The 57,444-nt window shown below is 63.8% G+C and carries 49 protein-coding genes (2 of these 49 running past the window's edge); 14 read left to right on the forward strand and 35 right to left on the reverse strand.

Annotated elements, in window-relative coordinates; all coding sequences use genetic code 11:
• From ACVOLZ_RS04800 to ACVOLZ_RS04845, 10 genes are all read right to left on the reverse strand, one after another.
• A protein-coding gene (locus tag ACVOLZ_RS04800; protein WP_024161579.1) for an acetate/propionate family kinase crosses the window boundary here: on the reverse strand, window positions 1-190 show its start. Its footprint begins 1,049 nt before the window's first position; only the first 190 of its 1,239 coding nucleotides appear in the window; its start codon is at window positions 188-190; its stop codon lies beyond the left edge, outside the window.
• Window positions 191-269: 79 nt separating this feature from the next.
• A complete protein-coding gene (locus tag ACVOLZ_RS04805; RefSeq protein ID WP_481515269.1) occupies window positions 270-1,022 on the reverse strand; it encodes an SDR family NAD(P)-dependent oxidoreductase in 753 nt (250 codons plus the stop codon).
• A gap of 61 nt (window positions 1,023-1,083) precedes the next feature.
• A complete protein-coding gene (locus ACVOLZ_RS04810; RefSeq protein WP_481515270.1) occupies window positions 1,084-2,505 on the reverse strand; it encodes a bifunctional enoyl-CoA hydratase/phosphate acetyltransferase in 1,422 nt (473 codons plus the stop codon).
• The gene (locus ACVOLZ_RS04815) at window positions 2,502-4,868 is read right to left on the reverse strand and encodes a DUF3141 domain-containing protein (RefSeq protein WP_481515271.1); all 2,367 of its coding nucleotides are present in this window, start codon (window positions 4,866-4,868) and stop codon (window positions 2,502-2,504) included. Before ACVOLZ_RS04815 ends, ACVOLZ_RS04810 begins: the two co-directional genes overlap by 4 nt.
• 85 nt (window positions 4,869-4,953) lie before the next feature.
• Complete coding sequence (gene phbB, locus ACVOLZ_RS04820; RefSeq protein WP_068679679.1) at window positions 4,954-5,700, reverse strand: acetoacetyl-CoA reductase; 747 nt, start codon at window positions 5,698-5,700, stop codon at window positions 4,954-4,956.
• Window positions 5,690-6,151, reverse strand: a complete 462-nt coding sequence (locus ACVOLZ_RS04825; protein WP_044396478.1) for a phasin family protein — start codon at window positions 6,149-6,151, stop codon at window positions 5,690-5,692. The genes phbB and ACVOLZ_RS04825 overlap by 11 nt, the downstream gene beginning before the upstream one ends.
• Window positions 6,152-6,200: 49 nt before the next feature.
• On the reverse strand, window positions 6,201-7,331 hold the full coding sequence (locus tag ACVOLZ_RS04830) for an ABC transporter permease (RefSeq protein WP_481515272.1): 1,131 nt from the start codon (window positions 7,329-7,331) through the stop codon (window positions 6,201-6,203).
• 1 nt (window position 7,332) lies between these two features.
• Window positions 7,333-10,095, reverse strand: a complete 2,763-nt coding sequence (gene rbbA / locus ACVOLZ_RS04835) for a ribosome-associated ATPase/putative transporter RbbA (RefSeq protein ID WP_481515273.1) — start codon at window positions 10,093-10,095, stop codon at window positions 7,333-7,335.
• A gap of 3 nt (window positions 10,096-10,098) precedes the next feature.
• Window positions 10,099-11,178, reverse strand: a complete 1,080-nt coding sequence (locus ACVOLZ_RS04840; RefSeq protein WP_054667827.1) for an HlyD family secretion protein — start codon at window positions 11,176-11,178, stop codon at window positions 10,099-10,101.
• Window positions 11,179-11,192: 14 nt separating this feature from the next.
• Window positions 11,193-12,686, reverse strand: coding sequence for an efflux transporter outer membrane subunit (locus ACVOLZ_RS04845; protein ID WP_481515274.1), 1,494 nt, complete (start codon window positions 12,684-12,686; stop codon window positions 11,193-11,195).
• Here ACVOLZ_RS04845 and ACVOLZ_RS04850 point away from each other — a divergent pair.
• The 4 genes from ACVOLZ_RS04850 to ACVOLZ_RS04865 all read left to right on the forward strand — a co-directional run bounded on the left by ACVOLZ_RS04850 (window position 12,595) and on the right by ACVOLZ_RS04865 (window position 16,573).
• The gene (locus ACVOLZ_RS04850; protein WP_481515279.1) at window positions 12,595-12,891 is read left to right on the forward strand and encodes a hypothetical protein; all 297 of its coding nucleotides are present in this window, start codon (window positions 12,595-12,597) and stop codon (window positions 12,889-12,891) included. The two genes, ACVOLZ_RS04845 and ACVOLZ_RS04850, sit on opposite strands and share 92 nt — an antisense overlap.
• Before the next feature lie 63 nt (window positions 12,892-12,954).
• A complete protein-coding gene (locus ACVOLZ_RS04855) occupies window positions 12,955-13,590 on the forward strand; it encodes a TetR/AcrR family transcriptional regulator (RefSeq protein WP_481515275.1) in 636 nt (211 codons plus the stop codon).
• Window positions 13,587-14,633, forward strand: coding sequence for an Lnb N-terminal periplasmic domain-containing protein (locus ACVOLZ_RS04860; RefSeq protein ID WP_324594487.1), 1,047 nt, complete (start codon window positions 13,587-13,589; stop codon window positions 14,631-14,633). The genes ACVOLZ_RS04855 and ACVOLZ_RS04860 overlap by 4 nt, the downstream gene beginning before the upstream one ends.
• Window positions 14,630-16,573, forward strand: coding sequence for a lipase family alpha/beta hydrolase (locus ACVOLZ_RS04865; RefSeq protein WP_324594488.1), 1,944 nt, complete (start codon window positions 14,630-14,632; stop codon window positions 16,571-16,573). The genes ACVOLZ_RS04860 and ACVOLZ_RS04865 overlap by 4 nt, the downstream gene beginning before the upstream one ends.
• 63 nt (window positions 16,574-16,636) lie before the next feature.
• Here the strand turns inward: ACVOLZ_RS04865 and mobH are convergent, their stop codons facing one another.
• Window positions 16,637-18,460 carry a MobH family relaxase gene (mobH, locus tag ACVOLZ_RS04870; RefSeq protein ID WP_324594489.1) on the reverse strand — a complete coding sequence of 608 codons (1,824 nt, stop codon included), beginning with the start codon at window positions 18,458-18,460 and terminating at the stop codon, window positions 16,637-16,639.
• A gap of 315 nt (window positions 18,461-18,775) precedes the next feature.
• Here mobH and ACVOLZ_RS04875 point away from each other — a divergent pair, with 315 nt between their 5' ends.
• The 3 genes from ACVOLZ_RS04875 to ACVOLZ_RS04885 all read left to right on the forward strand — a co-directional run bounded on the left by ACVOLZ_RS04875 (window position 18,776) and on the right by ACVOLZ_RS04885 (window position 20,491).
• Window positions 18,776-19,402, forward strand: a complete 627-nt coding sequence (locus ACVOLZ_RS04875) for an integrase (RefSeq protein ID WP_128653418.1) — start codon at window positions 18,776-18,778, stop codon at window positions 19,400-19,402.
• 12 nt (window positions 19,403-19,414) lie between these two features.
• Entirely contained in the window at window positions 19,415-20,047 is a 633-nt protein-coding gene (locus ACVOLZ_RS04880) for an RES family NAD+ phosphorylase (RefSeq protein ID WP_128653419.1), read from the forward strand.
• An 84-nt stretch (window positions 20,048-20,131) separates the two neighbouring features.
• Window positions 20,132-20,491, forward strand: coding sequence for a DUF3742 family protein (locus ACVOLZ_RS04885; RefSeq protein ID WP_128653420.1), 360 nt, complete (start codon window positions 20,132-20,134; stop codon window positions 20,489-20,491).
• Between the two features lie 6 nt (window positions 20,492-20,497).
• Here the strand turns inward: ACVOLZ_RS04885 and ACVOLZ_RS04890 are convergent, their stop codons facing one another.
• From ACVOLZ_RS04890 to ACVOLZ_RS04965, 16 genes are all read right to left on the reverse strand, one after another.
• Window positions 20,498-22,021 (reverse strand): conjugal transfer protein TraG N-terminal domain-containing protein, encoded by a 1,524-nt coding sequence (locus ACVOLZ_RS04890; protein WP_223120966.1) that lies wholly within the window; start codon window positions 22,019-22,021, stop codon window positions 20,498-20,500.
• Window positions 22,022-22,036: 15 nt separating this feature from the next.
• Window positions 22,037-22,396 (reverse strand): hypothetical protein, encoded by a 360-nt coding sequence (locus ACVOLZ_RS04895; RefSeq protein WP_056930811.1) that lies wholly within the window; start codon window positions 22,394-22,396, stop codon window positions 22,037-22,039.
• Entirely contained in the window at window positions 22,393-23,787 is a 1,395-nt protein-coding gene (locus ACVOLZ_RS04900) for an integrating conjugative element protein (protein WP_056930810.1), read from the reverse strand. The genes ACVOLZ_RS04895 and ACVOLZ_RS04900 overlap by 4 nt, the downstream gene beginning before the upstream one ends.
• A 10-nt stretch (window positions 23,788-23,797) precedes the next feature.
• Window positions 23,798-24,745: a TIGR03756 family integrating conjugative element protein gene (locus ACVOLZ_RS04905; protein ID WP_056930809.1), complete on the reverse strand. Its 948-nt coding sequence runs from the start codon at window positions 24,743-24,745 to the stop codon at window positions 23,798-23,800.
• On the reverse strand, window positions 24,742-25,188 hold the full coding sequence (locus tag ACVOLZ_RS04910) for a TIGR03757 family integrating conjugative element protein (RefSeq protein WP_056930808.1): 447 nt from the start codon (window positions 25,186-25,188) through the stop codon (window positions 24,742-24,744). The genes ACVOLZ_RS04905 and ACVOLZ_RS04910 overlap by 4 nt, the downstream gene beginning before the upstream one ends.
• A 162-nt stretch (window positions 25,189-25,350) precedes the next feature.
• Window positions 25,351-25,845, reverse strand: coding sequence for a JAB domain-containing protein (locus ACVOLZ_RS04915; RefSeq protein ID WP_056930807.1), 495 nt, complete (start codon window positions 25,843-25,845; stop codon window positions 25,351-25,353).
• Between the two features lie 183 nt (window positions 25,846-26,028).
• Window positions 26,029-26,814: a DsbA family protein gene (locus ACVOLZ_RS04920; RefSeq protein ID WP_056930806.1), complete on the reverse strand. Its 786-nt coding sequence runs from the start codon at window positions 26,812-26,814 to the stop codon at window positions 26,029-26,031.
• Between the two features lie 13 nt (window positions 26,815-26,827).
• On the reverse strand, window positions 26,828-29,695 hold the full coding sequence (locus tag ACVOLZ_RS04925; RefSeq protein WP_056930805.1) for a conjugative transfer ATPase: 2,868 nt from the start codon (window positions 29,693-29,695) through the stop codon (window positions 26,828-26,830).
• Entirely contained in the window at window positions 29,695-30,135 is a 441-nt protein-coding gene (locus ACVOLZ_RS04930; protein WP_033999104.1) for a TIGR03751 family conjugal transfer lipoprotein, read from the reverse strand. The genes ACVOLZ_RS04925 and ACVOLZ_RS04930 overlap by 1 nt, the downstream gene beginning before the upstream one ends.
• Window positions 30,116-31,534: a TIGR03752 family integrating conjugative element protein gene (locus ACVOLZ_RS04935; RefSeq protein WP_033999105.1), complete on the reverse strand. Its 1,419-nt coding sequence runs from the start codon at window positions 31,532-31,534 to the stop codon at window positions 30,116-30,118. The genes ACVOLZ_RS04930 and ACVOLZ_RS04935 overlap by 20 nt, the downstream gene beginning before the upstream one ends.
• A complete protein-coding gene (locus tag ACVOLZ_RS04940; protein ID WP_033999106.1) occupies window positions 31,524-32,441 on the reverse strand; it encodes a TIGR03749 family integrating conjugative element protein in 918 nt (305 codons plus the stop codon). Before ACVOLZ_RS04940 ends, ACVOLZ_RS04935 begins: the two co-directional genes overlap by 11 nt.
• Window positions 32,438-33,130 (reverse strand): PFL_4703 family integrating conjugative element protein, encoded by a 693-nt coding sequence (locus tag ACVOLZ_RS04945; protein ID WP_003821110.1) that lies wholly within the window; start codon window positions 33,128-33,130, stop codon window positions 32,438-32,440. Before ACVOLZ_RS04945 ends, ACVOLZ_RS04940 begins: the two co-directional genes overlap by 4 nt.
• Window positions 33,127-33,537, reverse strand: coding sequence for a TIGR03750 family conjugal transfer protein (locus tag ACVOLZ_RS04950; protein WP_023095488.1), 411 nt, complete (start codon window positions 33,535-33,537; stop codon window positions 33,127-33,129). The genes ACVOLZ_RS04945 and ACVOLZ_RS04950 overlap by 4 nt, the downstream gene beginning before the upstream one ends.
• 12 nt (window positions 33,538-33,549) lie before the next feature.
• A complete protein-coding gene (locus tag ACVOLZ_RS04955) occupies window positions 33,550-33,909 on the reverse strand; it encodes a TIGR03745 family integrating conjugative element membrane protein (protein WP_023095489.1) in 360 nt (119 codons plus the stop codon).
• Between the two features lie 16 nt (window positions 33,910-33,925).
• Entirely contained in the window at window positions 33,926-34,159 is a 234-nt protein-coding gene (locus tag ACVOLZ_RS04960; RefSeq protein WP_003050225.1) for a TIGR03758 family integrating conjugative element protein, read from the reverse strand.
• The gene (locus ACVOLZ_RS04965) at window positions 34,156-34,497 is read right to left on the reverse strand and encodes an integrative conjugative element protein, RAQPRD family (RefSeq protein ID WP_481515276.1); all 342 of its coding nucleotides are present in this window, start codon (window positions 34,495-34,497) and stop codon (window positions 34,156-34,158) included. Before ACVOLZ_RS04965 ends, ACVOLZ_RS04960 begins: the two co-directional genes overlap by 4 nt.
• Window positions 34,498-34,743: 246 nt before the next feature.
• Here ACVOLZ_RS04965 and ACVOLZ_RS04970 point away from each other — a divergent pair, with 246 nt between their 5' ends.
• From ACVOLZ_RS04970 to ACVOLZ_RS05000, 7 genes are all read left to right on the forward strand, one after another.
• Window positions 34,744-34,941, forward strand: a complete 198-nt coding sequence (locus tag ACVOLZ_RS04970; protein ID WP_023095491.1) for a helix-turn-helix domain-containing protein — start codon at window positions 34,744-34,746, stop codon at window positions 34,939-34,941.
• A gap of 62 nt (window positions 34,942-35,003) precedes the next feature.
• A complete protein-coding gene (locus tag ACVOLZ_RS04975) occupies window positions 35,004-37,916 on the forward strand; it encodes an SNF2-related protein (RefSeq protein WP_033999112.1) in 2,913 nt (970 codons plus the stop codon).
• Window positions 37,913-40,999 carry a TrlF family AAA-like ATPase gene (locus ACVOLZ_RS04980; protein WP_033999115.1) on the forward strand — a complete coding sequence of 1,029 codons (3,087 nt, stop codon included), beginning with the start codon at window positions 37,913-37,915 and terminating at the stop codon, window positions 40,997-40,999. The genes ACVOLZ_RS04975 and ACVOLZ_RS04980 overlap by 4 nt, the downstream gene beginning before the upstream one ends.
• A 25-nt stretch (window positions 41,000-41,024) precedes the next feature.
• Complete coding sequence (locus tag ACVOLZ_RS04985; RefSeq protein WP_228383604.1) at window positions 41,025-42,797, forward strand: AIPR family protein; 1,773 nt, start codon at window positions 41,025-41,027, stop codon at window positions 42,795-42,797.
• A 10-nt stretch (window positions 42,798-42,807) separates the two neighbouring features.
• The gene (locus ACVOLZ_RS04990; RefSeq protein WP_023095495.1) at window positions 42,808-44,526 is read left to right on the forward strand and encodes a site-specific DNA-methyltransferase; all 1,719 of its coding nucleotides are present in this window, start codon (window positions 42,808-42,810) and stop codon (window positions 44,524-44,526) included.
• Entirely contained in the window at window positions 44,526-47,276 is a 2,751-nt protein-coding gene (locus ACVOLZ_RS04995; RefSeq protein WP_023095496.1) for a DEAD/DEAH box helicase family protein, read from the forward strand. The genes ACVOLZ_RS04990 and ACVOLZ_RS04995 overlap by 1 nt, the downstream gene beginning before the upstream one ends.
• A gap of 17 nt (window positions 47,277-47,293) precedes the next feature.
• On the forward strand, window positions 47,294-49,048 hold the full coding sequence (locus tag ACVOLZ_RS05000) for an ATP-binding protein (protein WP_023095497.1): 1,755 nt from the start codon (window positions 47,294-47,296) through the stop codon (window positions 49,046-49,048).
• 53 nt (window positions 49,049-49,101) lie between these two features.
• On the opposite strand, the gene ACVOLZ_RS05005 is transcribed toward ACVOLZ_RS05000, so the two are convergent.
• From ACVOLZ_RS05005 to ACVOLZ_RS05040, 8 genes are all read right to left on the reverse strand, one after another.
• Window positions 49,102-49,851, reverse strand: a complete 750-nt coding sequence (locus tag ACVOLZ_RS05005; RefSeq protein ID WP_023095498.1) for a TIGR03747 family integrating conjugative element membrane protein — start codon at window positions 49,849-49,851, stop codon at window positions 49,102-49,104.
• A complete protein-coding gene (gene traD, locus ACVOLZ_RS05010) occupies window positions 49,848-52,034 on the reverse strand; it encodes a type IV conjugative transfer system coupling protein TraD (RefSeq protein ID WP_023095499.1) in 2,187 nt (728 codons plus the stop codon). Before traD ends, ACVOLZ_RS05005 begins: the two co-directional genes overlap by 4 nt.
• A gap of 4 nt (window positions 52,035-52,038) precedes the next feature.
• Window positions 52,039-52,578 (reverse strand): integrating conjugative element protein, encoded by a 540-nt coding sequence (locus ACVOLZ_RS05015; protein ID WP_023095500.1) that lies wholly within the window; start codon window positions 52,576-52,578, stop codon window positions 52,039-52,041.
• Window positions 52,575-53,186, reverse strand: a complete 612-nt coding sequence (locus ACVOLZ_RS05020; RefSeq protein ID WP_023095501.1) for a transglycosylase SLT domain-containing protein — start codon at window positions 53,184-53,186, stop codon at window positions 52,575-52,577. The genes ACVOLZ_RS05015 and ACVOLZ_RS05020 overlap by 4 nt, the downstream gene beginning before the upstream one ends.
• Window positions 53,168-53,893, reverse strand: coding sequence for a TIGR03759 family integrating conjugative element protein (locus ACVOLZ_RS05025; protein ID WP_033999121.1), 726 nt, complete (start codon window positions 53,891-53,893; stop codon window positions 53,168-53,170). Before ACVOLZ_RS05025 ends, ACVOLZ_RS05020 begins: the two co-directional genes overlap by 19 nt.
• Window positions 53,894-53,907: 14 nt before the next feature.
• On the reverse strand, window positions 53,908-54,549 hold the full coding sequence (locus ACVOLZ_RS05030; protein ID WP_023095503.1) for a hypothetical protein: 642 nt from the start codon (window positions 54,547-54,549) through the stop codon (window positions 53,908-53,910).
• Window positions 54,546-55,145, reverse strand: a complete 600-nt coding sequence (pilL2, locus tag ACVOLZ_RS05035; RefSeq protein ID WP_023095504.1) for a PFGI-1 class ICE element type IV pilus protein PilL2 — start codon at window positions 55,143-55,145, stop codon at window positions 54,546-54,548. Before pilL2 ends, ACVOLZ_RS05030 begins: the two co-directional genes overlap by 4 nt.
• A gap of 227 nt (window positions 55,146-55,372) precedes the next feature.
• Window positions 55,373-57,444, reverse strand: partial view of a helicase-related protein gene (locus tag ACVOLZ_RS05040; RefSeq protein WP_023095505.1) — the 3' portion only. The gene runs 208 nt beyond the window's last position; 2,072 of the gene's 2,280 nt are visible here — the last part of the coding sequence; the start codon falls outside the window, past its right edge; it ends in the stop codon at window positions 55,373-55,375.

Genomic DNA, 57,444 nt, shown 5'->3' on the forward strand with positions numbered 1-57,444 from the left:
CAACCCCGGTCTCTCCGAAATCCGGATCGGCACCGCCGATCCCCTGCACCTTGCCATTCCACAATGCCTGGCGAGGCAGTGGCGTGGCCGAGGGATCGAACACCGCAAACTTGATGCTGGATGAACCGCAGTTCAGTACAAGGATCAGTCCGTGCCCGGGGCGTCCGGAGCGGGCCGTGGTCGCATCCATCATGTCGTCCTCTTTTTGCCCGGCCCCGGTGACGTCGCCACGGTGTGCGGGTATGCCTGCACTCTCATCGTCGTCAGATTCAGCGTGCCGTGTAGCCGCCGTCCGCGATGAGCTGGGTGCCCGCAAAGAAGCTGCTTCCTTCCGACAGCAAAAACGTCACGGCATGGGCGATTTCGTCCGATGTACCCAGACGACCGATCGGATGCAGGTCAACGGCCTTCTGGAGGGCCGATTCATCCAAGAAATCCAGGATGGGCGTACGCACGTAACCGGGATGAATCGAATTGATCCGGATTCCCTTGGACGCATAGGCCAGTCCTGCCGAGCGGGTCAGCCCGGTCACGCCATGTTTGGCTGCGACGTACGCAGGGTTCGCTGCGTCGCCCACCACCCCCAGGATGGAGGAGACGTTGACGATGGCACCACCTCCTGAACGAAGGATGGCGGGAATCTGATGGCGCAGGCCATAGAACACGCCGTTCAGGTTGACATCGATCACCCGGCGCCAGGCGGCAGGGTCCAGTTCTCCCGCCGGGCTCTGGTCGCCACCGATACCGGCGTTGTTGACGGCAAAATGAAGGTCGCCGAACGTATCGACCGCGCAGGCCACGGCAGCCTGGACCTCATCGATGCATGCCACGTCGGCCACGTTGGCCACGGCGTGGCCGCCCTCGGCGTTGATGAGGCTGGTGACGCGCTGCGCATTGTCGGCGCTGACATCGGAGACGACGACATTCAGGCCGTTGCTTGCAAGCAGCCGGGCAATGGCCTCGCCAATGCCAGACCCTGCACCGGTGACCAGGGCTACGCGGCCAGAGAATGAGTACTGCATGGTGTTTCCTCCAAAGGGGTGGATTAAAAAGAGGGGGTTAATAAGTTGCCGATAAGTCGGCTCAAGGGGGTGACAGCCGATAGTGGTGGGCCAGCATCAGTGCGATCGCGCATGAGGCGATGCGTGTATCACGCGAGTCGGCGCGGCTGGTCAGAATGACTGGCACCTTGGCTCCAAGAACGATCCCGGCGCTGGCTGCGCCGCCCATGAAGATCAACTGCTTGGCAAGCATGTTGCCGCTCTCCAGGTCAGGCACGACGAGGATGTCAGCTTGCCCGGCGACCTCGGAAACGATCCCCTTGATACGCGCAGCGGCGATGGAGACGGCGTTGTCGAAGGCCAGCGGCCCGTCGAGCAGGCCGCCAGTGATCTGGCCGCGATCGGCCATCTTGCACAGCGCCGCAGCGTCCAGCGTGGCCGCCATCGTCGGGCTCACCGTCTCGACCGCGGCCAGGATCGCGACCTTGGGTTCGCGCACGCCGATCACCTGTGCCAGCTCGATGGCGTTGCGGATGATGTCTGCCTTCTGTTCCAGATTCGGGGCGATATTGATCGCCGCATCGGTGACGATGAACGGGCGCGGATAGGCAGGTGTCTGCAACAAAAAGCAATGGCTGACCCGACGTTTGGTGCGCAACCCCGCCGCAGCCGAAACCAGCGCGGACATCAGCTCGTCGGTGTGCAGGCTCCCTTTCATCAGGGCTTCGACTTCACCTGTGGCCGCCAGGGCGACGGCTTGCTGCGCGGCGGCGTGGCTGTGGGGTGCGTCCACAATGGCGACGTCGGCCAGATCCAGCCCGGCCTCCGCGGCGACTGCTTCCAGCCGTGCGCGTGGCCCGACCAGCACCGGTTCGATCAACCCCGCGTGGCGTGCTTCGAGCGCGGCGGACAGGCTAGGGGCATCGCAGGGGTGGGCGACGGCCACCCGAATCGGCTGCAAGTGCGCGACATGCGCCAGCAGGCTTTGCAGGCCTGTACGGCCCTGCGCATCGGGGTGGATTTCCGGCAACACGGTGCGCGTTCTTTCAATGCGCTCAGTGGGCGCCACGACCTCTACCTGGCCCTGGAAAACCGCCACCCCCTCCTGGTTGGTGCAGGTGCAGGCCAGCGTGACATGGTGGTTGGCCGTGTCCTTGCCGGTCACCTGCATCTGCACGGTCAGCCTGTCGCCGGGCCGAACCGCTCCGAGGAAGCACAGGTTCTGGCTGACATAACGGGTTCCAGGCCCCGGCAGGCGTGTGCTCAGCACAGCCGAGATCAAGACGTTGGCACACGCGGCCTCCGTGGTGTCCCGAACGCTTGAGGACACGGCACGTTCCGGATCCACATCACCCGATTGCAGCGCGAACATGTGGATGTCTTGCGAAGAAAACGTGCGTTCGAGGCTGGCGCTGTCGCCGATGGCGATCTCGTCGAAGGTGCGGTTGCGCAGGACATGCCATGCATCGGCAGTGGCATCGACCGGTTTGGGCGAAGTCGTCATGTGCTTTTTCCTCGCCGTGTTTGTCTTGTCTGCGGCGCGGCGGGTGTCTTGGACGCGGTTGTCTTTTGAGGCGCCTTCGGCTTTGGCGAGGAGGTCTTGGGTTTCGTGTCCGCGACCGCAGAGGGTGCGTCATGGGCAGAGGGCATAGCGGGCGCCGAAGCCGCCTGCGCCCGGCGGATCGCCTGCTCGAACAGGGTAGACACCTGCTTCAACTTGGCTTGCTCTGGTGCGGACAGCGCATCGCCGCTGCCGAGCACCTGCGCGATCATCCCCGCAACCTGTCGGATGTCATCAGGCGCTACGTTGTTCAGCAGCCCGGGGATGGCGGACACCGCGGCGTCCTCGTGGAGCCTCATGAGCAAAGCCTGGCGACGCACGAGGTGGCGGAAGGCCTGCATGTCGAAGTCGTTGCCCAGTTGGGGGCGCACCAGCTCTTCTGCGTGGCGAAAATGCCGTTCATCGGCCTCGCCACGCTCGGCCAGCACGAAGAACAGTGCCCGTATGGCTGCTTCCACCAGCCCACCGCTGTGAACGGCTCCTTCGAGGCGGGTCAATTCTTGCACCAGATACTGGCGGTGCTCGGGCGTCTCGCTGGGATGGGCCCGCGCCGGTGCCTCATCGTGCAGGCTCTGTCCTGCCATGGCCTGCACCAGCGGCAGGCTGTACAGCGTGTCAAAGGTTTGCGCGTAGATCCGGTCGCGGCAATCGCGGAATTGATCCAGCGTCTGTTCGAGAGCGGTGGAAAACTGTGCCTGCAGTTGCAGGAAAGGATTGGCCTCGGCGACGGGCTGGCGGTGCTCGCGCACATGTTGCGCAGCCTCTTGCACAGCGGCTGCCAGCGGCTGGCGGTCGGACCACAGTTCGTAGCCGACGCGCAGGGGATGCAGGGGCTCCAGCGACCGTGCGCCCTCGGTCGTGACGCAGGCACGTACCCACGGTTGCACCAAGCTGCGGTAGCAGGCCAAGTTGATCTCGGAGATCCGCGCAGCGGCGGCAAAACGGCGATCGCTCTCGGGATCGGGGCGAACGATCTCACGGATTTCATCGATGTTGCTGCGGCGAATCCGGGTCAGGTAGGCGTCACTGGCTGGTTCGCCTTCCTGGGCGTCGTCGTGATGCTCGTCGATCTGCATGCGGTGGATACCGGCCGGCAGCACGTCGATGACGTCGATGTTGGCGGCGAACTCTTGGTGCTCTTTACGCCCGACGCTGCCGGAGACGAAGATTCCCAGATGTCCGATGCTGTCATGGGTAGCGTAGACGATGGTCTGGTCATGTCCCAGCACGTCCAGGTCGTTGCGGTACAGGTCGGTGATCCAGCCCAGGGCCTGGGGCGGCGGGGTGATGTTGTCCCCATAGGAGCAGAACACCACGATCGGCGAGCGAATATTGCGCAGGTCGATGCGCACGCCATCGGATGTCATCAGTTGGGCGGTGCTCAGCTTGTTGCCGATGAACAGGTTATCGACGATGTACTGCATCTCCACGTCATTCAGGAAGACGTGGCCGCCCCAGTACTTTTCGAACTGCAAGTAGCGCGGGCCTTCCGTGTCGACATTGGCGTACAGGTTGTACTGTTTGCTCCAAAGCGTATTGGCCGGGTCCAGGTTTTCAAAGTTCTGTACCAGCCAGGCACCGTCGAACCGGCCGGCGCCCAGATCGCTGGTCAATGCCGTCAACCAGCTACCGCCAGTGAGGCCGCCCGCGTAGCGCATCGGGTTATCACCGGCCCAGTAGGACAGCGGCGCGCCGGCTACGATGATCGGCCCGAACAGCTCGGGCCAGACAGCGGCTGCCATCAGAATCTGCCAGCCCGCCTGGCAATTGCCGATGACAGCGGGCTTGCCGCGGCTGCCGGGGTGCAGCTCGCCGACCCTGCGCACGAAGGCCGCTTCGGCGCGCATGACGTCCTCGACGGTCTGGCCGGGAACGGGATCGGGCAGAAAGCCAACGAAGTAGCAGGGATGACCAGCCTTGAGGGCCGCGCCGACCTCACTATCGGGTTTGAAGCCGCCAATGCCTGGGCCGTGGCCCGCGCGGGGATCGACCACCACGAACGGCCGCTTCTTGGGATCGGCCGGCGCGTCGGCTGGCGGCAGGATGCGTACGAGGCCATAGTTGACCGGCTGCGGAAGGTCCAGCCCGGACATGATGACCTCGGAGGCGAAGTCGAGTACGTTCGGCGTCTGCTCCTGCAAATGCTCCAGGTACTGGTTGCCGCGTTGGCGGCGAACGTCGGCATACAGAATGGATCGCTGCCAGGCATCCACTGCATACTCGGTTGCCATCGCCGATAGTCGCAACGGGTCCCACAGCAACTGCCCCCAATCGGCCGCTGGTGATGTCGTGGTGTCTCGATTCATGGCGATGGGCACTCCTTCTGTGATGAAACTGAAAAATTGAATGGCAAGGGGCCGCAGGCACATCGTCTTGCTGGCCCTTCCTCACTCAGTACATATGCTGGCCACCGTTCATCGATACATTGCTGCCGGTCATGAACCCCGCAGACTCACTGGCGATGAATGCAACCAGTGCGGCGATTTCCTCAGGCCGTCCCAGACGACCCACGGGAATACCGGCAGTCACTTGCTTGACCACTTCCTCCGACATGCTCGTCACCATCTTCGTATCCAGATACCCCGGCGAGACGGTGTTGACCGTCACACCCTTGCGCGCCACCTCTTGCGCAAGGGCTTTAGTGAAGCCATGCATGCCGGCTTTTGCGGCGGAGTAGTTGGTCTGGCCGAACTGCCCCTTGGAGCCGTTGATCGAGGAGATGTTGACGATCCTGCCCCAGCCGCGTTCGAGCATGCCGTCGATGAATGGCCGGGTGACGTTGAAAACGGAGTCGAGATTGACCCGCAGGACGGCATCCCAATCGGCGTAGCTCAGCTTGCGGAACGTAGCATCACGCGTGATGCCCGCGTTGTTGACCAGAATGTCGATGTGGTGACCGTCTGCTTGAATGAGGCCGGCCAGCTCCTGGCAGGAGGCATGGTCGGCCACATCCGCGCCGTAGGCGGCGAAGTCGTAACCTTCGCCGGCTTGGGTTTTCAGCCACGCGCCAATGCTGGCATTGCCCGGCGAATGGACGATGAGCACGGTATGGCCCGCATCGTGCAAGGCCCGGGCGATGGCTTCGCCCAGGCCGCCGCTGCCGCCGGTGACCAGTGCAGTGCGTTGCTCAGCCGGCATTGCGACCACCTGTCTTGGCTGGTGCGTCCTTGTCCTGTGCCTTGGCCCACACCGCTCCCCATTGCTTGAAAATATCCTGGAACGGCAATATCGCATCTGCCTGGCCTACGGCCTGCGTGACCGATTTCTGCCAGTCCTGAATGGCTTGCTGCAGGCCTTGGGTGAAGGTGGTCTGATTCTTGATTGCGACTTGCGTTAGTGCCTGCGCGCCACCCATCTGGTGCTGAAACTGACGCCAGAAGGCCTGCGCGGGCAGCGTGGCCAACTCCTGCCAGTTCTGGGCCTTGAGCAGGCTTTCGATCTCAGTGCCGGACTCGGCAATGTTTTCGCTGCCCGCGCGCGTGGCGTTCTCCAGCCATTGCTGGCCGTTTTCCTGCATCAGGCGCTGCAGGCGCAGTTGCAGTTCCAGGTTCGCCTTGAAGAGGTTGAGGGGGATGGTTTCATTGCTCATGGTCAAACTCCTTGCTTGGATTGAAATGCCCAATCGGGCGGTCAAACGATCAGGCCATCTGGCCGATCGTTTTGCGAAAGCGTGCCAGCGACAGGAAAAACAGCACCGCGCCGATCAAGGCCAGCGCCAGGAAGGGCTGCCACACCGTCTCCAGCCCGGCGCCCCGATAAAGGATGGCCTGGCTCAGTTCCACGAAATGGGTGGTGGGTGCGACCAGCATGATGTTCTGCACGATCTCGGGCATGCTTTCGCGTGGCGTAGTGCCACCCGACAGCATCTGCAGCGGCATGATGGTGAGCATCATCAACATGCCAAACTGCGGCATGTTGCGCGCCAGCGTGGCGATGAAGATGCCCATCGACGTAGTGGCGAACAGACTGAGCGCTGCACCGGCGAAGAACAGCGCGATGGAGCCCTCGATGGGCACGCCCAGGACGCCGCGCACCATGAGGGTGAGCGACAGGAAGGAGGCGATCAGCACGACCAGGGCCATCGACCAGACCTTGGAGAGCATGATCTGCGCGGGCGTGACCGGCATCACCAGCAGGTGCTCGATGGTGCCGTGCTCGCGCTCCCGGATCAGCGCCGCGCCGGTCAGGATGATGGACAACAGCGTGATGTGGTTGATGATCTGCACCACCGAGCCGAACCAAGCCTTGTCGAGGGCGGGGTTGAAGCGTGCGCGCAAGGCCAGATCCACAGGTGGCACGGTGGCGCCGCGATAACGTTTGACGAACTCGTTGACTTCACCGGTGAATATCTGCTGGATGTAACCACTGCCGGTGAAGGCCTGGCTCATGCGGGTGGCATCGACATTGAGCTGCGCGGCGGGCGATCGCCCCGCCAGCACGTCACGCTGGAAGTTGGGCGGAATAACCAGGGCGAAGGTGTACAGCCCCGCGTCCATGCCCGGGTCCACGTCTCTATAGTCGATCATGGCCGGCTGGGTGAACTGCGGGGGGTAGAAGGCCGAGGCAACCCGCTGGGACAGCGCCGAATTATCCTCGTCGACGATGGCGATGGGCGCGTTGTGCAGCGTCTCCGGCATGGACGTGGCCGAGGTGTAGACCGACGCGGTGAACACATAGACGATGAGCACGAGCATCATCGGATCACGCCAAAGGCTCCACAGCTCCTTGACACCAAGGTCGTAGATGTTGGCAACGTTTCTTCTGCGCATCTCAGCGCTCCTGCTTCTTGAGTAGCAAAACGGCCGCACCGAGAATCACCGGAACCGACAGCAGCATCGACCACAACGGCCCCGCCAGATCGGCCAGGCCGAGCGCTTTGCTGAACACGCCACGGCTGATGGAGATCATGTGCGTGGCGGGGTAGATCTCGCCGATGAACTTGCTGGAGCCTTCAAGCGAGGACACGGGATCGATCAGGCCGGCGAACTGGGTGGCCGGAATGATGGTGCCGATCATGGCAAAGAACATGGCGGCGATCTGGCTGCGCGTGACGGCCGAGGCCAGCAGCCCCATGCCTGTGGCGGCGAAGGAGAAGATCAGCGCGGCCAGCGACAGGGTCAAGAAGCTGCCCTTGACCGGCACGCCAAAGATGGTGACCGCGAGCAGCGTCATCAGCAGGAAGTTCACCATCGCCAGGCCGACGTAGGGTAGTTGCTTGCCGAGCAGGAACTCGAGGCGCGTGACCGGCGTCACGTACAGATTGGTGATCGACCCGGTTTCTTTCTCGCGCACCACCGCCAGCGCGGTCAGCATCGCCGGCAGCATGAGCAGCAACAGGGGAATCACGGCGGGCACCATCGCCGGCAGGCTCTTGACATCGGGGTTGTAGCGAAAGCGCGTCTCGACGCTCGCATTGCCTGCTGCGCTGGCGCCGCCGCGCTCGCTGGCCTGTACCAGCAGCCAGTGCTGGTGCATGCCCTGAACGTAGCCCTGCACGGTTTCGGCGCGCTGCGGCATGGCGCCGTCGAGCCACGCACCGATCTGCACGTTCTGGCCCCGCAACACATCGCGGGCAAAGCCAGCGGGGATTTCGATGGCCAATGACAGTTCGCCGCTGCGCATGCGCCGGTCGAGATCCTCGTAATCGACGATAGGCGGGTGCTCTGTGAAGTAGCGCGAGCCGGCCAGGTTCAGCGTGTAGCTTTGGCTGAGCGTGGTTTGGTCGCGATCGAGCACCGCATAGCTCAGGTCTTCGACGTCCATGGTGATGCCGAAGCCGATCACGAACATCAGGAGCAGCGAACCGCCCAGCGCCAGGGTGGCGCGCACCGGATCGCGCTGCAGTTCCAGTGCTTCGCGCCACAGATAGCTGAGCATGCGGCGCAGGCTGAAGCCTTCAGCGTTGTGCCCGATGTGCTCAGTGTGTGTCGCTGGCGTCTGAATCGCCGTATTGGCGGCCTCGGTGGGGCCGGCGGGAGCGACCGTGCCGCCCTCCGCCTCGATGAGGTAGCCGATGAAGGCCTCTTCGAGGGTTTTAGCGCCGCGCTTCTCGACCAGCTTGGCGGGCACGTCGCTGTCGAGCACCTTGCCCGCATGCATCATTGACATGCGGTCGCAGCGTTCGGCCTCGTTCATGAAGTGGGTGGAAATGAAGACCGTCACCCGGTCGCGACGTGACAGCTCGATGAGCAGCCGCCAGAATGCATCGCGCGCTACTGGATCGACCCCGGAGGTCGGCTCGTCCAGAATCAACAGTTCGGGCTTGTGCACCATGGCGACTGCCAGCGACAGGCGCTGGCGTATGCCCAGAGGCAGGCTGGCCGGCAAGCTGTCGATGACTTCCACCAGGCCGAAGCGCTCCACCATCTCTTCGACGCGGCCCGGAATGTCCTTCGGGGGCACGCTGAACAGCTTGGCGTGCAACTCCAGGTTCTGGCGTACCGTGATTTCGCTGTAGAGCGAGAATGCCTGCGACATGTAGCCGACGCGGCGGCGGGTGTCCAAGTCATGCGGGTCCACCTCATGACCGAACAGCCAGGCTCGTCCCTCGCTCGCCGGCAGTAGCCCGGTGAGCATCTTCATCGTCGTAGACTTGCCGCAGCCGTTGGAGCCGAGGAAGCCGAAGATTTCACCGCGCCGGATGCGGAAGGACACGCTGTCGACGGCGACGAAGTCGCCAAAGCGCATGGTCAGCCCTTTGGCCTCGATGGCGATGTCGTCGGCGCCGTCTTCCGGCAAGGGAGGAATGACCACCGGTTTGTGCCCGCGCTTTTTCTCTTCTGGGAGCAGGCGGATGAACGCCTCTTCCAGGTTCGGGCTGCCTGTTCTTTCCAGCAATTCCTTCGGTGTGCCGGTGGCGAGAACCTTGCCGTCGTCGATGGCGGCGAGCCAGTCGAAGCGCTGCGCCTCGTCCATGTAGGCGGTGGCCACAATCACGCTCATGCCGGGGCGGTCGGCGCGGATGCGTTCGATCAGATCCCAGAACTGTGCGCGCGCCAGCGGATCCACGCCGGTCGTCGGTTCATCGAGAATCAGAAAATCCGGGTCATGAATCAGCGCGCAGCACAAGCCCAGCTTCTGCTTCATGCCCCCGGAGAGCTTGCCTGCCGGACGTGCTAGGAATTTGAACAGGCCCGTGGCCTGGGTCAGCTCATCGATGCGCTGGCGGCGCTCGGGCGCGTCATGGCCGAACAGCCGCGCGAAGAATTGCAGATTCTCCTCGACCGAGAGCGTCGGATACAGGTTCTTGCCCAACCCCTGCGGCATGTAGGCGATGCGCGGGCACACCAGCTTGCGGTGGGCCTTGCTGGCCATGTCGCCACCGAGCACCTCGACCGTGCCTTCCTGGATGATGCGCACACCGGCCAGCAACGAGAGCAGGCTGGACTTACCCACGCCGTCGGGGCCGATCAGACCGACCATCCGTCCAGCGGGGATGTCCAGGTCAATGCCATCCAAGGCAATGACGTCGCGGTAGCGCAGTCTTACCTGGCGGACACTTGCAACGGTCGCGAGCTGCGCGCTGTGGCTCATACCTTACTCCGGCACACGAACGGAGAGGTTCTGAGGCCACTCGGCCTTGGCGTCGAGCTTGACCCAGGCTACGCCGGGCAGACCGGTCTTGACCTGGTTCAGGTGCTCACGCAGCAGCTCCTGCGAGATCTGTGCGCGCACGCGAAACATCAGTTTCTGCCGCTCGCTGGCGGTTTCCACCGTCTTGGGAGTGAACTGCGCCGCGCTGGCGACGAAGGAAACGGTGGCTGGAATCACATACTCGGGCGCGGCATCCAGAATGATGCGAACCTCCGAGCCCAGCGCAACGCGGCCGGCCACGGTTTCGGGCAGGAAGAAGGTGATGTACACGTCCGACAGATCAAGGAGGTTCAAGACACGTCCGCCCGCTCCAAGCACCTCGCCGGGTTGCGCGACACGCACCTGAACCCGTCCGTCGCGCGGAGACCGCAGTTCGCTGTCGCGGATGTCGGCTTCGATGCGGCTGATACTGGCCGTAGCGGCGGACACACTGGACTGCGCGCCGACAAGCTGCGCCCTGGCGGCTTCGACCGCGGCGCGGGCAGCGGCGGCCTGTGCCTTGCTGGCCGCGAGGGTCGCTTGGGCGCCCCGTACGCGCGCCCGGTCATCGTCCAGTTCCTGGATCGAGGCGGCTCCCTCACTCGACAGCGTGCTGGAGCGTGTCAGGCGCCGTTGCGCGGCGTCCAGTTCCGACTCGCGCTGACCAACCAGAGCCAAGGCGGCAGTCACGTCGGCTTCACGCAGCGCCACCTGTGCCTGCGCCGCGGTCACCGAATGCTCAGCCTGCTGACGCATGGCCAGGGCCTCGTCGCGCTGCGCTTCCAGCGTTTCCAGCCGCATCTTGGCCAGTGGCTGGCCGGCTGTGACGAAATCGCCTTCACGCACCAGGATGTCTTCGATGCGGCCGGGAAGCTTGGTGGCCACGTCGATCTCGGTGGCTTCGATGCGGCCATTGCCGTTGACGAATCCTTCGCCCGGGCCGCTGTCGGTAAACCTCGTCCAGCTCCACCAGGCCAGCGCGGCAACAACCGCTGCAGCGAAAGCGACCAGGAGTTTTTTCTTGAGAGAGGGGGAGACAGTCATGGGTTCGGCGTGCCTTAACGGGTTGATGGGGTGGAAGCGGGAGTCGAGGCCGCACCCTGTGCCTCGCCGGCTGCGGCGAGGGTGCCGCCGCCGAGCGCGGCATACAGCGCCACTTGGCTGGACAGCAGCGCGCGGCGCGCCTGTACCAGTTGTTGCTGGGCTCCCAGCAGATCGCGTTGGGCATCCAGCACTTCCAAGAAGGCGGCCGAGCCGTTGTCGTAGCGCAACTTGGCCAGGCGTGCGCGTTCGCTTTGCGCTTCCAGGTTGGCTCTCTGGATCGTCAACTGCTCAGCCAGCCAGTGCTTTGCGCTCAGCGCATCGGCCACCTCGCGGAAGGCCGATTGAATGGTTTTTTCGTATCCGGCGACGGCGATGTCGCGGCGCACTTCGCTCAGCTCCAGATTGGCGCGGCGGCGCCCGCCATCGAAGATGGGCAGCGACAGGGTGGGCATGAAGGTCCAGGCGCGACTGCCGGAATCGAACAAGCCATTCAAGTCGGAGCTGGCCGTGCCGAAGCTGCCGGTCAGCGCAATGCGCGGCAAGAACGCCGCGCGGGCCGCGCCGATGTGGGCATTGCTGGCACGCAATTGGTGTTCGGCGGAAATGATGTCCGGGCGACTGACCAGCAGCTCCGAAGGCAGACCGGCCCGCAGCTCAGCCAGAACCGTCGTTTCATCGAAGGGTGCCTTGGCGGGCAGCGGGCCGGGATCAGCGCCTACCAGCAGTGCCAGGGCGTGCAGTTGCGTGGTGCGAGCTTGCTCAAGCTGCGTCAGCAGCGCCTGAGCTTGGTTCAGCAGGGTCTGGACCTGTGTGAGATCCAGCTTCGAGGTCGAGCCGACTTCGACGCGGCGCCGGAAAATGCGATAGGACTCCTCGCGGGTGGTCACGGTTTGCCGTGCGATCGCCACGCGTTCGTCGATCTCGCGCAGGCCAAGATAGCCGTCTGCCACCTGGGCGATCAGCGCCAAATGGACGGCCTGGCGAGCCGCGTCGGAAGCCAGCCAAGTTTGCAGGGCGGCGTCTTCCAGGTTGCGGATCCGACCCCACAGATCCAGTTCCCAGGTGGTCAAACCCACCTCGGCCCGGTACTCGCCGCCCACCTGCGATCGGCCCGACATGTTCAGGTCGCCAGGGACGCGCGCGCGTCCACCTTGGGCGCCCACGCCCATGGCAGGAAAACGATCCGAGCGCTGAATGCGGAATGTGGCGCTGGCTTCCTCGACGCGCAGCGCGGCCACGCGCAGGTCGCGGTTGTTTTCCAGCGCGGTCTCGATGAGACGTTGCAGCAAGGGGTCGGTGAAGTACGCCTGCCACGCAAGATCTCGCGGAGTGGCACCGTCTGTGCCTGATCCAAGATGGCCAGGCCAGGTTACGGGCACGGGCAGCGGCGGAGTGTCTGGTGCAGGAGCGAGCGACATGCAGCCGGTCAAGACGACGCCGCTCAGGGCCAGCGAGGCAGTGCGCAGTCTGAACGCAGTAAACAACAGAGAGGCTGGGGGCATGGTCATGTTCCGTACGGGTATCGGGCTGAAAGAGGGTCTGGTTGCAGAGGAGGTAGCAGCCACCCACGCCTTGCATCGTGAATTTTCAAAACAAACGACTGGACGGTTGTTTTTGATTGTACACTACAATTCCGCCACCGCAATCAGTGGCTCGCGGGTCATTGACATAAGTCAAATCGCGTTGCCAGCCAGGGTCCAGGAATGGCCTTGATTTCTGTTAAAGCCGATGACCAGCCATGAGAACATGCCGCTGTTTTTCAAACAGGGTCTTTGAATGCCAAGCAAGAAAGATGACGTACCAAGCAAGCGTCGCTACCTGTCCTCTGCCGCCAGGAAAGAGGGAATACTGGACGCCGCTCTGGTCGAGTTCTCGGATCGGACATACAACGCCGTAACGATGGAGCGCTTGGCCGAATGCGCCGGCTTGTCCAAGGCAGGCATCTACGCCCACTTCAAAAGCAAGGAGGAGATTTTTCATGCCTTGCTCGAACGCCTGACGAAGCAGCTTCGCGATTTCCAGGGCTGGCTCCCGGATGAAGATTTGACGTTGCCAGAGTTGGTAGACGTCTATCTTGATCGCCTGTACGCCACGTTTGGCTCACCCGCCACTGTATCGGTCTATCGTCTACTTCTGGCCGAAAGCGCCAGAGCACCGGAACTCGTGCGGCGTTGGCGTGAGGACGTTGCGCACGGGTTGCGAGAGCGGGCACAGATCATCATCCAGCGCAACATAGAACGGGGCATCATTCGCCCAGGCGTTTTGACTGAGCATTTCTTCCCGCTGGCACTTGCGCCCGCACTGCTGTGGCTGAACTCCTTAATGCTATCCAAGGGTGACCCTTCTATATCGCTTGTACGACTACGCGACGTGCATCGGCAACTACTGCTTGAGCTTTTGGAGCCTCAATGAGCAGGGTGGCACGCAAAACCAGACACATCCCCGCGCACCTACTGAACGGTTTTGCCGTGCTGCTGCTGACTTCGTGGGGCGCACTGGCGCTGTGGTTTCAGTCTTCGCAGCATTCAGTGGTGCGATGGGTCGCCATTCTGGTGTGGTCGGCTTTGGGGGTGTCCGTTGTCTTGTCGCTGTCGGGCTTGTTTGGGCGAAAGCGTCGCAACATCACGGGATTTGTATTTGTGCTCGCAACGGCCTGCCTGCTTCTGTGGTGGGGGACGCTGCGGCCGTCGCACCAACGTGCATGGGCCGACGATGTCGCCCAGTTGCTGGAGGCCAGAGTCGAGGGCAACCATGTCCACCTGAAAAATGTGCGCAACTTCGAGTGGCGCAGCGAGACCGACTACACGCCGCGCTGGGAGAGCCGCACATACGATCTGGACCGCTTGCGCAACGCCGACCTGGTACTGTCCTACTGGATGGGGCCGCACATTGCCCACACGCTGGTGTCGTTCGGCTTCGACGGTAGTGAGCGGGTGGTGTTCTCACTGGAAATACGCAAGGAGCGCTACGAGTCCTTCTCGGCGGTGGGAGGATTCTTCCGCCAGTTCGAGCAGGTCCTGGTGGCCGCCGATGAGCGCGACATCGTTCGCACGCGCAGCAATGTGCGAGGCGAGGACGTTTACCTCTATCGCTTGCAGATGAGTCAGGCGAATGTCCGCGCGTTGTTTCTGGAGTACCTGAGCGTGGCCAATGAATTGCAACGCACGCCGCGCTTCTACAACACGTTGACCAGCAACTGCACGACCATCGTATTCGAACTGGCACGACTCGTTGCGCCCGCGTTGCCGATGGATTATCGCCTGCTGCTGTCCGGCCACTTTGCCGAATACGTTTACGACCTGCACGGTCTGACGCCCGGTCATCGCTACGCGGAACTGCAGGCACGCGGGCATATCAACGAGCGTGCCCTTGGTTCCGACTGGTCATGGGACGACTTCTCGATGTCGATTCGACGAGGTGTGCCAGGCATTCCCATCAACGAGGTCTATCCATGACGTCCTCGCAGCCCTGCCGTTTCATGGCATGGGCCGTCCTTGTCCCGCTTCTTCTGGGGGGCTGCTCGATCCTGCGTGAATTCGGCCCAGCGGTCGAAATTCGTACGCTGACTGCCGGCGACGCCATCGAAGCCAAGCGTGGCGACATCCTGACTCGTGGCAAGCTCAGCGATGCGACCAACCAGACCATCAGGGTGGCGGCATTGGATGCGCAGGCATGCGCAAAGCCGATCTCAACGGATTGTGTTCAAGCCCTGGTCGCCGTGACCGGCGTTGGCACGGATCGGCGCCTGGCGGCGCTGTCCGAACTCTGGCTGGCGCAGGCAGAGGCCATGAAGCCCGGTCCAGAGCAGCAAGCCGCCTGGCTTGAGACCATTCGCTATGCCTATGCCTACCTGTTCTTCGGCGACTATGCCCCGGGAGAGCGAGCCTTCGAAGATCGCCAGACCCAGGTACGGGATTGGTACAACCATGCCGTCGAACGCGCCGCCACGGACATGTTTGAAGTTCGGCAGCAAATGCCTTCGCAGTTGCTGGTGCAGACTGGCTGGAATATTGCCGGATGGGAGCTGAAGCTGGATATGCGCGGCGCGCGCTTGCCGGGCAGTACGGCGGTGCCAGCCGAACTGTTGCCAGCCTCGTCCCTGTCTTTCCGTGGATTGCGCAGCCTCTACCGCCGCGACGGTTTCGGCGCCGAGCTGGTGACGGTCATGCCGGACGACACCCCGACCGTTGCACCCACCCGGGATGGCCGTCCAGCGGCCAGACGCAACCAGCGACCGCCACCTTGGAGCGAGATGCCCGCGCCGTCCATGACGGTTCTGCTGCACCCGGAGGGGGATGACCTGGACAGTGTACTGCACACCCGTACCGTCCGTTTGACGGTGCATGATCCCTATGTGGAGTCGGCCATCATGCTGCGCGGTCAGCGCGTACCCCTGGCGGCCAATTTTACCGCCGGCTACGGCGTATGGTTGGCCCGTGCCAAGTTCAACCGGCAGTCGCTCCGCAGCCTGCTTGGACGCGAAGGTGGCATTGACCGCCCCCACGTCTACCTGATGCAGCCCTACGATCCGAACAGGCGGATCATCGTCATGCTGCACGGATTGGCCAGCAGCCCGGAAGCCTGGGTGGATCTTGCCAACGAAATTCTCGGCGATGAGGCCCTGCGCGAGCATTACCAGATCTGGCAGGTCTACTACCCGACCAACATGCCCATCGCACTGAACCACGCCATGATTCGCAGATCGCTCGGGGATACGCTGGCGCATTTCGATCCGTCCGGCCAGGCGCCGTCGTCGTCTGACCTCGTGCTGGTAGGGCATAGCATGGGTGGCGTCATCGCGCGGTTGATGGTGTCGTCAAGCGATCAGTCGCTGGTGCAGTTGGCTGCGGCTCACAGCCAACTGACCCCGGAGCAGATGAAGCGCATAGATCCGATGTTGCGCTTTGAGCCCTTCCCGCAGGTCAGCAGCGCCATCTTCATCGCGGCACCGCATCGGGGCACTACGTTCGCGGGTGGACGACTGGGCCGCTGGATGGCCGGATTCATTCGCTTCCCGGTTACGGTGCTCGAAGAACTCGCCCACACACTGGCGCCCAATGCGACGGCCAGCAACCATGAAAGCCTGGGGCATATCCCCAATAGCGTTGACAACCTCGACGAGAACGATCCTTTCGTGCGCGCGGTGGCGGGTTTTCCGATTTCTACCCAGGTGCGCTATCACTCGATAGTAGCCCAAGCTGACCCCCTAGTGGCCCTCGTAGATTCCGATGATGGTCTCGTGCCCTACCGCAGCGCTCATCTTCCCGGCGCACAATCCGAAAAAGTCATTATTTCGGGGCATAGTGTGCAGCAGAATGCGGCTGCGATACTGGAAATTCAGCGCATTCTGAGAGAGGACATAGACTTGCGGGAAGCGCGTTCCATGCAGCGTTAGACCTTGGGCAAGCATCATGAGAGTCCGAAGCAGCCAGCCCTCAGTTAGCCTTGCCACCAATGCTTATTCGGGCTTCATTGAGAGATAAGGGTTGTTGGGCGGAATCTCGGCGAGTAGCTGGAAGGCATCTTCCAGTAGATAACCATGCAGTTGGCGAGATTTCCTTGGTCCAGTGACTTCACAGGTCCAGATGTTCAATCCGTTCGATTGTTTGCGATGTAGTTGTAGCCGCTCGAAACGCTTCTGCACCCACTGCCAATCCTGCTGGCTCTCCTGCTTGGCCAACGTCGCTACCTGCAGGTGTTCCTGTGCGTATCGCTGAAACACGCCTGGGCTCACCAGATATGCAGTATCACTCACGGTATGCACGAGTGCCTTCGCGTCGTTGATGATGAGTCGGCGCGAGGCGATTCCCTGTTTCAGCCATGCCATGAAATGCTCTCCGGATGGCTGCGCGGCAGCGGATGGTGGCGCAGCCGGTGGCACAGGCGATGTTAAGTCCGAAGCTGGCATGGAAGTGTCGAATTGCGTGGCGTCTGCATCACGCGAGATGGCCACCGCATTCTGGTGCATGCCAGCCGAATCGCTCTTGCCCACCATCGCCAGCATATCCTCCAGCACGTCGGGCACGGCCTGGGACGCGGATGGCGGGACCAGGGCACTGCCGCTTTCCTCCGGGCGTGTGTCCTGACCTTTCGCGAGCAGCGTCTCAACGACTGCCGGCTGGGCGACCGGTAAGGCGTCGATCTCCACCATTCCAGCGAACAGCGCCGGCCGCTCGCCGGGCTCCCAAATCAGCGCAGGTGCCAGCCGCAACAGGGTGAACGAGTGGGACCAGCCGGTGGAGCTGGTCACGGTCGCGCGCCAGATCGCCTTGCCGTCGGCCGTCGGCTGCAACATGCCGTGGTCCTGAAGCACATTGAACACTGCGGTGTTGTTCGCGGGGATGCCATTGACGCCCTGGGACAGCAGGTGCGCGCGCAGCTTGTCCGAGACCGTCTTGCTCACCAGCCACAGAGCGTCGTCGGTGAGCCAGCCATCGGAGGCTTCGGGCTGGTTCAGTTTCAGCTCTTCCTTGAGCAGGTAGCGCAGCCCGTTGACCAGCTTGCGTTGGAGCGAGTGCTTGGGCGCGGCCATGGCGCGCGCGGGATCGCCGCCCAGTTCCTGGGCGACGGAGGCGCGGTCGGCCTGCACGACCAGTTCGCCCAGCACCCCGGCGTGCTCGTACTGCCCGGCCAGGACGTAGAGCAGCGGCGCCCACAAGGATGGATAGCCACTGAGCCAGTCCAGCAGATCGCGGTCGAGCAGTTGCTGGTAGAGCAAGCCTGTCGCGGCGCTGTGGAGCCGGTACTCGCGATCGTCGCGGTAGCGGAAGCGGTACGGCTGACGCAGCGGGCCGTGCCACGGGTGCCAGGTGCTGCCGTCGGCCAGCTCGACGTGCAGATCGACCGCCACCTTGCCGATGTCATGGAGCAGCGCAGCATAGGCGACGGCCGCAGTCCAGGCTTCGGCCTGCGCCGCCTGGTCTTCGGGGCTGGCGCCGATGGGCAGCAGATGGGACTGCCGCAGCTTCAGGCTGTAGGCGACGATTTCGAGGCCGTGGTCGAGCATGCCGCCGGGGTATGCGTGGTGATGCGCTTCGGAGGCCGGGAAGGCCTGGACCAGCTCGGCGTAGCGCTCTAGGGGCGCGCAGTAGAGGGTGGAGAACTGCCTGCGCGAGAGCGAGGTGCGTTGCCAGATGTGCTCCATCAGCTTCTGCCGGCGCGGCGTGGCCAGCAGCGATGCGGCCGACTCCGGCCGCATCAACCCTTTCGGGGGTTCGACGGCGGGGGCTGGCGACGGCGCGGCAGCGACCGGAGGCCGTTTTCGCTGGAACAGGGAGAGCATGTCGGTGTCCTGATGGCGGGCCGGGCGGGAGGCCTTTTTGCCTTTTCGAGGTAGGGCCTTTCCCCTTGCACCCCATTCCCTTGCCGTTTCGACCCTTTGGCCTTTAACCGTTTCGGTATAGCGGGGCCTGGGTTGCGGCTCCAGCGTCAATGTGGAACCCGCTCGAATGGATTGGCCGGAGACCCGGCGCTGGCCTCGACCTATGCTGCCGGGACGCTACACCCGCCAGGTAGGCCCCACTCAGGCGACTAAGTTGACAAACGCGACAAGAGAGACTAGAGTGAATCCTGTCTCAAACCTACCTGGGAGATGACCATGCCCACTGCTATCGAATTCATTGCCGACCGGCTGCCGCGCGTCACGGTAGAGGATGTGCGCCGCTTCGCGGATACCGTCGAAATCCGGGATGCCCCGGCTTTCGCGGCCGAGTTGCAGGCGTTCATCCACGAGCGCGTGGAGGCGGTGAAGCTGCCTGCCAGCCTGGAAGGCGAAACGGTGGGGCAGGCCTTGGAGCGCAAGGCGGCCGCGCTGCGCGCCGACACGCGCTGGGCGCCGGCCGAAACCGACGTCCAGCGAGGCCGCGCCGTGCTGCTGGAAGCCTTCAACCAGCCGCACAACCTGCCGATTCCCGACTACGCCAAGCTGGCGGACAAGTCGCGCCAGCAGATCTACAAGGACATTCTCGCCCGTCGCTTGCTGGCGCTGAACGTGGGGGCACGCGGTCAGAAGCTGCCCGACTGGCAGCTCGACCCGGTGAAGCAGCAGTTGACCCAAGCCGTGCTTCAGGAGGTCGAGGGCATCGACCCCTGGACGATCTATCGCGCGCTGTCCGAACCGCTCGAAGGCTTGGGCGGTCGCTCGCCGGTGGATGCGGTGACGCATGGCACGATCGACGACGTGGCCGAGGCCGTGTTCAACGTGCTGGGCGTGCAGGTGCATTGAAGCGAGACCGCCATGAGCCGTGAGCTGCCTTCGTTCCTGATCGATGCCGGTGAACTGCTCCAGCATGTGAGCCGCGTCGTCTATCGGGGCAGCCCGCTGTACTATGGCCGCGGCAGCACGAATCGCTACGATGACCCGGCGGAGGCCTACGGCGTGCTCTACCTGGGGCGCGACCTGCCCACGGCGCTGATGGAGTCGGTGTTTCACAAGCACCAGTGGCTTGAAGACACGAAGCGCTCGATCGCGCTGAAGGAAGTCCAGGCCCGGATGGTGCGCGCAGTAGGCGTGCTGAACGACATGCTCCTGGCCGACCTCACGGCGCCGGGCGTCATGGCGGGCTACTTCGGCCTGAATCTGGAGCAGTTGGCCAGCCGCGACTACACGCACACGCAGCAGGTGTCGGCTCAGGTGCATGCGATGCTTGGAAACGACGGCCAGCCGTTGTTCGACGGGGTGCTCTACCCCTCGCGCAACAACTATCCCGCTGCGAGCATCGCCCTGTTCGAGCGGGCGGGAACGAAGATCAGCGTCATCGAGGACATCGACCTGGTTGACCATGTGGACTGGCCGCGTTTCGTTGCCACCTACCGCATCGGCATCGAACCCGATCCCGGCCCGGTGGTGCCGGATGACGAAGCACCCTGAAGCAGCAAGAAAGCACATTGGAGCCTCAAACCGAATGAAGTGGAGCAAACTGGAATAGGCATTCCTCAGCAGCAGGAGACGACCATGAACACAACGACCCGCACCAGCACCGCAGAACGCCTCGGCCGCGCCTTTGGTCGTGGATGGCGCGCCTATGTGCGCGGCGAGCGGCGGGTGTCGAACTTGTTGGTGTCCAAGGGCGTGCCGGTAGCCGGCGCTGTCGTGCTCGTATCGGTGGTCAAGCTCGCCGCGCTCGGGGCATTGCTTTACACCACCTTCTGGCTGGCTCTGCTGCTGGTGTGCGTCATGGTCGTTGCATGGATGGCCCGCAACGCCGACCTGGGCGAGGAGTTGCCCGAGCCAGAATGGCGAAACGGGCCGGCCGGGTTTGGCCTGTACACCTACGACGGTTTTCGCATTGATCCTCATGTCGAGGACGACTAGCAGTAATCACTTCTTCGACACTGCATTGATCGCGATGCTGCCGCCCTTCCCACCGGCAGCCTTGGCATCTCCGGTGGCACCAGCGAGGCCCTGCAGCACGTTACCGGCGCGAACGCCCGCCCAAGCCAAGGCCATGATCCAGAAGGTAGGCAGCACGATGAACATCGTGCCCGTGATGAACATCAGGAGCATGTCACCGAAGGCGTTGTTCAGCCCCACCAGTGGGTCGAAGTTGGTGTGCGGCCGGTTCCAGCCGAAGCCCCAGCCATAAAGCGCGTCCAGAATCGTCGAATCAATCCAGCGTGCGAGCTGGAACCAGAAGTCCGTGAAAAACAGTGCGAACTGCACGACGCTGACGGTGACGACCGTCTTCAGGTCATAGGTGCCCACGACCAGAACGAGCGGGATGCAGATGACCAGCGCCATCTTGAGCAAGGCGAGCACCATGGGCAGGGCCTGCCTCACAACGTCCATGGCAGGAAACGCGGCAATCGCGCCGACTGCCATCCCAACGTCGCCAGTGGCCCGCGTCACGATGTTCGGCAAGGTCTTGTCGATCTGGCCGCCGTAGTCCGTATAGACGCTGCCCTGATTCAACTTCTGCTGCCGCGGCGAGGCAATGGCGCGGATCACCGAGTCGTCCACCTCGGCCCGGCTCAGGAACCCTGCCCAGCCCGCCAGGCGGTTCAACAGACTTGGGTCCACTTGACCCAGCAGGCGTGCGCGCAGGCCGTTGCTGCCATCCGCCCACCACTGCCTGCAGGTCGGATAGCCGCCACCGCTCGCCACCTGCGCAAGCCCGGCATCACGGTTGCCGTCGTAGGGCCAGTCGTCGCGCGGCGTGCTGGAGCGGTATGTGTCGTAATAGCCGTTGGTGTCCGTGAAGAACCTCGATCCGATCCAGGTCACGTCGTGCATCTGCTGCTCATCGAGATCCGGGCGCTGCATGAACAATTTGGCCCGCGCGGGCCCGTAGCAATCCCGTGAGAAATCCGCCACCTCCTGCGCCAGCACAGGGTCGTCAATGCGGGTGGCGTCGATCTCCATGCGCATTTGCCGAAGGTCCGTACCGCAGGGGATCGCCGCCACCGAGGCACTCGTGACAGCGCGCGAGAGCGCATGCATGAAGGCCCACCAGACCGGCACTTTCGCCGACTGGTTGTTGATGGTGCTGAAAGACTGCGACCAGCCGGTATCCGTGGGCTGCGGTACGCTGACCTGGCATTGCGCCGAGCGCGAGCTGTCGTACTGGATGGTGTTGAGGTCCACGTCGATGAACGGGATGCCGGCGAACATTACCACCACGATGGCGACGAACACCCGGTTCTCGATGCGGGCGGCACTCAGCACGCCTTTGTTGCCCTCGTCGGCACCTTCCGCGCGGGCCTTCAGCCACTCCTGCACGATGATGGCGACGAAAGGCAGCGCGAATACCCCGCTGGACACCAGCACCGCCCAGATGCCGTTGTTGACGATCCAGGACACGAGGGTCAGGTAGTACTCCAGGTAGTCGGTCGTAAAAAGCGTCATGGCACCAATCTCCCCTCAGCCCTGCATCAGCAGGCTGATTTCCAGCGCCACGATGGCGACGCCGCCGGCGATCTCGCTGCGCACCAGACGGCGCCGTGCCTGGGCGTCGTCGCCCTCGCGCGCCAGGAGCCGGCGGCGCATCCACATCCATCCGCAGGCCGTCGCGCCGTACAAGCACAGCCGCCATACCAGGAAGTAGCCCGACGCGGCCGCCAGCCACTGCTCCCAGCCGGCCACGCTGCCGACGAGATAGATGCCGACGATGTTGGCGCCCACGGCAGCGGCAACGAGTACCGCCGTCCACAGCAGCGTCTTCGCCGCGCGCCGGCTGAACAGCCAGCGCGGCCGCAGCCAACTGGAACTCACCGGGGTCATGGGTTGCCTCCCGGATTGCCCCTCTGGAGCCGGTCGAGGCGGTCGGGAACCGGATCGCCCTCGTAGATGCCGCGCGAGCCCGCCGCACGCGTGCCGTGGCGCTGGATGATGGCCATCGGCGAGTTGTTCGCCAACTCGCGCCGCAACTCCAGTTCGGTCTTGAGGTTGCGGATCTCCTGGTCGAGCGTGTCGCTCTCGTGGTTCACCGCATCGACCGCCAACTGGTTCGCCGCCACGTTGGGTTCCTTCTTCCCGGTCAACAGGGTCCGCTGGAGCAGCAATGCCTTCTCCAAGACGGACGACAGTGCGACCTCCGACGCCAGGCGGCGTGCCAGCAGGTCCTGATCCGGTTCGTCGCGCAGCGCCTCGATGACGCCGCGCGTGATGGGCAGCGACGCGCTGCCGGCCGCGCGCAGGTTCTCGAACGTGGTGTTGCGCGTCCCCGAGATCAGCTCCTGAAGGGCTTCCAGCTTCGTCTCGTATTCCTCCTGGATCAGCGGCGTCAGCCCGACCCCGGGCACCGTCTCGGTCTTTGTGCAGGAATCGCAGGTGCGCTGCTCCTGTTCCCCGAGCACCCGCGTCGCCCATTCAACCGCTTGCTGGGGCGACGTCCAGGTCTGGCAGGACAGGCTTGCGCAACTGGCTGGCGCGATGGACGACGTGTCCGTCACGCCGCGGCCGTTGACAAGGTTGTAGCCGGCGCGGGTCACGTCACCGACCACCCGGATCGCACGCTGGCCCGCGCCGCCGGCATTGCTGCCGCCCACCCAGGGCACGCCGTCGTTGCCGCGCCGCGTCTCGGCCTGTTCGATCGCCGACACGGCGTCAGTGCTCGACACCGCGTCGCGCAGCGCCATGCCCTCAGCCATCTGGCTCCAGCCCAACTGGCCACCTGCCATGTCGGCCATCTTCTCGGCCATGGCGCGGCACGCCAGCTTGGAGCGGTCGAAGTCCAGCCGTGCCTGCAGCACGCCATTGGTGAGCAGGTTGTAGAGGCCGGGATCGGCCCGCTGGATGATCAGTGCGGGAAGCGACGCCACGGCGCTTGTGGCGCTCTGGATCACGTTGCTCATGATCTGCTGAAAGCCGTTGGTGATGCCGTTGAGCTGGTTGCGCAACGTCGTCTGGATGCTCATGTCGCCGCAGATCAGGTTGCTGTTCCAGCCAACGCCGACACCGATCGAGCGCATGCCGGCCGCACGCCCCATCGACACCGCGCTGCCGCCGCCGATCGAATACATCACCTCGTCGCCGAGGATGGGGCCGCTGGTCTGGAATCCAGCCTGCGCCCATGCGAGGCCGCAGCCCAAGGTGAGCGCCCCGGCCAGCGCTGTCGGACGCAGCAGACGACGAGCTTGGGCGGGGAGGTTCATCAGTTCTGGACGTTTCATTGCCGTACCCTCAATAGAAATCGACGCTGCCGAGGAACACCTGGCCGCGGCGTTCGCAGCACGCATAGGGCCGCCACAACGCCCAGGCGTAGTCGCCTTGTTGGGCCTGTGTCAGGAAGCCGCTGCGTGGGAAGACCGTGCAGGAGGAAGACAGGACGGGCGTGAGTTCCTGCCACTTGCCTGTCGAGGCATCGCCTTCCATCAGCGCGCCGGCCGGCCAGTAGCCGGGCCGCGAGTTGGCGAGCAGCGGCTGATAGACGTGGATCTGCCCGCGGCGCGTGACGACATCACCCGCACGCTGGGCGACGACTGCACCGGCCTTGTGGTCGTCGGTCTGGTGCAGGAAGCCGCCACGCGGATACACATTGCCCCAGAGGTTCATCGTGGTACGTGCGCCGACCTCGCGCAGCCCCGGAATCAGCGCTTCCGGGTAGGCCATCTCGGGCACGTTGTAGCGCCAGGCCAGCGTGTCCAAGGTGCTGAGCAAGTACGGCATGAACGCCGTACCCGCGCCCTCGCAGAAGTAGCCCGACGATGAGACAAACTGGTTGAACACCTCGACACCAGGGTGGCCGATCACGTCGGCGTTCTTGAACTTGGCGAGGTTGTTTTCGTGGTCCTCGTTCGTCGTCCCGTCGCCGCCCGCCTGGGCAGACGGGTTGGGCGTGCTCATCGCCCGGACTTCGACCCAGGGGTTTTCGCCGGTGTTCGAGTACGACGACACCACCGCATCGGGGATGTAGTGGCGCACCTTGATGGATGTGCGCACCGTGCAGCCGGTCCAGGTGCAGTAGAGCCAGTAGCAGATGCCGACGACGCGGTATTCGAGGCAGTCGGGCGACGCCACCGAGCCGACGATGGTGGCGGTGTTGAGGGCGTAGCTGCCGGTGGCACTGAGCAGCAGCACGGACGCCACGCCAGCGCGCAGGCGGCGCATCAGGTCGAATGCTCGGATCATGGCTGAGGCCTCCGGTGCTGTTCGATGCGCGCGACGGCGCGGGCCACGTCCGGCTCGCCATAGACCACGTAGCGCTGGTCCACCACGACGGCCGGGAGGCTGGTGATGCCCAGGCTCCAAGCGTCTGTGACGCCCTGGTACGCGGAAGCGAGGCGGCGCTGGAGGTCGGTGCCGCCGCTGGACAGCCGGCGCTTGACGATGGCCGTCGCCTGCTCGGGGTCGTTGGGCAGCTCCGCTGAAAGCTCCGCTTCAATCCGGTGGGGCTCGTCCAGCTCGATCAGCCGCTCGCCACCCATGGTCTTGAACGGGTGGCGGCTGTCGGTGACGACCACCACGTCTGCGGCGAAGGCGGCCGGGCTGAAAACGGCCAGCGCGGCCGGCAGCGCAACGGCCAGGCCGAGAGTTCGCCAGCCTGACGCGAACCTGGAAAGAGATGCTGGCATGTCGCGCGCCCTTGAAGTTGATCAGAGCAGTAGTCAAACGCGAAGCCGATGCGGCCCCAACAAACAATGCGCATCGCGCACCGCCCGCATACCTGCTTGTCTCGCGCCCATGAAAAAGCGGAGGCCGAAGCCTCCGCGTGGATCAAGGAGCCGATGCCGTTGCTACAGCAGGCCGGATTCCGCGAACGAGTACGGCGTGCCTTGGCCGACGATGAGGTGATCCAGCACCCTCACGTCGATCAGCGACAACGCAGCCCTCAGCGTTTGGGTCAACGCGCGGTCCGCGCTTGACGGCTCCGTGCAGCCCGAAGGGTGTTGGTGCGAAAGAATGACCGCGGCGGCGTTCAGTTCCAAGGCGCGCTGCAGGATCGGGCGCGCATGCACCGTGGTCGAATGGACCGTGCCCTTGAACATCGGTTCGTAGGCCAGCACTTCGTGCATGCTGTTGAGGAACACGATGGCGAAGACTTCGTTGGGCTCGGCTGCCAGCTTCAGGTTCAAGTAGTCCTTGACGGCGGCGGGCCGTTCGAGGGATGGCCCCTTCTTGAAGACACGCTGCTCCAGCAGCGCGATGGCTTGCCGGATGATCCAGTCATCGGATTGGGACGCTGGTGCAAAACGTGGCTCCACGCAGGAGTCATTGGCGACGAGAGACATGGGCAAACCTCCAGAATGTGAACGGAGGGCGCCCCCCCTGGGAGGGCAAGCCCTCCTGGGGATGGAAATAGCGGAACAAGGTGCATCCACCACCGCGCAGCGGTGATTGTCCGCAGCCAGGATGCGAAGCGAACGGGTCGCGGTCAGCGTGGCAAGCCGCGCCGTAGCCTCCAAGACCGAGGGCTACCTGGGCATGTCGCCGACAGCGTCGGCAGGCATTTCGGATGTGGGGGTGGCGGGCGAGGCCGCCACGTCACTGGTCGGGTCCTCGGCTGCCAGCATGTCCATGGCCGAGAGCAAGGCATCGCCCTCGATCGGCCCCTGCAGCAGGATGGCCTGACCCGTCTGGCGATCGAGCAGCCGCAGCGACGGCGTGGCGTTCACGCCGCTCTTGGTGGCTTCCGCGGCCTGGGCGCGGATGAGCGCATCGGCCCGCTCGCTCGCCAGGCACTGCTCGACGGCCGGCGTCGATTCGGGGTAGCGCAGGCCATCGGGCAGGCCCTGGCCATCGCTGCGCGTGTGGGCATAGACCCACTCGACGGCTTGCCAGAACGCGGCATGTCCGCCCGCTTCGGCGGCGCACTCGACCAGGCGCGCCTCGGCCGACGCGGCGGGCTCGTGCGCGGCCAGCGGCTGGTGGTGCCATTGCAGTGCCACGTCGGTGTTGTTGCCGACCCAGCGCTTGAGCTGCGGGAAGTACTCCCGGCAGAACGGACATTCCAGGTCGGCATAAAGCGTCAGCGTGAAGCGGCCTTCGGCGTTGCCCATCTGCCAGGGCGGCCCGGCGACCTGGGCCGTGCTGACCGGCGTGGACGGCTGCGGCGAGGATTCGTCGGGCGACCGGGACACGCCCCAGATCAGCAGCAGCGCGACCAGTGCAGCGGCCAAGGCCCAAGGCCAGCGGGGCCGCACGTGGCGGCGACGGAACGCTTGGACCTGCATCGGGATGGAAGGACGTTTCTGCTCCATGGCACTCTCCGGCTTACGACAGTTCCAAGGCCGGCGACTCGATGCCGCGCGCTTGGTCGATCCTCTCGGCGACCCGGAAGGCGGCTTCGAGTTCGGTGCAGCCGTACTGCTGCATGAGCTGGTATCGCTCGGCCTTCTCTTCGGGTTCGGTCTGCGCGAGCGCGAGGTACAGGCTCGGCGGCACGGCGCGGAACAGCACTTCCATGCTCTTGGAGAGGATGACGCCCTCGGTGAATTTCCCCGCTTCTTTGCGTGCCGACAGCATCAGCGCCTTCTGCGCGGGCGAAAGTTCGCGGAACCGCGCGATCTTCTCGACCTCATCGGGGGGCATGCTGAGACAGATCCACCACTCGATCATGTTGAGCATGGGCTCTGCAGCGCGCGGCAGATCGTCGATATTTTGTGTAGCCAGCCAGTACCAGGCCCCGAGCTTGCGCCACATTTTTGTGATCTTGACCACGTAGGGCGCAAGCAATGGATTTTTGGTGATGATGTGTCCTTCGTCTGTGACGTTGACGATAGGCCGGCCCAGGTACTGGTCTCGTTCGGCGATGTTGTTCACCGTGCTGATCAGGCTGATGTATGCGATGGAGAGCTGCGCGTTGTAGCCCTCCCGCGCGTAGGTCGCCAGATCGACCAGGGTGATGTCTGCCTCGGGCCACGGAGAGCCATCGCGGTCGAACATCTCGCCGTCGGTGCCTTGGCAGAACATGTCCATCGCGTCCGCCATCTCCATCAGCCGCACGCGGCGCATCTCGGGTAGCGTCGGGTCCTGGCCCCGAGCGCGCAGCGCGTTGCGCACGTCGCGCGTGAGCACCGTGCGCTTCTCGGCCACGCAGTGCTCGGCGGCGTCGAGGATGCACTGGCGGATCAGCGAGCGGTCTGCGCGCGTCATCCGGGCTTCTTCCTTGTCCTCGCCTCCGGTGATCATCAGCCGTGCCGTGATCTCCAGTTCGCCGAGCACGTCGCGCTGCTCGTCCGCCTCCATGGCCGAAGCATCCGGCGGCAGGTCCTCGTCCAGCGCATCGGCATCGAGGGTCTGCACGTCGCTCGGCGTTTCGATCAGCCGGCGCGCATCGGCGAATGGCGCGAGGCTGATGCCCGAGCCAGGAGCCAGCTTGACGCGGTTCACGGTCAGGCCCAGGCGCCGGGCGAAGTCTGCGAACAGGCCGAAGGAGTTCCCGGCCTCCACGATGAACAGCCGCGGCCGGTAGATGGCCGTGACCTGGTTCAAGAGGTTGTTGAGGGTCGCTGACTTGCCCGAGCCGGTAGGGCCGAACAGGAACAGATGGGCGTTCATCTGCCGGTCCAGGCGGTTGAGCGGGTCGAAGGTGATCGGCCCGCCACCGCGATTGAACATCGTGATGCCGGGGTGCCCCGTGCCCTGGGCACGGCCCCACACCGGCGCCAGGTTCGCCGCGTGCTGGGCAAACATCAGTTGGGTGTACCACTTGCGCCGGTCCTGGCCGGGGTTGTAGCAGCACGGCAGCCAGCGCAGGTAGCTGTTGAGCGGCGCCACCTCGTCGTCCTCGCGCACCGGCTGCAAGCCGGCGTTGAGCATCACGTTCGCCAGGTCCAGGCCGCGCCGGTCTAGCTCGGCTTCGTCACGCCCCCGCAAGTAGAACGCCAGCGTCCCGCGGTAGAGCTTGTGCGCGCTGCCGATCAGCGAGCGAGCTTCCTGCACGTCCTTGAGCGTCTGTTCCGACGCCAGCGTCTCGCCCACGGCCTTCTTCGCCAGGTGGTTGAGATCCGCTTCCAGCACATCCTGCGGCGTGGCGACCATGGTAAGACACATCAAGGTGTCTTCTGGCATCTGGTCGAACAGCGTGTTGATGGCATCGCCTTTGCGGGTCTCACCGGTCAGGTGTCCGGTGCCAGGCGGCATGCGCAAACGGTCGGTGATCAGAACCCGGTGCGGCATGCCGTCGAAGTACCAGGTGCCGTGCGCCACGTCGGAGCGCGGCTGGCCGAAGAACAGGCGTTGGCTGAAATCCCGCCCGCTCGCCAGCTCGATTTCGCCGTCCTCGGCCTCGTCGGGGTAGCGCGCCAGCGCGTAGAAGCGCTCCCGGTCCTCTGCACTCGGCCCGAGCATCGCGGGGCGCGGATTGAACCAGCGCAGCAGCCAGTCGTGGACGTCGGCTGCGACCATGCGCCGTGCCTGGATGCCGGCGTTCGCCAGGCCGCCGCACAGGCGGTCGCAAACGATGTTCAGCATCTGCTCGGGCGTCTGGCCGCGGCGGCTTGCCTGCCCGGTGGCACGGCGATAGATCACCATGCGCACCCGCCGCGTCTGGCCGCGCCAGCGCAGCCGCGTGACCACCGTGTCCTCGAACAGGCCGCCCGGCTTGGCGACCGCGCGCAGGTGGTGGCCGAAGAAGCGCAGGTAGAACTCGGTGAACGCGGTATCGCGGGCGCGCGGCTGCACGTAGTCGCGCAGGGTCTGCATGTACTGGTCGAAGCTGGGCTCGTCCTGGGCGTAGAGCTGGAGCACCCAGGGGTTTTCGTCCAGCTCATCGAATGAGTCCTGGAGCGCGTTCTCCAAGGCGTCGCGGGCATGCGCGAGCCAGCCGGGTTCCCGGCCCTCGGTGCCCAGCGGCACCAGCTCGTAGAAGGCAGCGACCGACTGCCCATCCTCCAGCAGCATGGACTTCGACTGCGGCAGGAACTCCACCCAAGGCAGCAGTTCCGCGAACGACGGTGCGACGTCGTACAGCGCCTGCTCGTCGGCTACCGTCGCCGGCCTGCGGCCCTGGACCGCTGCACCGGGTTCGGGGACGCCGGCCTGGCGCAAGGCCTCGACGTGGCGCTGCCAGCCGTCCGGCTTCTCTTCGTCGCCGGTGCCGGATGCGGCCAGCTTCGGCCAGGGAAGTTTCCAGCGCATCAATAGTCCTCCAGCCGTTCACCGGGCATGGCGTACTGCACGCGCTGGTACAGCGGGAAGACCGTCGTGTAGCCCGGAACCGGCACGGGGTCCGTGCCCGCCAGGTGCGGGTACACGTACATGACGAGATCGGGATTGGGCAGGCGCTGGAACTGGCGATAGACCTCGCTCTGCGCCGTGCGCGTGTAGCGCATCTGCTCGGCGGGCGCGGCCTGCACATTGGCGTCGGTCAGCGGCCGGCGCAGGCTCTGGCGCGCGTCGAGCAACTGCCGGCGGGCGACCTGGCCGGTGCCACTGCCGCCGCCACCCGTTTCCTGCTGCCAGACGTCCATCATGGTGCGGTCGCTATGGGTCAGCAGCTCTTCCTTGCTGGTGGCGCAGCCGCCGAGCACGACGACGGCGAGGGCCAGCGCGAGGCCCTTAATCGAGTTCGAGCGCATGGCTTTCTCCTGCACGGTGATCGACGCGCCTGCCTTCGGGGTCGTGATCGATGGCGAGCGGCTTTTCGAGGTGGACGGCGACCTTGGCGCCAGGCTGCACATACACGGCGGCGAAGGCCTGGCCATAGAGCTTGTTGACCCAGGCCGACATGTCCCGCACGCCGCCCGCGAGGATCTGGCCGACTGCTTCCTGGCCGCTGATGCCCACGGTGCCGATGGCGCCGTCCGGGCCGACGTAGGACATGCGGCCGCTGTCGCTTTCGATGAGCGAGGCCACGCCGGCGCCGGCCGCGGTGATCAGGGCCTGGGAGCCGAGGTACTGCTGGGCGTTGCTGCGCCGCTCGCCGCTGACGCAGGGGATGCCGTGCGGGTCGCTGATCCAGCCCAGGCCGTCGCGCTGCTGGTTGTTCTGCTGATTGCCTTCGCGGTCTTCGGGGATCGTGCGGATCGTGCCGTCGTGGAAGACGAAGGTGATGCTCCGCACCTGACCGCGCACGCATGAAAGCGTCCAGTCGCCCGAGGCGGTTCCGCTGAACACGGCACCGGCCACGTCGGGAATGTCGATGCCATTGGCCGTGAGGTTGTCCGGCCCGACCAGCACCTTGAAGGGGTACGGATCGTTCACCGTCCCGTCGATCGGCACGCGGCCGATCAGCGCCGTCATCGCGACCGACCCCATCAGTGTCGAGTTGGTCGGCACGGTATAGACCGGCTTGGCGCTCTTGACGCCTGCCGTACGTGCGCCGGCGTTCGCCACGGTTTCCGCGGTGGTTTCCAGCGTGCTTTGCGCCGGGCCGAAGCTCGTCGGGAAGCTCATGCCGCTGCCCGCGCCACGACCGTTGTTGCGGCCCTCGGCCTTCTTCGCATCATCCGGTTCGACCCAGCGCATGCCGCCTTCCATGCCGGCCTCGTCGCCATCGCGCAGCCCCAGGCCCACGGGCAGATCGGCATGGCCGCCGCCGCGCCCACCGATGCTGTCCAGACGCCGCTGCAGGTCGGCGAGCAGCCCTTCGGTCTGCTGGCGCGCACTGGCCGCCTGTTCCTGGTCGCGGCGCAGGTTGGAGCGCTCGGATTCGAGGGCCGAATTGATGCGCTGATCGATGGAATTCTCGCGCTGGCGCAGCCGCTGGTTTTCCTCGCGCTGCGACTTGTTGTCGGTCAGCGCGGTCTGAAGCTCGGTGCGCAACTGCTTCACCTGGGCGACGAGCGTTGCCACGGTATCGCGGGGGGTATCGCCTTCGATGCCCAACGCCTTCATTTCCTCCGGCGTGAGCTTGGAGCCGGCATCCGCGGCGGGCGGTGCCGACGTGCTTCCGCCGGAGAACAGCCGGATGGCAACGAACAGCACCAGCAAGGCGACCGGGATCATCAGCCACTTGAGCAAGCCGTTACTGCGCATGGCGGGTCTCCTTGCCGTCGCCGGCTTCAGCTTCCGGCTGTGGCAGGTGCGCAGCCGGGTCGAAGCGGTGGATCGCCGGCAGCACTGACTGCGCCAGGCCGCGCCCGCGCGTCACCAGGTACAGGACGGTCGTGTCCTCGGGCGTCCCGCGGGGGCCGAGCGCTTCGTGCTGGAAGGTGGCGGTGAGGAAATCGCCTTGCAGAACGCGCGGGTCGAGCGTGACCCAGCCGCTGCTGCTGTTGATCAGACGCACGGCGGTGACCCACTGGTCTTCCAGACGCCACGACGCGAGCGCGACCGCGCGCACCGGCAGCGTCGGGATCAGCGTGCCGAGGTCGAGGTCGCGGCGCAGGTTCACCCGCATGACGCCGGGCAGCGGCTCCACGGTGCGCAGGGGCGCGTAGAGGTTCTGCGCAGCGAAGCGCGTCAGGACGACCGGAATCGGCGTCTCGCGCCGCGCAGCCCGAGCGACTGCCTGGCCCTGGGCGCGCGCCGGGGCCTCATCGGCACCGCCTGCCTGATCGCCATAGCGCGTCAGGGTGCTGCTGCCCTCGACGATGCGCACCGGCTCCAGCTCGGCTTCGCCGTCCTTGGGCGGCTCGGCCGCGATGTCGAGCAGGATCAGCGCGCCCGTGTCGGCGTCCTGCAATTGCAGCCGTGTGGGCTCGATCGGCTCGCTGGCCCGCAGGTACACCGCGCCACCCGCGCTCTGCACGCGCAGGCGTTCGCCCACGCCCGCAGGCACGCCCACGCGGACGTTCCGGTCGATGAACACGATGCGCTCCTGGCCGACCTTCAGCGGCACCGCCAGCGGCATGCGCTCCCAGCGCAGAATCTCCACAGCATGGGAGACGGGTGCCGCGGCCGCGGCCAGCAGCCCCAGCAGCACGAGTACAGGATGCTTCATGGGGTGTTTCCTCCTTGGGGCGCTTGCGGAGACAGGCCGCCAGGCGCCGGGCGCGTCGGCTCCGGGGCGCTGATGCGCTGGGGCGCACCGTCGTAGCAGTCCAGCGCCAGGCCGAACGGGTTGCGGGCGGGATCGACGTCCACCCGCGTGACCTTCACCGGGTAGCGCACGAGCGCGCGCTTGACCTGCTCGGCGCCGTAGTACTCGTCGGCGGTGATGTCGAGCGTCACCACCCAGTCGCGGTCAGAGACCACGCGCACGCGCGCCGTGGGGTCGTCGCCGTAGCCGCGGCCGGGGATTTCATAAATCCCGCGCACGCGCTGGCGCAGTTCGCCCGTGCTGCGGCGGTAGTCGTAGTCCGCGCGCAGGAAGGCCTGGCAGGACGGGGTGAGATACGGCGAGAGCGTATGGAGGTTGCGCGGGTAGTCCTCTTCGCCGTTCGTCGGCCAGCGATTGAGGGTCTGGAACACGTAGAACGTGAACGCATAGACCGATTCGGGCGGCACTTCCCACCACTTGCGGGTACTGCCGGAGCGCAGGTCGGGCGGGACGTGGATGGTCAGGTCGCGCGGCGCGCTCCACCATCCACCGCCCATGACTAGGGCGACGATGACAAGCGCGCCAGCACCCAGGCGAAGCGTCTTGATGTGCGCCTGCAGGTGGGTGATCTCGTTCTTGAAGCGGCTCATCGTGTCCCCCTTGAGGCAGACCTTCGGGTGGTCCAGAAGCCGGAGCGCGAGATCAGCACGTGGCCGCTCACCCAGCCCGCCATCAGCGGATGGCGCGTGGCGATGCGCCATTGCAGTTGCCGGTACAGCCAGGTGTCGGGACGCCCGCGCTTGAGCCGGCGCAGGATGCCGCCGCCGATGAAGACGCCCAGGGCCACACCCAGGACGACGAACGTCGGCGCGATGGCGATCGTGCGGAACGCCCAGGACAGCGGCGCGCCGACCAGCAGGCCGGCGGCGCCGGACAGGCCGCAGCAGATCCACAGCTCGTCGGCGGTCAGGCCGCGCACAACAACGGGATGGCGGTTGAGCCGGTGCGGAAGGAACGTGACCGTCCCGTCCGCACGGACGTGCTGCTGCTCGGACATACCGGCCTCGCCTTACAGGATGCCGGTGGCTTCGGTGAGCAACCAGATGCCGATCACGAGCAGCACGGCACCGATCGCGACGGTGAGGCCGAACTGGCCCCAGGTCTTGCGGCCGGTGTGGATTTCCGCGTAGGTCCCGTAGGCGTGGTAGCAGACGCCGATAAACATCGACGCCACGACCAGGAGCGCCACGAGCATGATGATGTCGTAGCCGTAGTTCCTGATCGTTTCCATGATGCCGTTGCCGGTGCCGCGGGTCGGGTTCTCCAACTGCGGCAAGCCTTGCGCAAACGACAGCGCGGGCAGCGCGGCGGCGCCCAGTGCCACAGCGGCGCGCTGGGCAAGACGGGAATGGAGGATGCGGTTTTGCATGGTCGTGCCTTTCAGGTCAGGAGAGGAGGAAGAAGCTCAGGACGAGGTACATCGCGACGAAGCGGATGCAGACTCCGAGGAACTGGCGTTGGTTGAGGCGGCTCTCGGACCACCCCACGTAGGCCGTTCGGATGGCCCAGACGCCCCACACGAGCAGGACCGCGAACACGACGCCGACCAGGACGGTCGCCATCGCCGAAGGTGCGATGCCGCTGTTGGCTTGAAATGCCGAGACCTGGGCGCCGTTCATTGCTTGGCTTCCGTAGTCGTCGGCGATGGCGAGGCGGCCCGCTCGGTGCGGTAGTCGCCGGCCAGTTCGGAGGGGTCGCGCGGCTGGGCACGCGACGGTGTGAGATGGGCCTGGATGCCGGCGCGCACGCGCGCCAGGTCAGCCAGCAGCCGCGGGTAATCGAAGTGGTAGCGCTCGCCCGGCTGGATGGGGGCACGCGCGGCGCTGTCGGCTACGGTGCGCTCCAGCGCATCGAGCTGGCGCAGCGCGGCGACCAGCTCCTGGCGCTGTGCGGGGGACTCGGCCAACGCCATCGGGGACTGACCCAGCAGCAGGGCCGTCACGAGAAAAATGGGCACGCCGCGATGCGCGGCGCGCTGCCAGACCGGAGCCAACATCGCGCCATTCCTGTGTGATCAGCAATGGCTTGATCGTGGAGATCAGGGCGACTTCATGCTGCAAACAATAGGAACTGCGCGGTAACCGGGTTATCGAGAGCTTCGAAACTCGCCAACTGAATAGTGGCCTGCAACAAGTGTTCGTTAGTAGAATTGAGCAGACTTGGCAAACTAAGGCTATGAAAGACCAACCGAGAAGGTTTGCAGATGACTGATGCCGAAAACGAAATCCTCACACTTGAAGAGGTGGCGGTTTACCTCAAAGCAGGAAAAAGGACGGTCTATCGCCTGGCTCAAAAGGGAGAGATTCCCGCGTTCAAGCTGGGGGGAACCTGGCGCTTCTGTCGTTCTGATCTTGAGCGCTGGATTGCCGAAAGCACCAACAAGCAGAAGCCGGGGGCTTGAGTGAGTTTTTGCCACACTTGCCACCACATCAAGTCCGGGACAGGACAAGGGGAGAATCACCGTTGACGACGCAGCAACCTTTGACGCCGTATCAAAGCCAGTACGTCGCGTGGCTGCTCACCCGTCGCGCGGCGGGCGACACCGTTGAATCGCTGGCCTCGACACTGGTCGATTCGCAGGTCGATCTCAACCCGCATCAGGTTGACGCCGCCCTTTTTGCCTGCCGCAACCCGCTTTCGCGTGGCGTCATACTGGCCGACGAAGTGGGTCTTGGCAAAACCATCGAGGCAGGCTTGGTGATTTCACAGCGCTGGGCGGAGAGACGGCGCAAGGTGCTCATCATCGTCCCGGCCAACCTGCGCAAGCAGTGGCATCAGGAACTGCAGGACAAGTTCAGTCTGCAGGGGCTAATCCTCGAAGCCAAGAGTTACAACGCGGCCCGCAAACAGGGGCAGCAGGCCCCCTTTCTGTCGGAATCCGGCCCGATCATCTGCTCCTATCAGTTCGCCAAGGCCAAGGCCAAAGATATCAAGGAAATCGAGTGGGACTTGGTCGTCTTGGACGAGGCCCATCGCCTGCGCAACGTCTACAAGACCAGCAACGTCATCGCCAAGACGCTCAAGGACGCAATGGCGCACGTCCATTCCAAGGTGCTGCTCACGGCCACACCCTTGCAGAACTCGCTGGTGGAACTCTATGGTCTCGTCAGCATTATCGATGATCGTGTATTCGGCGACCTTGACAGCTTCCGCGCGCAATTCACCTCCAGCGGGCGCGATCAAGCCTTCGGAGCATTGCGCGAACGGCTGGCCACCGTCTGCAAACGCACCCTGCGCAAGCAGGTGCAGCCTTACGTCTCCTACACGGCGCGCAAGGCCATCGTGCAGGAATTCACCCCGTCAAACGAGGAGCAGGAACTGTCCCGCCTCGTCGCCGACTACCTGCGCCGCCCCAACCTGCAAGCGCTGCCGCAAAGCCAGCGGCAACTGATCTCCCTCGTCTTGTGGAAGCTGCTCGCGTCCAGCACGCACGCCATTGCGGGCGCGCTGGAAACGATGGCCAAGCGCCTGCAAGGCGTGCTCGATGCATCGCCGGTGGTCGATCTGACGGACGAGCTGGACGAGGACTACGAGTCGCTCGATGAGGTTGCTGACGAAAGCGGCGCAGAGGATTTCGCCGACGGCGAGGACGACCCGGCAGCGGATGCGGCCGGGCCTAGCCAAGAGGAGCGCACCGCCATCTCCAACGAGATCGACGAGCTGCGCCACTTCAAAACGCTGGCCACCAGTATCCGCGACAACGCCAAAGGCAAGGCGCTACTCACGGCCTTGGACAAAGCATTCGCCGAACTGAATCGGCTGGGCGCGGCCAAGAAGGCCATCATCTTCACCGAATCCAGGCGCACGCAGGATTACCTACTGAGCCTGCTGGCGGACACGTCCTACGGCGACGGCATCGTCCTCTTCAACGGCACCAACAGCGACGCCCGCGCGCAGGCCATCTACAAGGACTGGCTCAAACGCCACGAAGGCACTGACCACATCACCGGCTCCAAGACCGCCGACACGCGCGCCGCACTGGTCGAGCACTTCAAGGAACGCGGCACGGTGATGATTGCCACCGAAGCGGGCGCGGAAGGCATCAACCTGCAGTTCTGCTCACTGGTCATCAACTACGACCTGCCGTGGAACCCGCAGCGCATTGAGCAGCGCATTGGGCGCTGCCACCGCTATGGGCAGAAGCACGACGTGGTAGTGGTCAACTTCGTGGATCGTAGCAACGAGGCCGACGCCCGCGTGTACGAACTGCTGGAGCAGAAATTCCAACTGTTCGACGGCGTGTTCGGGGCCAGCGATGAAGTGCTGGGCACGATTGGCTCCGGCGTGGACTTTGAACGCCGCATCGCTGACATCTATCAGAACTGCCGCAACCCGAGCGAAATCAAGGCCAGCTTCGAACAGCTCCAACTCGACCTCTCCGGCGAGATCAGCGAAGCGATGGTCAAGACCCGACAGATTTTGCTGGAGAACTTCGATGAGGAAGTGCAGGACAAACTCCGCGTCCGCGCCGAGGACAGCCGCAGCGCCCGCAGCCGCTTCGAGCGGATGCTGATGGACTTGAGTCGGGCAGAGTTGGGCGATTGCGCCAGCTTCGATGACGACGGCTTTCACCTGTGGCGCGCGCCGGATGGCATCGAAGGCAGCAGCATTGAAGGCATCGAACTGGGGCGCTACGAACTGCCACGCCGCTCCGGTGACGCGCACCTGTACCGCATCAATCATCCGCTGGCGCTGTGGATCGCGCAGCAGGCCAAGACCCGCACGCTCGATGGGGCCAAGCTGGTGTTCGATTATGAAGGCTATGGCAGCAAGGTCAGCACCCTGGAGCCGTATCGCGGCAAGGCTGGTTGGCTCACGCTCAAGCTGCTTGTCGTCGAAGCCCTGGGCAATCAGGAGCAGCATCTCTTGGTTGCAGCCACCACTACTGACGGCGTGTCGCTGGACGAAGAAGACCCGGAGAAGCTGCTGCGCCTGCCCGCGACCACGCAGGCAGCGAGCCTGTTCAATAACGCAGGCGACGCCACGCTGGTAGCCAACGTGGCAACCCGCAAGACGGAGCTGCTGCGCGACATCAACCAACGCAACCTTGGCTACTTCGAGCAGGAAGTGCAGAAGTTGGACGCCTGGGCCGATGACCTGAAACTCGGCCTTGAGCAAGAAATCAAGGAGATCGACCGCGAGATCAAGGAAGTTCGCCGCACGGCAGCCACCTCGCCCACGCTGGAAGAAAAACTGTCATGGCAGAAGAAGCAGCGCGAACTGGAAGGCAAGCGCAGCAAGCTGCGGCGGGAACTGTTCAATCGGCAGGATGAGGTCGAAGCGCAGCGCAACGACTTGATCAGTCAGTTGGAGGTGCAGCTCCATCAACGGGTGGAAGAGCGCACGCTGTTCACTATCGAGTGGGGGCTGACATGATTACAAAAAGAGATATTTCTCGGGGTGCAATTTGGCGGCAGTGGGATCTGCATGTCCATACACCAGCATCGTTTCATTGGTCGGGAGATAGGTTCGATGTCGATCTCTCTTCTGCAAAGAGCAAGAAGCTGGTCGATGAAATGATCGAAGCCATGAACAAGGCAGAACCGGCTGTGTTCGCGATCATGGATTACTGGACCTTTGACGGCTGGCTTGCACTACGAAAGCGCCTCAAGGACGAGGACGCCCCCGTCCTGAAAAAAACCGTCCTTCCAGGGATCGAACTTCGGCTTGCCGCGCCAATGAAGGGGCGACTGAATGCACACGTACTGTTCTCGAACGAGGTCGATGAACAGGTGCTCAGGGATTTCATATCTGCCTTGCGCATTGAGTTAGTGGACAGGCCACTTTCCGAGCCTGCGTTGAGAGAGCTTGCCAGGAAGGTCGGCGAGGACAAGTTGAAGCATCACGGCTTCAAAAAGGCCGATGTAGATGCTTCCGACGAGAAGGCTCTGCTTGCTGGGGCGGTGATTGCGGAGATCAACGCTGACTCATACAGGGAAGCGATTCGGAAGGTCCCGAACGAGCACGCGATTGGCCTTATGCCGTTTGATACGAATGACGGACTGGCCGAGGTTGGGTGGCAAGAGCACTACGCCTATGCCATGAACCTCTTTCAAACTTCTCCGATCTTCGAGACACGAGACACCGACCTGCGTGGCGCATTTGTTGGCGAGCAGACAGCCGGCAACGCCAAGTGGTTCAAGAATTTTCAAGCAGGTCTGAATAATATTCCGCGCTTGGCAGTCTCAGGAAGCGACGCCCACTGCTTCGTTGGAACACCTGGCGACAACAACAAGCGGGGCTATGGCGACTTCCCCTCCGGGAAAAGGACGTGGATCAAAGCCGACCCGACGTTCCACGGCCTCAAGCAAGCCATTCTTGAGCCAGCGAAACGCTCCTTCATTGGTGACAAGCCGCCCAAGGTTCAAGAAGTCGAGTCCAACAAGACCTTCTACATCGAGTCGATCGAGATCACCAAAACAGGGGACAAGGCTGGCGTTGGGCGGTGGCTGCATGGCTGTGACATCCTGCTGAACCCCGATCTTGTCGCCGTTATTGGGAACAAGGGAAGTGGCAAGAGTGCATTGGCGGATGTCATCGCGACGCTCGGCAACTCCAAGCAGTCCAAGCACTTCAGCTTCTTGAAGAGGGATCGCTTTTGGGGCAAGACCGGCGAGCCCGCTCGCCACTTCACCGGAACGCTAACCTGGCGAGACGAAAGCACCGAGTCCAGGCCGTTGAATGAGTCACCTTCAGAGGAGAAGGCCGAGCTTGTTCGCTACATCCCGCAGGGCTATTTCGAAGAGCTTTGCAATGAGCACGTATCGGGTAAGTCGAACGCATTTGAGAAAGAGCTGAGGTCAGTGATCTTCTCCCATGCGAGCGAAGAAATGAGGCTTGGCGCACTCGACTTCGATCAGTTGACCGAGCAGCAGGAGCAATCGCTCAGGAACCGATTGGGTGAATACCGCAAGGAACTGACATCGACCAACGCAACCATCGTTCGCATCGAGGAGCAGCTTCAACCCATTGAACTGAAAAAACTCACTGATCTGCTCCTGCTGAAGAGCAAGCAGATCGAGGAACACGACAAGCTGAAGCCTGCGGAGGTTGCGGTGCCGACCGAAGCTATGAGCCCCGAGCAGAAACAAGCGGCTGAAGGCTTGGCGGCAGCAAGTCAACAGGTGGACGCTGCCAGAAAGCGCAGCCAAGAGATCGCTGGCGAGACCACTGAACTGGCCAAACGTCAAAAGGCCATAGGAAATATTCGTGAGCAGTTGAGATTGCTGCAACGTGCTTTCGATCAAGCCGAAAAAACCGTCTCCGACGATCTCAATCTTCTTGGCTTCGCTTGGTCCGATCTTGCCGCCATCGACATCAAGACCGCCGTTCTGGAAGAAAAATCGACCGAGTTGGCGACGAAGCAAGGCGAGATAAAGATCGAGGCTGAAAAACTGGCGGAAGTCCTCAATTCCGCCACTGCAACCCAGCAAGGTTTCACCGCAAAGTTGAACGCGCCGCAACAGCAATATGAGGCCTACCAGCGCCAGCTTGCGGAATGGAACACGAAGCGCGACGAACTCATCGGCTCAATCACCGACCCTGAGACCAAGGTCGGCTTGGAAACCAGAATCGAGCAGATCGAGGAGCTTCCGCAGCAGCTCAAGGTTTTGGAAGCGAGGCGTTTGCAGTTGTCCGGGGAAATCTTCGATACCCTCGATGCACAGCGGCGTGCACGTGCGGAACTGTTCAAGCCGGTGCAAGACCTGATTCAGAAAAATGTCCTGATACGCGAGGACTACAGGCTGCAGTTCCAGGCAACGCTGGCGGCATCCGCCGACGCCATCGCCGACCAGTTGTTTGCTCTGATCAAGCAGACCGCAGGTGACTTTCGCGGGCAGGACGAAGCACCGGCGACCATCAGAAGATTGTTCGATGGCCATGACCTGAACAGCAAGGATGGGGCGCTAGCCTTCATTGCCTCCTTGCAGGAGAAGGTTTTGGCAGCGGCGAAGGCCTCCGGCTCGGATGCCGGGATATTCAGTTTGCTGAAGAAGGGGCAGCCGGCCGCGGCCGTCTATGACCTCATCTTTGGCTTGAACTTCCTTGAGCCTCGCTACTCGCTCCTCTTCCAGGACACGCAGATCGAGCAACTGTCCCCTGGTCAACGTGGCGCGCTCTTGCTGATCTTCTACTTGCTGGTGGACAAGGGAAAAACCCCCATCATTCTTGATCAGCCGGAAGAGAATCTTGACAACGAGACGGTGTTCCGTCTGCTCGTTCCCGTTCTCTCCGAAGCCAAAAAGCAGCGGCAGATCATCATGGTCACGCACAACCCCAATTTGGCGGTTGTGTGCGACGCCGAACAAATCATCCACGCAAGATTCGACCGCGCATCGGACTCCACTATCCGCTACGAATCGGGAGCCATCGAGAACACGGGGCTGAACGAAGCTGTCGTGACCATCTTGGAGGGGACGAAACCCGCATTCGAGAACCGCTACGGGAAGTACCACTGACATGGCGGCCCTTGAACCACAGCACATGACCGTCCTGAAGAAGATTCTGGCGGAGCGCTTCGTGCCGTTCCTTCCGCCCCTCCTGGGTGCGGCGAAGCCGGAGGATCAGGCTGCCAAGCAGCTCTCGCGTGCCTTCAGCGCCTTCGCCCTGAACAAGCTGCTCAACATCACGCCAAAGGACGCCGCCGCTTCCGTGGTGGACGATTTCAACGACAAGGGGCTGGATGCGATCCACTACCACGCCCCCACGGAAACGCTCTACCTCCTGCAAACCAAGCTGAAGGAATCCGAGCAGTTCAAGCAGGATGAAGCACAATCGTTCTGCACCGGCATCCGGCTGCTGCTGAAGCAGGATTTCACCGGGTTCAATGGGAACGTCCACAACCGCAAGGCCGAGATCGAAGGCGCGCTCGATGCGTGCAGTCGCATCAAACTGGTCGTGCCCTACACTGGGGACGGTGTGTCGCAGTCGGCCATCGATGCGCTGCAAGTGCTGCTGGACGACGATGATCTCGACGAAGAGCGGCTCGACAAGCAGGTGGACTACTACGCGGCAGTCGACATCACCCGCGACCTGCTGGCGGAGCAAGCCTATCCGCCGGTTCATACCGACATCGCCTTGCAGAAGCACGCGAAGGTCGAGAACCCGCGCACGACGTACTACGGCATCGCCCGTTTGACCGACCTGGTCGCGCTGCACAAGGACAAGGGCAAGGCGCTGTACGAGCGCAACATCCGCTACTTCCTCGGCAGCAGCCGATCCGACGTCAACAAGGCCATCAAGACGACCCTGCGCGACGATCCCGGCAGCTTCTTCTACCTCAACAACGGCGTGACGGCGGTCTGCGACGAGATTGAGTTGAAGGGAAAGAACCCCAGCAGTGGGTTCCGGAAGTTCAAGGTTCGTGGCCTGTCGATCATCAACGGCGCGCAGACGGTCGCGTCCGCCGCCGAGTTCGTGGCCCAGCATCCAGGCAGCAACATCGACGATGCCAAGGTGATGCTCACCTTGATCAAGGCCCCGGCGGACGGCCCGTTCGGTAAGCGCGTCACCAAGGCGCGCAACCACCAGAACCCAGTGCAGACAGCGAACTTCGCTTCGCTGGACGAAAACCAGGAGCGGTTGCGGCAAGAAATCGCGCATCTCGGCTTCGCCTACCACTACCGTCCGGAAGCCTCGGCCACCGGCCTCCAGGCTATTTCGCTCGACGAGGCGCTGCGCGCGCTCGCCTCGCGCCAGGACGATCCGCGCTACGCGGTCTGGCTCAAAAGCGAACCGGCGCGGCTGGCCAATCCGGAATCCGCCGAATACCAGGCGCTGTTCCCGGCCACCCTGACCGGCGTGGCCCTGCTCAACGCCGTGCTGTGCCACCGGGCCATCCGCACGCTGGTGGTCGACTACGAGCAGAAGGCGGCGGCGCGCAGCCAAGAAAAGCTGATCTACCGTCACGCCACTCATGTCATCACGGCTGTGATGATGAAGCGCCTGCGCCAACGCATCGGCGCGGCGACGGTCATGGACGCCGCAGCAATTCCCGGCTTGATCAGCCAGCCGCTCGACGAGTTGCGGCAGCAGACCTTCGACCTCGGGCGGCAACGCCTGCTCGGCGAGGGGCCACTGGCCTACTTCCGCAATCAGGGCAGCGTCGCCTCGTTCATGGCCGACCTGATGGAAACGCATTTCGCGCTGACCGCCGATCCAACGCTACCCACTCTGCGCAATATCGATACTGCGGCGGATGCCTATCCGCGCAAGCGCCTGCTCGACTACTTGTCGGGCAAGGCCCCCCAACTATGAGAGCGATGCCATGAGCAAGCAAAAACTAGAACTGACATGGATCGGCAAGGAAAAGCGCCCCAAGCTGGAGCCGCGCATTCTGCTCGAAGACCCGGACAAGTCGTACCACGCCCAGCATCGCGTTACAGAGAACGATATCTTCGATAACAGGCTGATCTTCGGAGATAACCTGCTGGCGCTGAAGGCTCTCGAGCAAGATTTCTCGGGGAAGGTGAAGTGCGTGTTCATTGACCCGCCTTACAACACAGGCAGCGCGTTCAAGCAGTACGACGATGGATTAGAACACTCCATTTGGCTGGGGCTGATGCGCGACCGGCTGGAGATCATTCGGCGATTGCTAGCAGATGATGGTTCGCTGTGGATCACTATTGACGACAACGAAGCGCAATACCTGAAGGTGCTGTGCGATGAGGTGTTTGGACGAGCTTGTTTCGTCACGACGTTTATCTGGAAAAAGGTAGATAGCCCGAACGATAACAAAGTACCAATCACGCCAGATCACGAGTATTTGTTGTGTTTTACGAAAACTCCTGGATCTCGCCCATTCAGACAGAAATACGATGATTCGATATTGGCGGCGTACCGTAAGCCAGATGCCGAATCTGACAGACCGTATCGCGACCGTCTCTTGAAAAAGAACGGCAAGAATAGCCTTCGCTCTGACCGTCCGTCGATGTTCTTTCCATTAACCGCTCCTGACGGAACGGAAGTACTGCCGATTCACGATGATGGCAGGGAGGCACGATGGGCAATGGGGAAAACCTCTGTTGAGGATTTGATTGAAAAAAACGAGTTGATTTGGAAAAAGCGCGAAACCGGCTGGATTCCGTATACCCGAGAGTTTGCACCGGATAGTCCATCGCGGCCTTATCCAACGATATGGAATGACCTCGACACAACACGGCAAACCAAGGCGCATCAAAAGACATTGTTTGGAGAAGATGTTTTTGATACTCCAAAGCCAGAAGACATGCTGAAGCGCATTTTTGATATGTCTACTAACCCCGGGGATCTTGTCCTCGATTCCTTTGCTGGCTCTGGAACCACTGGCGCGGTCGCGCACAAGATGGGCCTTCGCTGGATCATGGTGGAACTGGGAGAGCACTGTCACACGCACATCATTCCGCGCCTGCAGAAAGTCATCGCCGGTGAAGACAAAGGCGGCGTCACGGAAAGCGTGAACTGGCAAGGCGGAGGCGGCTTCCGCTACTACAGCCTCGCGCCCAGCCTGATCGTCAACGACCGCTGGGGCAACCCGGTCATCAATCCTGAATACAACGCCGCGCAACTAGCCGAAGCGCTGGCGAAAGTGGAAGGTTTTACCTACGCACCCTCCGAGGTGCAGTGGTGGCAGCACGGCCACTCCAGCGAGCGCGACTTCATCTACGTTACCACGCAGAACTTGTCTGCCGACCAGTTGCAGGCACTCTCCGACGAAGTGGGTTCCGACCGGAGCCTGCTGGTCTGCTGCTCTGCCTTCCGAGGCGTGACAGCGGCGAAGGCGGCAGAACGCTGGCCGAACCTGACCTTGAAGAAGATTCCGAAGATGGTGCTGGCCCGCTGCGAATGGGGCCACGACGACTACAGCCTCAACGTGGCGAACCTGCCGATGGCCAAGCCCGATCCCGTTGATGCCTCGGCAGCCGCCGGAGCGAACAAGAAAACCAAGAGCAGGAAAGTGCCCGCTGCGCATTTGAATCAGGGCGGTCTGTTTGGGGAGAACGAGTAATGAACAGCCGTGTCCTGCACGCCGTCACCGGTCGTCTGTCGCTGCGCCCGCCGCAGGAGGAATCTCTCAAACGCTTGGTTCGCGCGCTCGAAACCTCGCCTGACCTCTTGGGCCATGAGCGGGATATCGCCGCCGTTCTTTCCACGCTGAAGGCCGAGTTCCCCACGCTGGAGGACTTTGAGCGCGAGTTTCCCTCGCTGTGCTTCGCGCTGGCCACGGGCGTCGGCAAGACGCGGTTGATGGGCGCGTTCATCGCCTATTTGCATCTGGCGCATGGCATCAACAACTTCTTCGTGCTCGCGCCCAACCTGACCATCTACAACAAGCTGATCACGGACTTCACACGCAACACGCCGAAGTACGTGTTCAAGGGCATTGCCGAGTTTGCGCAGCAGCCACCGCTGATCATCACCGGTGACAACTACGACCAGACTGGCGCAGCGGTGGACGACCAACCGCAGGGTTTCGCCCACGACGTGCGCGTCAACATCTTCAACATCTCCAAGATCAACTCCGAAGTGCGCGGCGGCAAGGAGCCGCGCATCAAGCGGATGAAGGAAGTGCTGGGCGACAGCTACTTCAACCACTTGGCGAACCTGCCCGATCTGGTGCTGTTGATGGACGAATCGCACCGCTACCGCGCCAGCGCGGGCGTGCGTGCCATCAACGAGCTGAAGCCGCTGTTCGGCCTGGAAGTAACGGCGACGCCGTTCGTCGAAAGCAGCAAGGGGCCGGTGCCGTTCAAGAACGTGGTGATGGACTACCCGCTGGCGCGGGCGATGGAGGATGGTTTCGTCAAGGAGCCTGCGGTTGTCACCCAACGCAACTTCAAGGCCAGCGACCACACGCCGGAAGAAGTGGAGAAGACCAAGCTGGAAGACGGCGTGCGCTTGCACGAAACCACGAAGGTCGAGCTGCTCACTTATGCCCGCGAGAACGGTGTCAAGCCGGTGAAGCCCTTCATGCTCGTCATCGCACGCGACACCACGCACGCTGCGAGTCTTTTGGCACTTCTGGAATCGGAAGCCTTCTACGAAGGGCGTTACGCGGGCAAGGTGATCCAGGTCGATTCCAGCCGCACCGGCGCGGAAGAGGAAGAGATGATTTCGCGCCTGCTGGCTGTGGAGAGTGTGGACGAGCCGACCGAGATCGTGATTCACGTCAACATGCTCAAGGAGGGCTGGGACGTGACCAACCTCTACACCATCGTGCCGCTGCGCGCCGCCAACGCGCGCACGCTGATCGAGCAGAGCATCGGGCGCGGCCTGCGCCTGCCTTATGGCAAGCGCACCGGCGTGGCGGCGGTGGATCGCCTGAACATCGTTGCCCACGACAAGTTTCAGGAGATCATCGACGAGGCCAACCGTGGCGATTCGCCGATTCGCCTGAAGCAGATCATCCTCGACGTGCCCAGTGCCGACGACAAGAAGGTAAGCGTGCAGGTCGGCTCCGGTGCTGCAGCGCGGCTTGGACTGGCGGATGCCGCGCCCGCAGTTGATCCAGCCTCGGCGGCTGCCTACTCTGACTCGGATGGTGGCGAGGCAAAACCCGCGCCGACGCCGGTGTTCACCACCGAGGCCGAGAAGCAAGCGGCGCGCGTGGTGATCGAAGTCATCGGCAAGCTGGAGACGCAGCGTGATCTAGTGCCGACCAGTGGCGCACTGCTCACGCCCGAGGTGCAGAAGGTCATTCAAGCGGAGGTGGCAGAACGCCTGAAGCCGATGCAGGGCAACCTGCTGGCAGGCGCGGACGATGCGGCACCGGTGATTGATCTGACCAAAGTGGTAGCCAAGACCACCGAGATCGTGGTGCAACAGACTATCGACATCCCGCGCATTGCCGTTGTACCCAAGGGTGAGGTCACGACCGGCTTTCGCCCGTTCTTGCTGGACGTGAGCCAGCTTCGCCTGCAACCGGGCGAGCGCGAGATCGTCGGCCAGATGCTGCGCACCAACGAACAATTTGCGCTGGCGGCGGAAATCGGCCTGAAAGAACAGCGCCCGGAGGACTACATCGTCCACGCGCTGGTGGACTTCGACGACATCGACTACTTCACCCACGCCGACCTGCTCTATGACCTGGCGGGCCAGATGGTGCGGCACCTGCAGAGCTACCTCTCGGAATCCGAGGCGGTCAACGTGCTGAATGGGCAGCGCAAGACCATCGCAAAGGAAATCCACTCGCAGATGATGGCGCACTTCTTCGAGGAAGCGACCGAGTTCGAGGTGCAGGTCAGTCGCGGCTTCACGGAACTGAAAGCCTGCAACTACACCGCTACGGCGGGACAAGCCCCGCGCCATTTCCGCGAAACGGTGGAGGACGTGGGCCGCATCAAGCAGATGCTGTTCGGCGGGTTCACCAAGTGCCTTTACCCATTGCAAAAGTTCGACTCGGACACCGAGCGCCGCTTCGCCGTCATCCTCGAACGCGACGCGAACAAGTGGTTCAAGCCCGCGAAGGGACAGTTCCAGATCTACTACAAGCTCGGCACCGAGCAGCCGGAGTACGTGCCGGATTTCGTGGTGGAAATGGATGCGTTCATCCTGCTGGCCGAGACCAAGAAGCGCGACGATCTGAAATCGGATGAAGTCGTCGCCAAGGCTGCGGCGGCATTGCGCTGGTGCAAATACGCTTCAGATCACGCCAGAAACGTCGGTGGCAAGCCGTGGAAATACATCCTGGTGCCACACGATGAAATCGCAGAGTCGAAGCGGCTGGCCGATTTCCTGCGGTTCGAAGTGAAGGACTGATTTGAAGGAGCGTTGATATGAGCCGTGCCCAGCTGCGTTTTCAGGTTGATTCCCGACTCGCCACATTGCTGAGTCAGGAATACCCGTCATCAGAGCGGGCGTTGAAGGAGCTCGTCGATAACGCGTGGGATGCCGACGCCGAGCACGTATCTGTCACTCTCCCGAAGCCACTGAGCGGTGGCTCCATCGTCATTGAGGACGATGGAAGCGGTATGACCGAAGAGGAGCTGCGGCGGCATTATTTGGCCATTGCATCCGATCGCCGCTCACGGCGCGGAGAACGTACCGCCGGGAAGAGCCGCCCGGTCAAGGGCAGAAAAGGCATCGGCAAGTTTTCTGGCCTCATGGCGGCGGCCACCATGATGCTCGAAACGCGTGCGCGCGGCCGCCTGTGCCGGATTTCGCTGCGCTTGGATGACCTTGCGCGCGTTGAAGATATCGAGCAGTTGGATATCAGCTTGCACAGCGAACCGTGCGCGCCCGAACTCCACGGGACAACCATTACGCTCAACGACTTGCACCAGGGTTTGGCTTACCCGGATGCCAACCGCCTACGCCAGATCCTGTTACAGGATTACGGTCGGCAGGATGACTTCGCGATCACGGTTGACGACAAGCGTCTGGATGTTGACGACGTATCAGGGCGTTATGCAGAGCAGGATCAGTCCTTGCCAAATGTGGGCAAGGTGAAACTGCGGTTCTCTATCAGCGATGGCAAGTCAGGATTGCGTCAGCCTGGCATTACCTTGCGCGTGGATGGCAAGGCCGTGGGGCGGCCAGGATTCTTTGGCTTGGATCAACGGGATGACTTCCCGCGCAAGTTACTTCGCAAGCTCTACGGCGAAGTCGAGGCGGACGGACTGCGCGATCACATCACTGCTGGTTGGGATGCTGCCGTTGAGAATAGTGAACTTTTGAAGGAGGTTGAGGCATACGTCCAGCCCATTCTCCGGGAGGCGTATGAGCAGCAGTACCGGCAAGAGATCCAGCTTGCACAGGCTCGACTGCAAAAAGCGATCCTTACTCGACTCTCAGCGCTGCCGGAACACAAAAGGGTTTTTGCAGATCGGGCGATCAAGAAAATCCTCGACAAGTATTACGGCGAACCGGAGAGCAAGGTCGAGCCGGTGGTGAATGTGTTGCTGGAGGCAATGGAACGATCCGATTACCGTATTCTTCTTGAGCACATTGCGGAAGCAACTTCGAGCGACGTTGCAGTGGTGGCCGAGCGGCTGGATGAGTTTGGCTTGGCAGAGATGGCATTCCTGGTTCAGCAAGCCGCAGCGCGCCAAGTTTTTCTTGATCAACTGGAACTGCTTGTTCGTGACGCAACAACTACCGAGGCCGTCTTGCACAAAGCCCTGGAACGTAACTTGTGGGTGTTTGGTCCGGAGTATTCCCTGTTCAGCTCAAACAGCACATTGCGGCGACAAGTGGAAGATGTTCTTGGGAAGGTCTATACGGGAGACAAGGCCGACAAACGTCCTGACCTGCTTCTCAACGAGAATCTGAGCGGCAAGTACTTATTGATCGAATTCAAACGGCCAAGCCACGCGCTGAATCACGGTGATTACGTACAGGCAATCGGCTATAGGCATGAACTGACAAAGTACGTTGGCTCTGCTGTTCAGGTTTTGTTGGTCGGTGGAGGCAGGTCTGCCGACTTTCCTACTGGAAATCGTGAGCCGGATGTTGAGGAGCGAATCTTTGGACAGATCATCTCCACAGCACGGCGACAGATTGAGTGGCTGCTCCGGACGGAGAGCTCTTGATCTCTTTCGGTTCTAAATATGCACCGAACGTCGATATTCGGTGCTGTGTGTGGTTATAAGTACTTCTTGAAGCTACCCGCAGTCAGGCTCACGGCCAGTCCCAGCAAGGCGGCGCTGGGCAGCAGGATCAGCAGTGGATGCACCGAGATCGGCAAGGCCAGGTACGTGATCCACGGCAGCACGGCCAGCGGCATCAGGCTCGCCTTCGCGCGGTGGTAGATGAAGCCGGATTCCCGGCCCGCGCCGAACCGGCGCACGTCCCGCCGCACAAGACCGTCGATCAGGCCGACGAACGCCGCGGTGAAGATCAGCGGCAGCGTGAGCACCAGAACCAGCAGGCGCACCAGGAACGTGAGGGTGGTGAAGGCCGCGGCAATCAGGTAGTTCTCGGCCCAGACATAGACCTGACTGATGTAGTAGCGGAAATTGAGCGTCTGCCCCTGGCTGGGCGTGCGCGCACGCTCGGCAGTCTGGCTCATACGCTCCAGCAGCCCCGAGCGCACGAAAACCCATTCGTAGCCGGTATCCACCAGTTCGTGCGCCGTGCGGCCCGGCTCCTGTACGACGACGCTGCGCGTGAAGTGGCTGGACAGATGCCCCAGCTCGTACTGCAACATCTGCTGGGAATGGCGCCAGCCCTGATCCTTCCAGAACAGGTGCATGCCGACGCACTCCATCACGATCGAGAACAGCAGCGAGCCGATCAGCACCCCGAGCAGCCGAAATGGCAGCGTTATCGTGCCGATAATCAAACCCCGACGGCGGTTCTGCTCTCGCTGGGTGGTGCTGGCCGCGTCGCTCATGGCGCTGCCTCGTCGCTATCCGTATCGCCTGCGCCAAAGGCGGCCGGTTCGGCTAGCGCGGCGTCATCCAGCAGATCATCAGGCAAGGCTGCGTCCTGCAATGCCGGGGCGCTGGTGAACTCCCACCACTGCGTCGCTTCGCTGTAGCTCTGGCGCATGTACCCGGCCAGTTGCTGCAAGTCTGCCGGCATCACCTCGTCCGGGTCCGGGGCCGGCAGCGGCATGCGCACTTTCCAAAGCTGGCCGCCCTGCAGCAGCGCGAAGCACTGGCCCTTGGGCAGGCCGACGACGTGCGACGGCTCGATCATCGGCACGCTGGACATGCTGATGCGGTCCTGGGTGTTCGACGTGAAATCCGTCGCCCCGCGAATGTCGGAGCTGTCGGTCGCGCCGCTGACGATGGTGGTGGTATAGACCTCGACCTTCGGCAGTTGCCGAGTCAGCAGTTCAGCGGTCGCGGTTTCGCGCACACGCAGCATGAACAGGTTGTTGAAGTTGCCGATCACCTGACCGGCCTTGGCGCGGTTGCCGATGCGGGCCTCGATGTCCGAGAGGGTCTGCGTGTACGCGGTGACCTGGAGGCCTGCGCCACCCCCCTTGTTGATCAATGGAATGAACTCGTCGCCCATCAACTCGTTGAATTCGTCGGCGTGGACATTGATGGGCACGCGCGCACCGGCCGATGCGCCCGGCAGGCCGTCGTCGATCCCGTGCTTGTAGATATGCCCGGCGACCGACACGAGATCGCTGAACATCGAGTTGCCGACCGCTGCGGCGACCTCGGCGTCGGAGAGTGCATCCAGGCCCACATAGACGATGGCCCTCTTACGGATGATCTGCATCCAATCGAAGATCGGGCGCGGGTCGGCCAGGTCGGAGTAGTTCGGGGCCAGGAGCTGCGCGATCTTGCCGCTGGTGAGCTTCTCCAGCAGCGGCAAGAGGCTGGCGACGATCTTGTCGAAATAGGTCTTGTCGTATCGGACAGCAGAGCGCAGACCATCCAGCACCGGGTCATAGTTGCGTGCCTGCGAGAGGTACTGCTCCAGCGCCACCACGCGCTTCTCGCGCCCGATCATGTTGCGCGGAATGTTCTTCTCGTTGAGCTTGGCCTCGATCTGGACGATCACCTCCCAGGCCTTGGGCTCGGTCTTGGCGAAGTAATGCTGGGCGTACTCGATGAACAGCGCGTCGATGTTGATGACGTGCCGCTGGATCAGCATGTAGTCCGGTCGCTGTCCCAGTTCCACCAGGGCGCGCGCGATGATGTTGACGAAGCGCCAGGCGAACTCGCGGAACGCCGCGCTGTTGCCTTCGCCGGAAAGCTGCCCCGCGACGCGGGTGGCCACCTCGCTGATGCGGCCGAAGCGCCCCACGGCGTTGTAGCGCGCGGAAATGTCCGGCCAGCCCAAATGAAAGACGTAGAACTCGCCTTCGCGGCCCGCGCGCTTGGCCTCGACGTACATCCTCTTCAGGAGATCGGCATCGCCCTTGGGGTCAATGACGATCACCACCTCGTGCTCGCCCGCGGCGTTCACGCGCCGGATGTCCTGGGTCACGAACAGTTCGGCCAGCCGGGTCTTGCCGACGCGCGTGGTGCCCAGCACCAGCGAGTGACCGACGCGCTCGCCGAGCGGCAAGCTGACGTCCACCTCGTCGGGCTCGATGCCGTGCAGACGGGGCAAGCCGCCCACGGGCGGAAGCGGCTGCACCGGGTTGAAAGGCACGTCCCAGCCGGTAAGCGCGGACAGCCCAGACAGCGGGAACGGCGCGAACTCCAATCGTTCTTCCAGCCGTCGAGCCAGCCGGTAGGCCGGCGTCGGCTCGACGTAGCGGCGGAACTCCGGCCGGTACGTCTGCATCAGCCTATGGGTGTGCTTCTGCTCCCACAGGAAACCGCGCCCCACGAACAGCCGCTGCTGGCTGACCGGCACGTCCTTGCTGGTCATCACGTAGCGCGGCAGGCGGCGGATGTTGCGCCGGTAGCGCAGGATGACGCGGGCATCGCGGTAGCGGATCGCGCCGTAGGCGCCGAACGCCAGCGCGCTGCCGACGCCCATGGACGGGCTCAGCGCGAGCGACCATGGGGCCACCAGGGACAGAAACGCGGCGCCCGCGCATGCGGCAACGGTGTATAGCTCCACCGCTGGGCGAAGCAGTACCTCGACCGGCTGTTTCCCCGACATGGCTTCATTGCTCGATGCCGGTGGCCGTGATCAGCGCCGGGTAGTGCCGCAAGCCGAGGCGCTCGGCCAGGTCGTCGCCGGACGCGGGCGCGAGGGGTACACCGGGCACCAGTGCGCGCAGCCGCGCCAGGCCCTGCATGGTCTCGACGTTGACCACCAGGCCGACCGCGCCACGCTCGCGCAGCGCGGTCGCCTGGCGGCGAAGCCAGGCATGGGACGCCTCGTCGTCGCCGACGACCACGAAAGGACGCAGGCCCGGGGCCTCGATGACCCGCCGCGCGACGGTGCCGGGCGTGAGCTTGGCGCTGCGCACCGGCAGCATCGCGGCCTCGTCCGCCGGCGTGGCGGGAACCTGGGGTGTCGGGATCGGCGGCCGGGCCGGCGCGTTGGCACGCGGCTGGAGGTTCAGGGCTTCGTAGTACGGCAGCGCCGACGCGCCGCCGCGGTCTTCGACCACGATCAGCGGCTCGCCGGCAAGCGAGGCCAGCGGCAAGCCTGCCAGCAGTACGAGCAGGCCCCGCAAGGCCAGATGGGATGTCGTCATGGGGATGTCTCCTGGCGTGCGGCGAGAACCGCGGCGGTTGCGCGCGCGCCCTGTACGCGGGCAAGGTGGCGCGACACGCTGCGGCGATAGCGGGCGGCGGGCTCACCGCCCGCAGGACGGTGATAGCGGCCGATCGCGAGCAACCAGTCCTCGCCGGGGGTGTGCTGCTCGCGCAGGATCTCGGCGGCGATGGCGAGGTTGCGGTACGGGTCCAGCAGGTCGCACGCGGTGGCGTAGCGCTGCTGGTGGTAGCCGAGGTTGATCTGGCCCAGACCCGCGTCGATGCGCGTGTGCGGCGTGGAGCGCATCGCCCGCTGCAAGCCCGCGCAGGCGTCGGCGCGGGTCGCATAGCGGCGCGACTGGCCGGCGACGTTGAGCGACCACGGCCACGGGACGATGCGCCCATTGCGGCGGATGCCGCTCTCCTGCAAGGCCACGGCGTAGAGCACCGTCGAGGGGATGCCTGCGCGCTGCGCGGCGAGCTGGTAGGCCGGCGGCGGAACCTCCTGGGCCTGGGCCTGGGCGACGCAGGCGCCCAGGCCGGCGGCGAGCGTCAGTGCGCGCAAGAACTGCGAAACAGAGGTGGCGACTACGGCTGGCGCTGCCATTGGCCGTTCACCTCGCGCACGACTGCGGGCAAGTCGCCGGGCAGGCCCAGCGACAGCCAGCGACCGCCGTCGTGGTTGAGCGTGATGGTGCCGCGGCGCACGCGCGCCGGATCGACGTTCGCGCGCTTGGCCCAGTCGCGGATGCGCCCGTCGTCCTGGCGGCTGCCGACCATGTACAGATCGAATTCGGTGCCCGCCGATTGCAGGCGCTGCACGAGCTGGCCGCAGGCATCGCAGCCGTCCTTGACGAACACCGCTGTGCGGCCGGAGCCGCGCGTGGCTCCGGCGACCGGCTTGTCGTCCGGCAGGTTCACTCGCTGCATGCCGGGGTTCAGGCGCTGCCAGGCCTCGTCGTAGGCGCGCTGATAGGCAAGCAGCTTCTCCACGCGGCGCGCTTCGACCTGCACCTGCAGCTCTGCGTAGCGGCGCCGTTCCTCGTCGGTGCGGGCCTCGATGCCCAGGGCCGACAGCGGGTCCAGGTTGGGCGAGTAGATGCCCAGCGGCCCGTCCATCAGTTCGCGGTAGCGCGCCCACTCCTGCGGTTGCAGGCCCCAGTCGCTCGCCACCCGGTCATCCAGAACGCGAGCGACCAGCGGGCGCTCCTGGCTTTGCGCATTGCGGGCGGGGGCTGTGGCGGGCTGCTGCGCCCAGGCGGGCCACTGGGTGGACGCCAGCAAGAGCGCGGAAAGGATGATCGATGGCTTCATGCGATCTGCTCCGGTCAGGGGATCGCCACGCGGCGGGTCTGGTCGCCGGCCTGGAACACGGCGGTGTTGCCCTCGACGGCCTGCAAGCGCCACGGGCCGACCGCATCGCCGGGTAGCAGCACCTGAAGCTGGTCGGGCGTGAAGTCGCCATTGCTTGGCGCGACGGACACGCTGCGCTCGCCGGCACGCAGTTCGGCCCCGACGATGCGGAACGGGAGCGGCGGTGGTTCGGGCTTGGCGGTGGGCTTGTTCCTGGTGCGCGGCTGGGCGGGTGTAGCGGCGCGCGCAGCGGTCTGCCGCGCCTTGACCTGCTCGACTTCGGCGCGCAGCGCCTGAAGGTCGTCGGCAGCGGCATAGGCGCTCAGCGTTTTCTCGACCTGGGCTGCACGAGCTTCCAGGAATTGGCGGATGTCTTTGAGATCCGCCGCCGTTGCGACGGCCGGACGCTGCTGGATGGCCTCGATGGTCTCGGCCAGGCCTGTTGCCTGCGCTTCGAGGCGTTGCAGGCGGGAATCCAGGCGCTCCTGGTCGGCCTGGTCGTTCATCGCCTGGTAACCCAGGGCAACGAGGACACTGAGGCCGATCAGCCAGAGCCACATCAGGCTCTGCACCACCACGGCGGCCGTTGAACGATGGGCGGGCTGCGGGCTGTTCATGGCTGGCCTCCCGATGCCGCGGGCGCCAGCGGAAAGGTCTGCGCCGCCTCGGTGGCGGGCAGCGCGTGGGCGTTGTCGGCGGCCATGCTGTCGCCGGGCCGCTCGAAGCAGATTTGCCGTGCGCGGTCATCCGAATGCAGTTCCCAGGCCGGGCCAGCCAGCGTGAGCAGCGCATCGCGCAGGGTCATGGGGCCGAGGTGCAAGTGCGCTGCCGGCAGTGGCAGTGCGTACAGCTCGACCACGGCATGCGCGGTTTCGCAGAGTCGGTAACCGCTGCGCCTGAGCACATGCCGCAGCCCGTCGCCGACCGTGGCGCGGGCGTCTTCCGGCATGGCGACATCGATGGTCTGCAAAAGCAGGTCGCGCTGCGCCGCCGTGGGTGCGAGTTCCACGAGGGTATAGCGGCCGTAGCGCACGACGGGGATGTACTCCGGCGCCTCGGGTTCGGGCGCGGCCGAGACTTCCTCGATGGTGTGGGGCGCGACCGGCGCGGTCGTCGTCGCGCAGCCACCGGCCAGCACCGACCAAAGCAGGCCGAGAAAACCCGCCAGCAGGCGGCGTTCGGGATGGTGAAACCAGGGTGGAGAGGGGCACATGGCGCGTCGTCCTGAAACATCGAGCCCTCACCATCGCCGCTCGGGCCACGAGCGGCAGCAAACAATGCGAACCAGGCAGCGCCCGATTTACCGAAAGCCTCCCTCCAAAGAAAAAGGCCCCCGAAGGGGCCAGTGAAGATGCAGCCACGTCCACGGAGACCGTGGGCGTGGCTGCAAGGTGGGAACAATGGAAAGCCGGCGGCGCGAGGCCGGCGTTGGCGTGGGGATCAGGCGGCGACCAGTTGCCGGGCCAGCGCGACTTCGACGGAATCACCGTCTTGGTTGAGCACATCCAGGCCCGATTCGGGCACGTCGCCGGAGGTGGACTGCGAGACCATGATCTTCTTGGCCATCAGCTCCAGGCAGGTCATCTGCGAGGAACCGGCGTAGCCGAGGTAGATCACGCGCACCGGCTGTTTCTGTCCGATGCGCCAGGAGCGGCGTGCCGCCTGCTGGAGCGAGTACACGTTGTAGCCCGACTGCATGAAAACGATCGTCGGGAAGTCCAACAGGTCCAAGCCCGTCTTGACCAGCTCGGGGTTGGTGATGAGCACGTCGATGCCACGGTCCAGTTGCTCGGCGATCCAGTCTTCGCGGCGGCTGGCGTCCACGCTTGCGCGCAGCACTGCCACCCGAAAACCTTCTTGCTCCAGCAATACCTTCAAGCGCGACGTGGTGTCGCGCGTGCCGGTATAGACCGTGTAGGCCAGAACCTTGCGGCCCTGCGCCTTCTCCTCTTTGCAGATGTCGATCAGCTCGCGCTCTTTCGGCGTCACCTCGAACTCGTTGAACTGAGCCTGGACGAACGCCAAGGTGTTGCGCGTGCGCGGATGCACCACGGTTTCCGACCGGAAGCAGCAGTCCGGCCAGGCCAGCAGCACGTTGAGCACCACACCCAGCAGCGTCGTATCGCGTCGCGCCAGAGCCTGTTTCAGCTCCGCGGTCAGCCGACCCGCCAGGTCGCGGTAGGCCGCGGCTTGCGCCGTGTCCATTGCGACTTCACGGAACTCCTCGTCATACGGCGGCAGGACGTTGCCGCCGATGTCCTTGAGTTTGAGGAAGATCGTGAACGGCAGGATGCACCGCAAGACCCCCTTCGGCCCGAAGCCGGGAGCCTTGACCGTGCGCACCGATACCTTGGTGCCCCTGGCCGTCTTGTGCGCCGTGCCGGTGCTTTCGGAGTAGATGTCCTTGAGGACCCCGTGGTCCCTCATGAACGCCATGGCCGCCGAGGTCATGCTGCCGCTCGTGGTCGGGCGGTAGCCGTCTTCGATCATCCGCCCAGGCAGGGCTCGGAACAGCAGGTAGAACAGGTCGTCCCCGTAGCCGCCCATCAGCGTGCCTGTCAGCAGCAAGGTCTTGCGAGCCTTCGCCGCCAGCACGCCCATGGCCTGGCCCTGGGCACTGCCACCGTTCTTGTACTCGTGAGCCTCGTCCGCTATGCACAGGTCGAACGTGCCTTGCGGCAGGTAGCGCTTGATGAACTCGGACGGCTGGTAGCCGCCCTCGCCAAAGCCGAACTCCATGTTGGCCATCGCACGCTCCATGCGCGTGGCCTGACGGTCGGAAAACACCAGCTCGCCGTTGCCGTCCATGAGGTTGATGAACTCATGGATGTTGTCGCCCAGCATCGACGCCAGGAACCCGTCGCCGAACTTCTGCATCAGCTTCTGCGCGGTGACTTCCCCGATAGTCGGGATGCGCTTCAAGGCTTTCAGCACGGCTGAGGACTGGTCGCTGCCAGACAGGCTGCGTGGGCGGATCAGCGTCCACAGGGGCGCGGCGCAATGGCTGCACTTCCTGCGGTATTCCTCGGCTTGGAGTGCGACCGGGTTGACCGGCTCGCCGTCGAGGTCGGTGATGACCGTGCCGCAGTCCGGGCAAGCCGCCACGTTGCCGTGACGGGTGCGTCGCTGGGTGAAGACGGGCTTCCAGTGGAACCCCATCCGCATCCTGACCCGGCCCAAGACAAAGAACTCCTGGCCCGTGGGCTGGACGTTCAACTGCTCGCGCAGCTTGATGAGCTTGACGAGCGTATCCGGCCCGTTGAGCACCCACACCTTGGCACCCGCCACTGTTTCCTGGATCTCGCGCCGCCACTTGTAAACAAGGTGCGGCGGGGAAAGAACCAGGGTGCGGCGGTAGCCTTCGGCGTTGAGCACGGCGGCCGTGGCGATGCCGACGGTCGTCTTACCGCAGCCCATTTCGCCATTGACGATCGCGGCGCGTTCGCCACGATCGATCAGCAGCTCCGCGGCGGCGTGGACGACTTCGGCCTGGGCCTGGAAGAGCTTGCGCT

The sequence above is a fragment of the Stenotrophomonas sp. STEN020 genome (assembly GCF_056760195.1).

Coding starts and splice junctions, on each gene's coding strand:
- ACVOLZ_RS04805 (WP_481515269.1), bottom strand. CDS start 1,022: ATGCAGTACTCATTCTCTGGCCGCGTAGCCCTGGTCACCGGTGCAGGG.
- ACVOLZ_RS04810 (WP_481515270.1), bottom strand. CDS start 2,505: ATGACGACTTCGCCCAAACCGGTCGATGCCACTGCCGATGCATGGCAT.
- ACVOLZ_RS04815 (WP_481515271.1), bottom strand. CDS start 4,868: ATGAATCGAGACACCACGACATCACCAGCGGCCGATTGGGGGCAGTTG.
- phbB (WP_068679679.1), bottom strand. CDS start 5,700: ATGCCGGCTGAGCAACGCACTGCACTGGTCACCGGCGGCAGCGGCGGC.
- ACVOLZ_RS04825 (WP_044396478.1), bottom strand. CDS start 6,151: ATGAGCAATGAAACCATCCCCCTCAACCTCTTCAAGGCGAACCTGGAA.
- ACVOLZ_RS04830 (WP_481515272.1), bottom strand. CDS start 7,331: ATGCGCAGAAGAAACGTTGCCAACATCTACGACCTTGGTGTCAAGGAG.
- rbbA (WP_481515273.1), bottom strand. CDS start 10,095: ATGAGCCACAGCGCGCAGCTCGCGACCGTTGCAAGTGTCCGCCAGGTA.
- ACVOLZ_RS04840 (WP_054667827.1), bottom strand. CDS start 11,178: ATGACTGTCTCCCCCTCTCTCAAGAAAAAACTCCTGGTCGCTTTCGCT.
- ACVOLZ_RS04850 (WP_481515279.1), top strand. CDS start 12,595: ATGCAGCCGGTCAAGACGACGCCGCTCAGGGCCAGCGAGGCAGTGCGC.
- ACVOLZ_RS04845 (WP_481515274.1), bottom strand. CDS start 12,686: ATGACCATGCCCCCAGCCTCTCTGTTGTTTACTGCGTTCAGACTGCGC.
- ACVOLZ_RS04855 (WP_481515275.1), top strand. CDS start 12,955: ATGCCAAGCAAGAAAGATGACGTACCAAGCAAGCGTCGCTACCTGTCC.
- ACVOLZ_RS04860 (WP_324594487.1), top strand. CDS start 13,587: ATGAGCAGGGTGGCACGCAAAACCAGACACATCCCCGCGCACCTACTG.
- ACVOLZ_RS04865 (WP_324594488.1), top strand. CDS start 14,630: ATGACGTCCTCGCAGCCCTGCCGTTTCATGGCATGGGCCGTCCTTGTC.
- mobH (WP_324594489.1), bottom strand. CDS start 18,460: ATGCTCTCCCTGTTCCAGCGAAAACGGCCTCCGGTCGCTGCCGCGCCG.
- ACVOLZ_RS04875 (WP_128653418.1), top strand. CDS start 18,776: ATGCCCACTGCTATCGAATTCATTGCCGACCGGCTGCCGCGCGTCACG.
- ACVOLZ_RS04880 (WP_128653419.1), top strand. CDS start 19,415: ATGAGCCGTGAGCTGCCTTCGTTCCTGATCGATGCCGGTGAACTGCTC.
- ACVOLZ_RS04885 (WP_128653420.1), top strand. CDS start 20,132: ATGAACACAACGACCCGCACCAGCACCGCAGAACGCCTCGGCCGCGCC.
- ACVOLZ_RS04890 (WP_223120966.1), bottom strand. CDS start 22,021: ATGACGCTTTTTACGACCGACTACCTGGAGTACTACCTGACCCTCGTG.
- ACVOLZ_RS04895 (WP_056930811.1), bottom strand. CDS start 22,396: ATGACCCCGGTGAGTTCCAGTTGGCTGCGGCCGCGCTGGCTGTTCAGC.
- ACVOLZ_RS04900 (WP_056930810.1), bottom strand. CDS start 23,787: ATGAAACGTCCAGAACTGATGAACCTCCCCGCCCAAGCTCGTCGTCTG.
- ACVOLZ_RS04905 (WP_056930809.1), bottom strand. CDS start 24,745: ATGATCCGAGCATTCGACCTGATGCGCCGCCTGCGCGCTGGCGTGGCG.
- ACVOLZ_RS04910 (WP_056930808.1), bottom strand. CDS start 25,188: ATGCCAGCATCTCTTTCCAGGTTCGCGTCAGGCTGGCGAACTCTCGGC.
- ACVOLZ_RS04915 (WP_056930807.1), bottom strand. CDS start 25,845: ATGTCTCTCGTCGCCAATGACTCCTGCGTGGAGCCACGTTTTGCACCA.
- ACVOLZ_RS04920 (WP_056930806.1), bottom strand. CDS start 26,814: ATGGAGCAGAAACGTCCTTCCATCCCGATGCAGGTCCAAGCGTTCCGT.
- ACVOLZ_RS04925 (WP_056930805.1), bottom strand. CDS start 29,695: ATGCGCTGGAAACTTCCCTGGCCGAAGCTGGCCGCATCCGGCACCGGC.
- ACVOLZ_RS04930 (WP_033999104.1), bottom strand. CDS start 30,135: ATGCGCTCGAACTCGATTAAGGGCCTCGCGCTGGCCCTCGCCGTCGTC.
- ACVOLZ_RS04935 (WP_033999105.1), bottom strand. CDS start 31,534: ATGCGCAGTAACGGCTTGCTCAAGTGGCTGATGATCCCGGTCGCCTTG.
- ACVOLZ_RS04940 (WP_033999106.1), bottom strand. CDS start 32,441: ATGAAGCATCCTGTACTCGTGCTGCTGGGGCTGCTGGCCGCGGCCGCG.
- ACVOLZ_RS04945 (WP_003821110.1), bottom strand. CDS start 33,130: ATGAGCCGCTTCAAGAACGAGATCACCCACCTGCAGGCGCACATCAAG.
- ACVOLZ_RS04950 (WP_023095488.1), bottom strand. CDS start 33,537: ATGTCCGAGCAGCAGCACGTCCGTGCGGACGGGACGGTCACGTTCCTT.
- ACVOLZ_RS04955 (WP_023095489.1), bottom strand. CDS start 33,909: ATGCAAAACCGCATCCTCCATTCCCGTCTTGCCCAGCGCGCCGCTGTG.
- ACVOLZ_RS04960 (WP_003050225.1), bottom strand. CDS start 34,159: ATGAACGGCGCCCAGGTCTCGGCATTTCAAGCCAACAGCGGCATCGCA.
- ACVOLZ_RS04970 (WP_023095491.1), top strand. CDS start 34,744: ATGACTGATGCCGAAAACGAAATCCTCACACTTGAAGAGGTGGCGGTT.
- ACVOLZ_RS04980 (WP_033999115.1), top strand. CDS start 37,913: ATGATTACAAAAAGAGATATTTCTCGGGGTGCAATTTGGCGGCAGTGG.
- ACVOLZ_RS04985 (WP_228383604.1), top strand. CDS start 41,025: ATGACCGTCCTGAAGAAGATTCTGGCGGAGCGCTTCGTGCCGTTCCTT.
- ACVOLZ_RS04990 (WP_023095495.1), top strand. CDS start 42,808: ATGAGCAAGCAAAAACTAGAACTGACATGGATCGGCAAGGAAAAGCGC.
- ACVOLZ_RS04995 (WP_023095496.1), top strand. CDS start 44,526: ATGAACAGCCGTGTCCTGCACGCCGTCACCGGTCGTCTGTCGCTGCGC.
- ACVOLZ_RS05000 (WP_023095497.1), top strand. CDS start 47,294: ATGAGCCGTGCCCAGCTGCGTTTTCAGGTTGATTCCCGACTCGCCACA.
- ACVOLZ_RS05005 (WP_023095498.1), bottom strand. CDS start 49,851: ATGAGCGACGCGGCCAGCACCACCCAGCGAGAGCAGAACCGCCGTCGG.
- traD (WP_023095499.1), bottom strand. CDS start 52,034: ATGTCGGGGAAACAGCCGGTCGAGGTACTGCTTCGCCCAGCGGTGGAG.
- ACVOLZ_RS05015 (WP_023095500.1), bottom strand. CDS start 52,578: ATGACGACATCCCATCTGGCCTTGCGGGGCCTGCTCGTACTGCTGGCA.
- ACVOLZ_RS05020 (WP_023095501.1), bottom strand. CDS start 53,186: ATGGCAGCGCCAGCCGTAGTCGCCACCTCTGTTTCGCAGTTCTTGCGC.
- ACVOLZ_RS05025 (WP_033999121.1), bottom strand. CDS start 53,893: ATGAAGCCATCGATCATCCTTTCCGCGCTCTTGCTGGCGTCCACCCAG.
- ACVOLZ_RS05030 (WP_023095503.1), bottom strand. CDS start 54,549: ATGAACAGCCCGCAGCCCGCCCATCGTTCAACGGCCGCCGTGGTGGTG.
- pilL2 (WP_023095504.1), bottom strand. CDS start 55,145: ATGTGCCCCTCTCCACCCTGGTTTCACCATCCCGAACGCCGCCTGCTG.